This is a genomic window from Bernardetia sp. MNP-M8 (assembly GCF_037126285.1).
Classification (GTDB): domain Bacteria; phylum Bacteroidota; class Bacteroidia; order Cytophagales; family Bernardetiaceae; genus Bernardetia.
On record NZ_CP147012.1, the window covers coordinates 1,038,084 to 1,095,754 of the forward strand.

Annotated in this window: 49 protein-coding genes (2 of these 49 cut by a window edge); 19 read left to right on the forward strand and 30 right to left on the reverse strand. The window is 31.0% G+C overall.

Annotated elements, in window-relative coordinates; genetic code table 11:
- Positions 1 to 382: the 5' end (the start) of a pitrilysin family protein gene (locus tag V9L04_RS04345; RefSeq protein WP_338792853.1), read on the reverse strand. The gene continues 893 nt to the left of window position 1, outside the view; the window shows 382 of its 1,275 coding nt (coding positions 1-382); the start codon lies at positions 380 to 382; its stop codon lies off the left edge, out of view.
- 92 nt (positions 383 to 474) lie between these two features.
- Here V9L04_RS04345 and V9L04_RS04350 point away from each other — a divergent pair, with 92 nt between their 5' ends.
- Positions 475 to 1,128: a hypothetical protein gene (locus V9L04_RS04350; protein ID WP_338792854.1), complete on the forward strand. Its 654-nt coding sequence runs from the start codon at positions 475 to 477 to the stop codon at positions 1,126 to 1,128.
- A gap of 123 nt (positions 1,129 to 1,251) precedes the next feature.
- Positions 1,252 to 3,201 (forward strand): DUF3857 domain-containing protein, encoded by a 1,950-nt coding sequence (locus V9L04_RS04355; protein ID WP_338792855.1) that lies wholly within the window; start codon positions 1,252 to 1,254, stop codon positions 3,199 to 3,201.
- Between the two features lie 72 nt (positions 3,202 to 3,273).
- Here V9L04_RS04355 and V9L04_RS04360 read toward each other — a convergent pair whose 3' ends face one another.
- Positions 3,274 to 3,618, reverse strand: a complete 345-nt coding sequence (locus tag V9L04_RS04360) for a hypothetical protein (RefSeq protein ID WP_338792856.1) — start codon at positions 3,616 to 3,618, stop codon at positions 3,274 to 3,276.
- 445 nt (positions 3,619 to 4,063) lie between these two features.
- Between V9L04_RS04360 and V9L04_RS04365 the strand changes: the two genes are divergently transcribed.
- Positions 4,064 to 4,924: a hypothetical protein gene (locus V9L04_RS04365; RefSeq protein WP_338792857.1), complete on the forward strand. Its 861-nt coding sequence runs from the start codon at positions 4,064 to 4,066 to the stop codon at positions 4,922 to 4,924.
- Positions 4,925 to 4,982: 58 nt separating this feature from the next.
- On the opposite strand, the gene V9L04_RS04370 is transcribed toward V9L04_RS04365, so the two are convergent.
- Complete coding sequence (locus tag V9L04_RS04370; RefSeq protein WP_338792858.1) at positions 4,983 to 7,199, reverse strand: peptidase domain-containing ABC transporter; 2,217 nt, start codon at positions 7,197 to 7,199, stop codon at positions 4,983 to 4,985.
- Positions 7,200 to 7,558: 359 nt separating this feature from the next.
- On the opposite strand from V9L04_RS04370, the gene V9L04_RS04375 reads away from it, so the two are divergent.
- From V9L04_RS04375 to V9L04_RS04385, 3 genes are all read left to right on the forward strand, one after another.
- Positions 7,559 to 7,807 carry a hypothetical protein gene (locus V9L04_RS04375; protein WP_338792859.1) on the forward strand — a complete coding sequence of 83 codons (249 nt, stop codon included), beginning with the start codon at positions 7,559 to 7,561 and terminating at the stop codon, positions 7,805 to 7,807.
- Positions 7,808 to 7,858: 51 nt separating this feature from the next.
- Positions 7,859 to 9,697: a TlpA disulfide reductase family protein gene (locus V9L04_RS04380; protein ID WP_338792860.1), complete on the forward strand. Its 1,839-nt coding sequence runs from the start codon at positions 7,859 to 7,861 to the stop codon at positions 9,695 to 9,697.
- Positions 9,698 to 9,818: 121 nt separating this feature from the next.
- Positions 9,819 to 10,889 (forward strand): metal-dependent hydrolase, encoded by a 1,071-nt coding sequence (locus V9L04_RS04385; protein WP_338792861.1) that lies wholly within the window; start codon positions 9,819 to 9,821, stop codon positions 10,887 to 10,889.
- Positions 10,890 to 10,975: 86 nt separating this feature from the next.
- Here the strand turns inward: V9L04_RS04385 and fahA are convergent, their stop codons facing one another.
- The 3 genes from fahA to mutS all read right to left on the reverse strand — a co-directional run bounded on the left by fahA (position 10,976) and on the right by mutS (position 15,901).
- Positions 10,976 to 12,247 (reverse strand): fumarylacetoacetase, encoded by a 1,272-nt coding sequence (gene fahA / locus V9L04_RS04390; protein WP_338792862.1) that lies wholly within the window; start codon positions 12,245 to 12,247, stop codon positions 10,976 to 10,978.
- 322 nt (positions 12,248 to 12,569) lie between these two features.
- The gene (locus V9L04_RS04395) at positions 12,570 to 13,130 is read right to left on the reverse strand and encodes a hypothetical protein (RefSeq protein WP_338792863.1); all 561 of its coding nucleotides are present in this window, start codon (positions 13,128 to 13,130) and stop codon (positions 12,570 to 12,572) included.
- A gap of 92 nt (positions 13,131 to 13,222) precedes the next feature.
- On the reverse strand, positions 13,223 to 15,901 hold the full coding sequence (gene mutS / locus V9L04_RS04400) for a DNA mismatch repair protein MutS (RefSeq protein WP_338792864.1): 2,679 nt from the start codon (positions 15,899 to 15,901) through the stop codon (positions 13,223 to 13,225).
- Positions 15,902 to 16,055: 154 nt separating this feature from the next.
- Here mutS and V9L04_RS04405 point away from each other — a divergent pair, with 154 nt between their 5' ends.
- The 6 genes from V9L04_RS04405 to V9L04_RS04430 all read left to right on the forward strand — a co-directional run bounded on the left by V9L04_RS04405 (position 16,056) and on the right by V9L04_RS04430 (position 24,304).
- On the forward strand, positions 16,056 to 16,772 hold the full coding sequence (locus V9L04_RS04405) for a hypothetical protein (protein WP_338792865.1): 717 nt from the start codon (positions 16,056 to 16,058) through the stop codon (positions 16,770 to 16,772).
- 384 nt (positions 16,773 to 17,156) lie between these two features.
- Positions 17,157 to 20,555: a methylmalonyl-CoA mutase family protein gene (locus tag V9L04_RS04410; protein ID WP_338792866.1), complete on the forward strand. Its 3,399-nt coding sequence runs from the start codon at positions 17,157 to 17,159 to the stop codon at positions 20,553 to 20,555.
- Positions 20,556 to 20,630: 75 nt separating this feature from the next.
- On the forward strand, positions 20,631 to 20,879 hold the full coding sequence (locus V9L04_RS04415; RefSeq protein WP_338792867.1) for a hypothetical protein: 249 nt from the start codon (positions 20,631 to 20,633) through the stop codon (positions 20,877 to 20,879).
- 317 nt (positions 20,880 to 21,196) lie between these two features.
- A complete protein-coding gene (locus V9L04_RS04420) occupies positions 21,197 to 21,457 on the forward strand; it encodes a hypothetical protein (RefSeq protein ID WP_338792868.1) in 261 nt (86 codons plus the stop codon).
- A gap of 360 nt (positions 21,458 to 21,817) precedes the next feature.
- Positions 21,818 to 22,279 (forward strand): nuclear transport factor 2 family protein, encoded by a 462-nt coding sequence (locus V9L04_RS04425; protein ID WP_338792869.1) that lies wholly within the window; start codon positions 21,818 to 21,820, stop codon positions 22,277 to 22,279.
- A 426-nt stretch (positions 22,280 to 22,705) separates the two neighbouring features.
- Positions 22,706 to 24,304: a T9SS type A sorting domain-containing protein gene (locus tag V9L04_RS04430; protein ID WP_338792870.1), complete on the forward strand. Its 1,599-nt coding sequence runs from the start codon at positions 22,706 to 22,708 to the stop codon at positions 24,302 to 24,304.
- Positions 24,305 to 24,566: 262 nt separating this feature from the next.
- On the opposite strand, the gene V9L04_RS04435 is transcribed toward V9L04_RS04430, so the two are convergent.
- Positions 24,567 to 25,448 carry a DUF808 domain-containing protein gene (locus tag V9L04_RS04435; protein ID WP_338792871.1) on the reverse strand — a complete coding sequence of 294 codons (882 nt, stop codon included), beginning with the start codon at positions 25,446 to 25,448 and terminating at the stop codon, positions 24,567 to 24,569.
- A gap of 411 nt (positions 25,449 to 25,859) precedes the next feature.
- On the opposite strand from V9L04_RS04435, the gene V9L04_RS04440 reads away from it, so the two are divergent.
- A complete protein-coding gene (locus V9L04_RS04440) occupies positions 25,860 to 28,235 on the forward strand; it encodes a TonB-dependent receptor (protein WP_338792872.1) in 2,376 nt (791 codons plus the stop codon).
- 162 nt (positions 28,236 to 28,397) lie between these two features.
- On the opposite strand, the gene V9L04_RS04445 is transcribed toward V9L04_RS04440, so the two are convergent.
- The gene (locus tag V9L04_RS04445) at positions 28,398 to 29,462 is read right to left on the reverse strand and encodes an acyl-CoA desaturase (protein ID WP_338792873.1); all 1,065 of its coding nucleotides are present in this window, start codon (positions 29,460 to 29,462) and stop codon (positions 28,398 to 28,400) included.
- Positions 29,463 to 29,704: 242 nt separating this feature from the next.
- Between V9L04_RS04445 and V9L04_RS04450 the strand changes: the two genes are divergently transcribed.
- The 3 genes from V9L04_RS04450 (at position 29,705) to V9L04_RS04460 (ending at position 32,231) form a co-directional block, all read left to right on the forward strand.
- A complete protein-coding gene (locus V9L04_RS04450; RefSeq protein WP_338792874.1) occupies positions 29,705 to 30,331 on the forward strand; it encodes a phosphatase PAP2 family protein in 627 nt (208 codons plus the stop codon).
- A gap of 263 nt (positions 30,332 to 30,594) precedes the next feature.
- Positions 30,595 to 31,062, forward strand: a complete 468-nt coding sequence (locus V9L04_RS04455) for a DUF6438 domain-containing protein (protein WP_338792875.1) — start codon at positions 30,595 to 30,597, stop codon at positions 31,060 to 31,062.
- Positions 31,063 to 31,286: 224 nt separating this feature from the next.
- Entirely contained in the window at positions 31,287 to 32,231 is a 945-nt protein-coding gene (locus V9L04_RS04460) for a DUF3078 domain-containing protein (RefSeq protein WP_338792876.1), read from the forward strand.
- 109 nt (positions 32,232 to 32,340) lie between these two features.
- Here the strand turns inward: V9L04_RS04460 and V9L04_RS04465 are convergent, their stop codons facing one another.
- From V9L04_RS04465 to V9L04_RS04530, 14 genes are all read right to left on the reverse strand, one after another.
- Positions 32,341 to 33,372, reverse strand: a complete 1,032-nt coding sequence (locus tag V9L04_RS04465) for a helix-hairpin-helix domain-containing protein (protein ID WP_338792877.1) — start codon at positions 33,370 to 33,372, stop codon at positions 32,341 to 32,343.
- 293 nt (positions 33,373 to 33,665) lie between these two features.
- Positions 33,666 to 34,529, reverse strand: a complete 864-nt coding sequence (locus V9L04_RS04470) for an RNA polymerase sigma factor RpoD/SigA (protein WP_338769115.1) — start codon at positions 34,527 to 34,529, stop codon at positions 33,666 to 33,668.
- A gap of 605 nt (positions 34,530 to 35,134) precedes the next feature.
- A complete protein-coding gene (gene pnp / locus V9L04_RS04475; RefSeq protein WP_338792878.1) occupies positions 35,135 to 37,390 on the reverse strand; it encodes a polyribonucleotide nucleotidyltransferase in 2,256 nt (751 codons plus the stop codon).
- A gap of 136 nt (positions 37,391 to 37,526) precedes the next feature.
- On the reverse strand, positions 37,527 to 37,814 hold the full coding sequence (gene rpsO, locus V9L04_RS04480) for a 30S ribosomal protein S15 (protein ID WP_338792879.1): 288 nt from the start codon (positions 37,812 to 37,814) through the stop codon (positions 37,527 to 37,529).
- A 209-nt stretch (positions 37,815 to 38,023) separates the two neighbouring features.
- Entirely contained in the window at positions 38,024 to 38,557 is a 534-nt protein-coding gene (locus V9L04_RS04485; RefSeq protein WP_338792880.1) for an energy transducer TonB, read from the reverse strand.
- Between the two features lie 143 nt (positions 38,558 to 38,700).
- Complete coding sequence (locus tag V9L04_RS04490) at positions 38,701 to 39,420, reverse strand: hypothetical protein (RefSeq protein ID WP_338792881.1); 720 nt, start codon at positions 39,418 to 39,420, stop codon at positions 38,701 to 38,703.
- Between the two features lie 117 nt (positions 39,421 to 39,537).
- Positions 39,538 to 40,002, reverse strand: coding sequence for a hypothetical protein (locus V9L04_RS04495; RefSeq protein ID WP_338792882.1), 465 nt, complete (start codon positions 40,000 to 40,002; stop codon positions 39,538 to 39,540).
- Between the two features lie 270 nt (positions 40,003 to 40,272).
- Complete coding sequence (locus V9L04_RS04500; RefSeq protein ID WP_338792883.1) at positions 40,273 to 41,319, reverse strand: NAD(P)H-quinone oxidoreductase; 1,047 nt, start codon at positions 41,317 to 41,319, stop codon at positions 40,273 to 40,275.
- A 373-nt stretch (positions 41,320 to 41,692) separates the two neighbouring features.
- Positions 41,693 to 42,475 carry an RNA methyltransferase gene (locus tag V9L04_RS04505; RefSeq protein ID WP_338792884.1) on the reverse strand — a complete coding sequence of 261 codons (783 nt, stop codon included), beginning with the start codon at positions 42,473 to 42,475 and terminating at the stop codon, positions 41,693 to 41,695.
- Positions 42,476 to 42,523: 48 nt separating this feature from the next.
- Positions 42,524 to 42,823 carry a hypothetical protein gene (locus V9L04_RS04510; RefSeq protein ID WP_338792885.1) on the reverse strand — a complete coding sequence of 100 codons (300 nt, stop codon included), beginning with the start codon at positions 42,821 to 42,823 and terminating at the stop codon, positions 42,524 to 42,526.
- Between the two features lie 126 nt (positions 42,824 to 42,949).
- Positions 42,950 to 43,588, reverse strand: coding sequence for a 16S rRNA (guanine(527)-N(7))-methyltransferase RsmG (rsmG, locus tag V9L04_RS04515; protein WP_338792886.1), 639 nt, complete (start codon positions 43,586 to 43,588; stop codon positions 42,950 to 42,952).
- 164 nt (positions 43,589 to 43,752) lie between these two features.
- Positions 43,753 to 44,424 (reverse strand): thermonuclease family protein, encoded by a 672-nt coding sequence (locus tag V9L04_RS04520; protein ID WP_338792887.1) that lies wholly within the window; start codon positions 44,422 to 44,424, stop codon positions 43,753 to 43,755.
- Between the two features lie 117 nt (positions 44,425 to 44,541).
- On the reverse strand, positions 44,542 to 45,495 hold the full coding sequence (locus tag V9L04_RS04525) for a glycosyltransferase family 2 protein (protein ID WP_338792888.1): 954 nt from the start codon (positions 45,493 to 45,495) through the stop codon (positions 44,542 to 44,544).
- A gap of 157 nt (positions 45,496 to 45,652) precedes the next feature.
- Complete coding sequence (locus V9L04_RS04530; RefSeq protein WP_338792889.1) at positions 45,653 to 45,925, reverse strand: hypothetical protein; 273 nt, start codon at positions 45,923 to 45,925, stop codon at positions 45,653 to 45,655.
- Between the two features lie 185 nt (positions 45,926 to 46,110).
- On the opposite strand from V9L04_RS04530, the gene V9L04_RS04535 reads away from it, so the two are divergent.
- Positions 46,111 to 47,346 carry a serine hydrolase domain-containing protein gene (locus V9L04_RS04535; RefSeq protein WP_338792890.1) on the forward strand — a complete coding sequence of 412 codons (1,236 nt, stop codon included), beginning with the start codon at positions 46,111 to 46,113 and terminating at the stop codon, positions 47,344 to 47,346.
- A gap of 67 nt (positions 47,347 to 47,413) precedes the next feature.
- Positions 47,414 to 47,821, forward strand: a complete 408-nt coding sequence (locus V9L04_RS04540) for a hypothetical protein (RefSeq protein ID WP_338792891.1) — start codon at positions 47,414 to 47,416, stop codon at positions 47,819 to 47,821.
- 5 nt (positions 47,822 to 47,826) lie between these two features.
- Here V9L04_RS04540 and V9L04_RS04545 read toward each other — a convergent pair whose 3' ends face one another.
- From V9L04_RS04545 to V9L04_RS04565, 5 genes are all read right to left on the reverse strand, one after another.
- The gene (locus V9L04_RS04545; RefSeq protein ID WP_338792892.1) at positions 47,827 to 48,867 is read right to left on the reverse strand and encodes a DNA adenine methylase; all 1,041 of its coding nucleotides are present in this window, start codon (positions 48,865 to 48,867) and stop codon (positions 47,827 to 47,829) included.
- A 73-nt stretch (positions 48,868 to 48,940) separates the two neighbouring features.
- Positions 48,941 to 50,188 carry a hypothetical protein gene (locus tag V9L04_RS04550; RefSeq protein WP_338792893.1) on the reverse strand — a complete coding sequence of 416 codons (1,248 nt, stop codon included), beginning with the start codon at positions 50,186 to 50,188 and terminating at the stop codon, positions 48,941 to 48,943.
- A 153-nt stretch (positions 50,189 to 50,341) separates the two neighbouring features.
- A complete protein-coding gene (locus tag V9L04_RS04555) occupies positions 50,342 to 50,713 on the reverse strand; it encodes a VOC family protein (RefSeq protein WP_338792894.1) in 372 nt (123 codons plus the stop codon).
- A 17-nt stretch (positions 50,714 to 50,730) separates the two neighbouring features.
- Positions 50,731 to 51,711, reverse strand: coding sequence for a magnesium and cobalt transport protein CorA (locus V9L04_RS04560; RefSeq protein ID WP_338792895.1), 981 nt, complete (start codon positions 51,709 to 51,711; stop codon positions 50,731 to 50,733).
- A gap of 326 nt (positions 51,712 to 52,037) precedes the next feature.
- The gene (locus V9L04_RS04565; protein WP_338792896.1) at positions 52,038 to 53,021 is read right to left on the reverse strand and encodes a PorP/SprF family type IX secretion system membrane protein; all 984 of its coding nucleotides are present in this window, start codon (positions 53,019 to 53,021) and stop codon (positions 52,038 to 52,040) included.
- Between the two features lie 230 nt (positions 53,022 to 53,251).
- On the opposite strand from V9L04_RS04565, the gene V9L04_RS04570 reads away from it, so the two are divergent.
- Positions 53,252 to 55,474, forward strand: a complete 2,223-nt coding sequence (locus V9L04_RS04570; protein ID WP_338792897.1) for a 7TM diverse intracellular signaling domain-containing protein — start codon at positions 53,252 to 53,254, stop codon at positions 55,472 to 55,474.
- 104 nt (positions 55,475 to 55,578) lie between these two features.
- Here the strand turns inward: V9L04_RS04570 and V9L04_RS04575 are convergent, their stop codons facing one another.
- The 3 genes from V9L04_RS04575 to V9L04_RS04585 form a co-directional block, all read right to left on the reverse strand.
- Entirely contained in the window at positions 55,579 to 56,259 is a 681-nt protein-coding gene (locus V9L04_RS04575; protein WP_338792898.1) for a hypothetical protein, read from the reverse strand.
- 349 nt (positions 56,260 to 56,608) lie between these two features.
- Positions 56,609 to 57,010 carry a hypothetical protein gene (locus V9L04_RS04580; protein ID WP_338792899.1) on the reverse strand — a complete coding sequence of 134 codons (402 nt, stop codon included), beginning with the start codon at positions 57,008 to 57,010 and terminating at the stop codon, positions 56,609 to 56,611.
- 331 nt (positions 57,011 to 57,341) lie between these two features.
- Positions 57,342 to 57,671: the 3' portion of a RidA family protein gene (locus V9L04_RS04585; RefSeq protein ID WP_338792900.1), read on the reverse strand. 60 nt of this gene lie beyond the right edge of the window; only the last 330 of its 390 coding nucleotides appear in the window; its start codon lies off the right edge, out of view; its stop codon occupies positions 57,342 to 57,344.

Below are 57,671 nucleotides of genomic sequence, written 5' to 3' on the forward strand. Positions count from 1 at the left end.
TTTCTTTCTCAATTTCTTTATCTGGAAAAACAGAACGAAAGGCAATATCTGATAAAATATCAATTGCTTTTTCAGAATGTTCATCCAAAACAGAAGCATAAAAAACAATCTTTTCTTTCGTTGTAAAGGCATTGAGTTCGCCCCCAACAGCATCCAAACGATTTATGATATGAAAAGCCTTTCGTTTTTGAGTTCCTTTGAAAGCCATGTGTTCCCAAAAGTGTGCTATTCCTTCCTGATGTGCTTTTTCATCTCTACTTCCCACCTCCAAACTAAACCCACAATGTGCTATTTTGGTATGATTTACTCTACAATGAACCAAACGAATACCATTAGGAAACGTATAAACTTGGTAATTATCTGAATTAGTATCTATACTCATAGTATGCTATAAAATCTCTTTTTTTACTTTTAATTTACAAAGTAACAAATAAGTATCGGTTTTGTCTAACTGAAAATCTTAACTTCATTCTCATGAACACAAATCATCCCTTAATTTATCTCTTTTCTGGACTTGGCGCAGATAGCTCTGTATTTAGTAATCTTTCATTTTTAAAAAATAAAAAATATAAATTTATAGAATGGGAAACTCCACAAACAGATACAACAAAAAAAGTAATTCTGATAGGTGTTTCGTTTGGTGGAATGTTAGTTTCCGAACTTTCCAAACATATTCAAACCGAGAAAGTCATTTTAATTTCAAGTGCTTCCACTCCTAAAGAAATTCCATTTTTGTATAGATTGTTTGGAATATTAAAACTCTACTTTTTTATTCCTAGTTTTTTACTCAACAGACCTAATAAATTACTTAGTTTTGCTTTTGGAACAACTAACAAAAGATACAGAAAAGAAGAAAGACAGCTTTATCAAATCATCAGAAATTCAAATCCAAAATTCGCCAAATCTTTTATAAAAATGATTTTGAAGTGGCAACACAAAGAGAAGAGTAATAGAGTTATTACGAATTCTATTTTCAGAATTCATGGTACAAACGATTTGGTGATTCCTTTTTCTACTAAAAGATTGAATAAAAATGATTTTCTGATTGAGAATGGAGGGCATTTTATGATTTTGACACATTCAAATGAAATAAATATCCTTATCAAAGAGATTATAGAGAATATATAAGACATTTATGTTTCATTTTTATAAAAATAAGATATTCTCATAGAGTCTTTAAAATTATGGCTAGTCATTTGAATAGAATAATTACAAAAACTATCCTAAATTAATTGATAAATGACTTTTTTAATGAAAAAACATAATCTTGATAAAAAGATACTGACCAGTATTTTATTTCTACTTTTTATTTCTTTTTCTACTGATTTATTTTCCCAAAATTCTCTTTTGGAAGAATATCGAAAAATATATCCTAAAGAAAAAGCTGTTTTTGTTTATAGAAAAAAAGAAGTAAATATTGATTTTGATACAAAAAAAGATAGTTTTAAAATCATCTCACAGGTAGAATCACGTATGTTGCATTTGCGTCTTCACTCGCAAGCCTACGCACAAGAGGCAATTACCTACTCAGATTATAACAAAATAAGAAATGTTGATGCTTATTCTTTAGTCCAAACTGCTGACGGAATAAAGAAAAAACAAGTCGTCAATTTTCAAACTCGTGATGCCGTTTCAGATGATGTTTTTTATAATGATGTAAAGGAAAAAGTTTTTTTGTTTTCCAATATAACAGCAGGTACACAAACACATCTTGCTTATACAGAAGAGCTTTTAGAACCTCGTTTTTTGGGTAGCTTTTTCTTTACTTCTTACATTCACTCCCAAAAAACAGAATTATCAGTTTCGGTAGCTAATACTATAGAAATTGGGTTTCAGCTTTTCGGAATGGATACAAGTAAAATTAATTTTATAGAAAAAATAGAAGGAGATAGAAAAATATATACGTGGACTTTAGAAAATGCTCCCAAATATACAGACGAAAAATCGTCACCTAACCTTCGTTATTATGAACCTCATGTGGTTTTGTTTATCAAAAATAGAGAAGACGAAAATGATAAAAAAGTGTCTTTATCATCTTCTATACAAGACCTATACGATTGGTATTATCCTTTTATAAAGGAAATTGATACTATGAAAGAATTTCCTGAGTTAGAGTATTTTGTTGATGAACTAACTGCAAATGACACTACAGCACTAGCAAAATCGCAACGTATTTTTGATTGGATTTCTACACAGGTTCAATATATTGCATTTGAAGATGGAGAACGTGGATTCAGACCTGCACAACCTGAAAAAGTATGTAAACGAAAATATGGCGATTGTAAGGATATGGCAAGTGCACTTTTGGCAATGCTTAGAATAGAAGGTATTGAAGCACATTTTGCGTGGCTAGGTTCAAGAGACTTGCCTTATAGATACTCTCAACTACCTATTCCATTAGTAGACAATCATATGATTGTAGTTGCAAAAATAAATGGAAAAAATTATTTTTTGGATGCAACAGGAAATCAAGAAATATTTGGAATGCCATCTTATTTTACACAAAACAAAGAGGCTTTAGTAGCTATCAATTCTAAAAAATTTGAAATTTTGAATGTTGATTCTGCTCCTTATTCCCAAAATAGTATTTATGATAGTGCAAAAGTAAAAATTGATGGCGCAAAAATAAGTGCAACAGGAAATATGGTTTTGAAAGGTTTTCCTAAAACAACAATTCTTCCTTATCTACAATTTCAAGATAAAGAGCAAGAAATAGAAGCATTTAAACGCCTACTCAATCCTCATGAACCTACTCTACAACTCAAAAAAACGGAAGTTTTATCTACTAAAAGAGAAAAACCCTTGCAGATAAATTATGAATATGAAATTCCTAATCATACACAATCTTTATACAGCGAGTTTTATATCAATCTTCATTTGAATCCAATTTGGAGGAATACAGAAATTGATAGTTTGAGAAAAACTCCTGTAAGTGCCAATTATAAATTCGAAAAAACGCAAGTCTATGTATTAGAACTTCCAAGAGGAGCAGCTATCAAATATTTACCTCAAAATCAAAAATATGATTCTGAGTATTTTGGCTTTTCAGTAGAATATACTCGCAGCTCTGAACAGATAATTTTAAAGCACTCAGTATATAGTAATTATTTAATTTTACCTATTTCGGAATATAAGAAATGGAATGAAATGATAAAACAATTGCATCAAGCATATAGGCAAAATATTGTCTTGCAGCGTTAAAAAAAAGACTACTTTAGATTAAAATAATCAAAGTAGTCTTTTTTTAGAACTGTTGTTTATATTTATTTTTCATTACTTAATATCTTCTTTTTTACCTTCCAATACTTCACGTACTGTGTAGGTAGCAATCATAAATTCTTCTCCTTTATGTTGTCTTATTCTTCCTATGATTTCTTTTTGTAAAGAAGCATTATTTTTGAGTTCGTCATAAAGTTTATCTTCATTAGAAATAAGCGAACCTGAAAGAGCAATTTTCACTTCTGGATGTATAGCTTCACAGACATAATGAAAACTACTATAACCAGATTTGTAATTTACATCACAAGGTTTCATTGGTTTTCTTGTAATTGGACAAATATTTCCTCTAAGAAATTCGTCTAATCGTTCTGCAAATAATTTTGAATTGTAATATCCCATAGCGTTGGTGACCGTTTTTTGACAGTTTGGTTTTCTTTAGTGTTTTTATTTCACAGAAGTAAATTTAAAAACAATTTCTGTTAAATATATTTTAATTTGAATTATAGAAACTCCTCAAACAGACACTAAGTACAAACTGTGAAAAGAATTTTAATTGTTTTGCTCTGATTATTTTACCTATTAAAGATACTATTATTATATCAAAAAAACAAACCTTAAATTAACAAAAAATCTTTATTGTTAAATTAAAAATCATATTAGTGAATCAATTATAATAAAAAAGTTAAACAAAATTATTATTTGTATATAGTTTGATTTCAAATCTATCTCTAAATAAACGTTAAACTGGGCTTATTTTTTCTATATTTTAATAATCCTGCAACCTTTCTGAAAAAAAACTGTCTTTCTAAAAAAATAAAAATAGTACCCTAAACTTATTATCCTCATGAAATCACTTCTCACTCCTGTTGTATTCTCACTTCTTTTTATGTTTCCTGTTTTAAGTTTTGCTCAAGATTCGGAAGAAGATAAAAAAGAGGAAAAAAAATCAGTTAGAACAGATTCAAAAACAAACAGTAAAACAAATCATCGAAGAGTTATTATCATCGAACAAGACGAGCTAAATGAACTAAAAGAAGATATAAGAATCGATTTAAAAGCATTAAAAATTGACCTAAAAAATGCCTTCAGACAACTTGAAGATGTTGATTGGGAGGAAGTGAATGAAGAAATTGAAATTGCTATGGAAGAAGCAAGGCAAGGACTAGAGGAAGCTAATGAAGAATTAGCTAACATCAGAATAGAAATTGATGAAGATTTTGCAAATGAGCTGCATGAAGAATTGGATGAGCTTCACGAAGAATTAGACGATATACATACAAATAATGGTTCGCCACGTATTCGCATTCTGACACAAAACAGTCGTCCTTACAAAGAAAGAAGAACTATAGAACGTGATTTTTCTGAATTGAATGTAGAAGAAAATCCAACTCTTTCTGATAAGATGAAAAAAGAAACCACTACTTTATTTGATAAAGATGTTCAAAATTCTGTCAAAATAACTCCACAAAAAAAAGAAGGAATATTTACTCTAAATTTCTCATTGTCAAATAATAAAGCTGATAAAAAAACAACTTATATTGAGGTTTATGACTCTGCTGGAAATGTAATCTACTTTGAATCTTTAGTTGATTTTTCTGGAGATTATCAAGGCAAAATTGATTTAGCTGTTAATGGTACAGATACTTATACACTTGTTGTTCGTCAAGGAACAAATTATTTGAGCAGAAAAATTGAATTGAAATAAAATAAGTTTTACGTTAAAAAAAAGCACTTGATTAATTCAAATCAAGTGCTTTTTTGTTTTATCCTGCTAATTCCAACTGATTTTTAACAAGATTAAAATACATTCCTCTTTTCTCTACTAATTCTTCGTGTGTTCCTTGCTCTCTAATTTTTCCTTTTTCTAAGAATATAATTTGGTCTGCATTTTTTACAGTGCTTAGTCTATGCGCTATAATAATTTGTGTTTTAGACTTCCCAAAGCGTTGTAAATTTTCTGAAATTACCTTTTCATTTTTGGCATCTAATGCAGAAGTAGCTTCATCAAAAAACAAATAATCGGGATCTTTATATACAGCCCGAGCAATGAGTAAACGTTGCTTTTGTCCTTGACTTACCCCTTCACCTGACTGTCCTATTTTGGTATGAAAACCTAAAGGCAAAGTTTGGATATGCTCATAAATATTAGCTGTCTGTGTGGCTTCTATAAGATGTTTTTGTGTAGGACGTTCATCGCCTAAAGCAATATTTTTGGCTATACTTTCCGAAAAAATAAAGCCTTCTTGCATAACAGAACCAATAGTAGCACGCCAAACTGAGCTACTGAGTGCAGTCAGGGGCAATGAGCCAACCGTAATTTGTCCACTTTGAGGAATATAATATTTTAATAACAGTTTCAAAAGTGTCGTTTTTCCACTTCCACTTTCTCCTACAATAGCTGTCGTTTTTCCTGTCGGAATATGAAGAGTCAAATCGTCTATGGCTGGTTGGCTGTGTGGTGTTCCGTATCGGAATGTTACATTTTTAAGATGAATATCTCTTGAGTTTTCGCCTTGAGGAAGTTCTTTAATAAGAAAATCTTCTGAATCTTCATCTTTTTGTTCGTGAATTTCTGCCAAACGTTCCAAACTCAATTTTGCATCTTGTCCTTGTTGTACAAAATTAACTGATTGAAGCAAAGGAACTTCCATTTGTCCCAAAACTTGCTGTACTGCCATCATCATTCCTAGTGTCATACTTCCTTGAATTACTTCATAAGCAGCCCAAAAAGTAATAATGATATTTTTGAGTTCATTGATAAAACCTCCTCCATACTGTTGAAACTGACTTAGACGTAAACTTTGCATCGATAACTTAGCTCTCTTTACCTGCAAACGTTCCCATTCCCATCGTTTTTCTTTCTCAAAATTATTAAACTTAATTTCTGCCATTCCTTGTACAAGTTCTACCTCGTTACTTTGAGTGGAAGAAGAAAGTGCAAAGCGTTTGTTATCTAAAACTTTTCTTTTCTTTAAAAAAAGCAAAATCCAAGTGATATATAAAGCACTTCCTGCTAAAAAAAGTGCAAATATAACAGGACTATAAATTACTACTAGTATACCAACAGAGAATAAACTAGCTAAAGAGAAGATAAAATCTAATAACGTTCCACTCAAAAACTGTTCAATTCGCTGATTATCTTGCATACGTTGCAGAATATCTCCTAGGTTTTTAGATTCAAAAAATGGTAAAGGCAATCGAATCATTTTTGCCAAAAAATCAGATACAATTTGTATGTTTAGGCGTACAGACAATTGCAACAAAATCCAACTTCTGATAAGATTAATAAAGTTTTTGGATAGAAAAAATAAAAGTTGAGCTATCAAAACAACATACACAAAGGAAAGATTTTTCTGCTGAATTCCTGTATCTACTAAGGCTTGAGTAAGTAAAGGTAAGAAAAGCGAAAGTAGAGTAGCTCCCAAAAGCCCTAAAAACAATTGAAAAATAATCGCTTTATAAGGCTTTAAATAATTTAATAAATACCCAAAAGAAGCCTTGCTTTCTTCTACATCATCTTGATTATCAAAGTCTGGTGTAGTTTCTATCAAGAGTGCAATTCCAGTTTCTTCTTCTTTTATTTGCCCTTCTTTTGCTGCTCCATTGGCCTGAATCCACGCTTTCTTAAATTCTTGGTGTGTATATTCTAAAAGCTGCGAAGCTGGATCTGCTACAAAAACTTTTTTATTTGTGATTTTATAGACCACAACAAAATGATTTTGATTCCAGTGTGCTATAAAAGGAACAGGTTTTTCTTCTATGAGCGTTTCAATATCTATTTGAACAGCAAGTGTGCGAAGTCCAATGTTTTCGGCTGCTGTAGCAATTCCTAAAAGAGAAACGCCTTGTTTGCCTATATAACAGTTTTCTCTCAAAAAAGGTAGTGAGAAATTTTTTCCGTAATATTTTGTAATCATCTTCAAACACGTAGGACCACAATCCATTTGGTCACGTTGCTTGATATGAGGAAATTTAGCCATTTGGTACTTTCTATATTAATATGGTTTATTTTATAACAAAAGTAATGTAAAAATTTGGAATAGAGAAAAATAACTATCATTGCTTATAAAAAATAAGATTATGAATTATAAATCACGTTTATATTTGTCGGAATCAGTTACTAAGCATAGAGCTATATAGTCTAATAATGAAATTATTTTCAAACACAAACAGCTTATTATCAGACAATTAAAAATTACTTTAGAAATCAGGGTTCTTTTTATTTGGAAATACACCTTTTTTTTTTTTGATATTTGTGATATCAAACTTACTTAGTAAGTCTTCTGAAAGGCAGGTTAGATAATAAATTATTTTTAAATTCATTAAATTTTTATGTTCTATGAAAAATCTTAAAAAAAGATTTGGTAAGTTTGCTGTTTCTAACAAAGATGCTAACCGTATTAGTGGTGGTATTATCCGTCCAGGTGATCCTGGTACTAATTCAACTTTGTGCTGTGATTGGGGAGATGGTAGTGGTCATAGAAATACTATATGTGGTTATGAAAACCAAGGCTATAATTTAGAAACTGTAACAGCGTATTGTAGGTCACGTTCTTCTCAAGGCTGCCAGACGTGTTATTGGATGTAGACTAAAGTTTAAATTACATTTTTTGTTGTACAAATCAAAATTAAGCAATATATGAAATATTTTGTATTTGTTCTTTTGGCACCTTTTCTTTTAGCATGCAGTTCTGAAAAAGAAAAATTAGTTAAATCTTCTTTTATACTGCCAAGTATTATTTACCAAGATACTGAAGTAAGCATCAATGCTATAAGAGACAGTATTAATATTAACACTGACTCATTATTTTTTCACATAGATTTTTTTTTAGAAGATCTTAGTGTAAGAAGAGGTTTTATAAAAGTAAATGAGGGAGTAGGTAAATTTACTATTCCCTCTGATGCAGCTTATTTTTTTGGATATTTCTATAACTTAGAAGATTCAGATACAATTATATACGAACGTGTAATTTATAATGGTAGGCATAAACCTGCTTTAAATTCATTTCAGAACTATACCACAAAAGAGAGGTTAGAGAGTGAATTAAGTAATTATCCTAATAATATTATAGCTTATGCAAATCACGTTACTTACTTACGTGGTCAGTATTATAAAGGACAAATTAGTGATACACTTTATAGAGAGAAAGCAATATCCTACTTAGATAGTGCTAAAGCTAAATTTAATCCAGAAAATGCTTCTCACCTTTCTACCATGGCTATTTTATACTCAAACAATAAACAATTAAAAAACTCTCAAAAGTATATCTTAGAGCTGCTGAATAATTATCCGAACAGTAATTTTTTGCATAAAGCTATGATCGACTATAATGCTGCTATTGATTATGAGGGAGAGAAAAGTAGTGAAGAATATTTCTTTGACTCAGTAATGAACCAGATATCAAAAAAATATCCTAACTCTTTTGTAGGTATGAATCATTCACAAGGTTTTTATAATTTTGTATCTCCATTTTATAAAGATAGAGATATTATATATAATAATGTTTTTTGGATGGATAACATAGACTCTACTAGAATAGACTTTCTTAATCCTAGTGCAAATGCGTATATATATCTAGGAAAGTATGATTCAGCTATGATATTAGCTGACAATCTATTAGAAAAATCTAAAAATAACTATGGAAGACATAAAAATCCGATGCTTACTAAGCAAAACATGAAGAAAATGGGGTATAAACAGACAGATGGATTTATAGCAGATGCTTATGCTCTCATGTCAGATATAGAAGTAGCAAGAAAAAATTATAATAAAGCAGTGTATTTCATAAATACGAGTGTTTTTTATTATAGAAGTGATACAATGAATCAGTCAAGCAATTATTCTATTACCTACCTTCTCAAAATGAAAGCTACTCTTTACAAAAGACTAGATAAGTATTCTGAAGCCTTGAAAATTTATGATACTCTTTATCAAAATAATAGAGAAATAGAAACTTTAGATTCTATTAAAGTTCTTTTCAAGGAAACAGAGCAAGAAAAAGGGTTTGAAAGCTATGCTAAAAATCTAAAAGAAAGGGTAGAAAACGAAAACCAAGAAACAAAAAAACTAGCTGCTGATTTTTCTATCAAAGATATGTCTGGCTACGAAATAAAATTATCGGAATGGAAAGAACGAGTAGTTGTTCTGAATTTTTGGGCAAACTATTGTCTTCCATGTGCAAAAGAAATTCCGTATCTCAATAAGATATGGAGAGAAACCCAAACAGATGATATTATTTTCTTAGCTGTTACAAAGAATACACCTCTTGAAGTAACACGTTTTGCACAGCGACAAAAAGAAATGTTTAGCTTTTCTATCCTTCCAAATGCAAAAGAATTAGCTGATGTGTATGATGTAAATCTAGTTCCTACAACTATTGTTATCAATAAAAAAGGCGAAATTGTGCATAAAGAAAGTGGCTTTAGTGGAAATATAGACAAACTCAAACAGGTAGTTTTGGAAGAGTTAGCTAAATAGAATAATTGTAAGTTGAATTAAATTTTAAACATAGAATGTCCAAGTATTTATCTTGGTAAAAAACTTTTATATGTTTGTATCGTTTTTTTCTTAATTTGAGAAATTATTTTAAGAAAACTTTATGGATTCACTTACACAAATTGTATTAGGAGCAGCCGTTGGCGAACTTATCGCAGGGCGCAAAATTGGAAATCAAGCTATGCTTTGGGGCGCAGTTGCAGGAACAATTCCAGACTTAGATGTTTTGGCAAATCCTTTTTTGGATATTGTACAAGAATTGCGTTGGCATCGTAGTTTGATGCACTCTGTGTTGTTTGCTGTTATTATTGCGCCACTTTTGGGTTGGCTTTTTAATTTTCTGGGAACAAAATACAAACTCAAATTTCTATCAGAAATGAGTTTTTGGAGATGGACACATTTGTTTTTTTGGGGAATGATTACGCATTCTTGGCTAGATATGTTTACTACTTGGGGAACAAAGATTTTCTATCCTTTTTCAGATTATGGTTATGCTACCAAAACCGTTTTTGTCATTGATTTTTTCTATACGATTCCTTTTTTGATTTTGCTTCTTTGGGCAAGGTTTTTACCTGCTTTTAAAGGAAATTCTTATGGTAATTCATATAATAAAAAACGTGCTTTTTTGGTTTGGTTTGGCGTAGGAATGTCTTCTTTTTATTTATTAATGGGAGTGATTAATCAGCAGCGAGTAAATTCTGTTTTTGAAGAAAATCTAAAAGCACAAAATATTGATTATCTGCGTTACGATACCAAAACTACACCGTTGAATATTTTACTTTGGAATAATATTGTAGAAACAGAAGACGGTTATTATAGTGGTTATTATTCTGTTTTAGATGAAAACAAATCAGTAAATTACAATTATTTTGATAAAAATTGGCAGCTTTTAGACCCATTAAAAGACAATGAAAAAGTAAAACAGCTTTTAGAAGTTCCACAAGGATATTACACAGTAAAAACAAGAACAGAAAATGGAAAGAAAATTTATCAAATAAATGACCTTCGTTTTGGACAATTAGACGGCTGGCAGAATGGAGATGGCGATTTTGTCTTTACGTATCTGATTACAGAAGATGAAAACGGTAATTTATCTTTTGAGCAAAAAAGAAATAATTATGCAGAAGGTTTTGAGCTTGTAGGGCAACTTTTTGGAAGAGCTTTAGGAAATTAGATTATAACTCAGAATTCATAAAAAATGCTTACAAAATCCTTTTGATTCTGTAAGCATTTTTTATAGAAAATATATCTGAATGTATCTTATTTAGCAGGAAGAATTTTTCCACTAACTTCTCCAAAACCAATTCTTACAGAATCATTCTGACAAAAACCACGCATTACAATTGAATCATTATCTTGAATAAATTTGCGCTCTTCTCCACCTTTCAATGTAAGTGTTTTTTTGCCTCCTTGTGTAATTTCGATAAGTGAACCATACGAATTTTCATCTTTTCCACTAATTGTTCCCGAAGCACACATATCACCAACATTGATATTACAACCATTTACGGTATGGTGTGTAAGTTGCTGCGCCATATTCCAGTACAAATATTTGAAACTTGAGTGACTAATTGTAGTCGCTTCTCCATTTTCAGGAATAAAATCTACTTCTAAACTAATATTAAAATTATGTTTTCCTGTGTATTTCAAATAATCCAAAACTTCTGGGTCTTGCTTTGGACTTTCTACTCTAAACGGCTCTAAAGCATCAAGCGTAACTATCCAAGGTGAAATAGAAGAGGCAAAACTTTTGCCCAAGAAAGGTCCTAATGGCACATATTCCCATTTTTGAATATCTCTAGCCGACCAATCATTAAAGACAACCATTCCAAAAATATGGTCTTCTGCTGTGTCAATCGTTACAGATTCACCCAATTTTGTAGACTTACCAACAATGAAAGCCATTTCTAATTCGAAATCTAATGTTCTACAAGGCGAAAAAATAGGTGGCTCGTTCTCATTTGGTTTTATTTGTCCTTTTGGTCTATGAATTTCTGTACCTGAAATAACAATAGAAGAAGCACGACCATGATAACCAACAGGAATATGTTTCCAGTTTGGCATAAGTGCCTCTGCATTTGGTCTAAAAAGTTTTCCTAAGTTAGTAGCGTGTTCGATGCTAGAATAAAAATCAGTATAATCGCCTACTTGTACAGGCATGTGCATTGTTACGTTTGCTACAGGAACGAGAACTTTGTCTTTTTGCTTCTCTAAATCAGAACCAGTTTGTAATAATTCTGAGATTTTTTCTCGTGTAGCTCTCCAATTTTCTTGACCTAATTCTATAAAAGGATTAAGAACGTTCTCATAAAAAACGCTATGGTCAAAATCTAAATCATTTAATAAATTTGAGTCAGAAAGTTCTGCTAAATCTAATACAAAATCTCCGATACGAACGCCTACACGAGCATCTTGGTTGTCAGTAGAAAAAATACCAAATGGTAAGTTTTGAATTGGAAAGTCTGAATCTTTTGCAATTTCTACAAAAGATTTTAAGGCTGGATTGTTAGCTTTGAATGTGTGTGCTGACATGAAATGTGTCGTTTTTATGGTAAAATATAAGTTTAAAAAATTGCTATACTGCAAATATACACAATCGTATAGAATTGATTTTGTTATGAAAAATAAATACATTCTTTAACACTAAGGCACAGAGAGAAATACACAGTTTCACAAGGTCTGAAAAATTAGAATATCAAAATACATTTTCTAAATCTAACTCGAATCCTTCCAAAATTATCTTATCAACCAACTCTAAAAGATATTTTTGTTTCTCTTCTTTTAAAGCAGAAATTGTAGTCGCTAATTTTTTTTCTAGTGTTTACATAGTTTTTTACTTGTTTAAAAAGAGTACCTATAAGTAAGGTTTATTTGACCATCTTATTTTTGCTTCTATTATGTCTTCTGTAATATACTTTTTACGGGCGTTATGTATATGAATAGTTACAGGGATTTTGGTAGATAAAAAATTAACGCATTCTAGAAAATTAGCCCCCTCTTTCAAATTTATCTTAGCTCGTTCTATGCTAAATTGAATATTATGTCCTCTCTTTCTCCAAACTACAACAGTTTCATGAGGGTTTCTTGTATGAAATGTTATGTCATAGTAAATATTTATCTTGGATATTTGATTGTATTTCAAACTCAAATCCTCTCCAAATGAATGCTTTATAATGAGTTCTGTATCATACAGTTCTATTGATAAGACTTTTTTAATAGAAAGTAGTTTATATAAAAAAAATATTAATCCAATAGTTAATAGAAGATTAATAACCCCATAATCTCCCTTTATCCAATCTTTGTAAACAAGAAAAGTAAAAAAAAAGATTAATAGCAATGTTAGAATGATAAAAAGCCAATAGATAAACTTAGGCTCAATTATTAATAACAATGGTTTATTATCGTATTTTCTCATACAAGTTTATTTTTTAGCCGTCAACGAGCTTAAAAGCGTCGTTGAGGATAAAAGCCGAAATTTATTAATCGTGAATAATTAATCACTTATCACTATTTCCCAACTCTAATTTTAAACTCATTCAATTTCAAAAGTGCTTCCACAGGCGACAGACGATTGATGTCAAGAGCTAATAATTCATCTTTTAGTTTTTCTAAAGCTGGGTCGGCTTGACTTCCAAAAAGTGAACCTTGATTTTCATAAAATGTATTTTTAGGTGCAGATTGTAGCGTTTCTTTGTCCTTATCTTTGAATTTATTGGTTTCAAAATGATGCATCATTTCAGATGCTCTCAGAACTACCTTTTTTGGCATTCCTGCAAGTGAAGCTACATTTATTCCAAAACTGTGTTCACTGCCTCCTTCTTTTAGCTTTCTAAGGAAAATAATTTTCCCTCCTACTTCTTTTACCGAAACATTGTAATTTTTTATTCTATCAAAATCATTTTTAAGTTCGTTGAGTTCGTGATAATGCGTTGCAAAAAGCGTTTTTGGTTTTGCATTGGGTAAAGTGTGTAAATATTCTACAATCGCCCACGCAATCGAAATTCCATCGTATGTACTTGTTCCTCGTCCTATTTCGTCCATCAAAACAAGACTTCTATCACTCAAATTATTCAGAATACTAGCCGTTTCAGACATTTCTACCATAAAAGTAGATTCTCCTTTTGCAATATTATCCGAAGCTCCAACTCTAGTAAAAACCTTATCAACAACACCAATTTTAGCACTTTTGGCAGGAACAAAACTTCCAATTTGAGCCATCAAGACAATCAAAGCAGTTTGACGTAAAAGTGCAGATTTTCCTGCCATATTAGGTCCCGTTATGATAAAAATCTGTTCACTTTCAGGATTCATAATTACATCATTTGGAACATATTGCTCTCCAAGAGGTAATAATTTTTCAATAACTGGGTGCTTTCCTTCTCTAATTTCTAAAATATTATCATCTGTAATTTCAGGCAAGGAATAATTATTTTGCATTGCCACTTCTGCCAATCCACAAAGGGCATCAAGCATCGATAAAAACTTTGCATTTTGCTGAATAACCTTTACATATTGCGCCACTTCCGAAACCAAATTATGATAAAGTGTGTACTCAATGCTGGCGATTTTTTCCTCTGCTGTAATAATTTTTTCTTCCCATTCTTTGAGTTCTGGCGTAATGTAACGCTCTGCATTGACAAGCGTTTGTTTACGAATCCAAGCTGATGGAACTTTAGTTTTGTGAGCATTACTGACCTCAATATAATAACCAAAAACCTTATTGAAACTAATTTTTAAAGATGTAATTCCAGTAGCTACAATTTCTCTCTGACGTACTTTTTCTAAAAATTCTTTTGCCGAACTAGAAATATCACGCAGTTCGTCAAGCTCTTTATGAACTCCTCTTTTTATAGTCGTTCCTTGCTGAACAGCAAGTGGTGGATTGTCTTCTAACTCGTCTTGTAATTTCTTGAGAATATCAGTATTCAAGACAATTTTTTCTCCAATGGCTTCTAATTCATTGGTTTTACTCTTTAATAAAATATCTTTAATTGTCGGAATTGCTTCTAAAGAATCACGAAGTTTCACTAATTCTTTTGGACTAATTCTTCCTACTGCAACTTTTGAAATCAAGCGTTCTAAATCGCCTACTTCCTTCAAATACGAACGCAACTCACCTTGTAGAGCATCTTTTTCTACCAAAACAGCTACATTTCGAAGTCGATTTTGAATTGGTTTTGCATCTTTTAATGGAAAAGCTACCCATTTTCTAAGTAGTCTTGCACCCATTGGAGTAACCGTTTTATCCAAAATTTCAATTAAAGAACTTCCATTTCCATGCATTGGAACAAGTAATTCCAAATTGCGAGTTGTGAAAGAATCTAACCAAACATATTTGTCTTGTTCCACTCGGCTTAGAGAAATAATATGATTTTTTTCGTGGTGTTCTGTCGTTTCCAAATAATACAAAACTGCTCCTGCTGCAATGGTAGCAGCATGTAGAGATTCAATTCCAAAACCTTTTAGAGATGCCGTTCCGAAATGTTTTGTAAGTTTTTCATAGGCAAAATTAGTCGTATAAATCCACTCTTCGATGGCAAACTGTGAAAAATTACTTCCTTGACGAACTACCTGCGTTTCAAATTCTTTTTTATTCGATTTGCTATAAATAATTTCAGAAGGCGCAAAACGCTCTAAAAGTTGTTCGATATAATTGTATTCTCCTTCTGCTACCAAAAACTCTCCTGTTGATAAATCTAAAAAAGCAGCACCAACAGCTTCATATTTTTTATTTTTATAGAAATAAATAGAAGCTAAATAATTATTTTTCTTGTTCTCCAAAACATTATCTCCTAAAACTAATCCCGGAGTTACCAGCTCGGTAACGCCTCGTTTTACAATTCCTTTTGCTAGTTTTGGGTCTTCTAGTTGGTCACAAATAGCCACACGAAGTCCTGCACGAACCAGTTTAGGCAAATAATTATCTAAAGAATGATGAGGAAAACCAGCCAGTGCAATCTCAGAAGCTGCTCCATTGGCACGTTTTGTAAGGGTAATATCTAAAATTTTGGCAGCACGAACAGCATCTTCTCCAAAAGTTTCGTAAAAATCACCAACACGAAAAAGCAAAATAGCATCTGGGTGTTTTGCCTTGATTTGATTGTACTGTTTCATCAAAGGCGTTTGTTTTGTTTTCTTTGTATCGGTAGTGCTGGTTTTTGAAGTTGATTTTGAAGGTCTAGCCATGAGAGTTATTTTTTATCGCTATTTTTATTGGCAATTTGATTTTTTGAGTGTATCAAAATTGCAAAAATATTTTGAGATTTGGAGAGTTTTTTTGAGAAAAGTGTAAATTTGCATTTTAAATATGGTGTAAAGTAAAAATTTTGAAAATTGTATTATGAATTATAAAAAATATAAACGCTATAAGTTTGCTTATGTGATAGAAGAAGAAAGGTTAAATGATTTTATAGATTTCTTAGAAAACAAAAATTTTGAAAATATAAACTTTGAGGTAAATACTATTGACGGAACTTCTATAAAATTCTCAAATCTAAAAAGTCTACTCTCTTACGAAAATTTTGATAATAGAAAAATTATAGATTTAGGCATAGATGCTAGAAAAGATAAAGATAATTTGAATATTACATTTGAAGCTGATGAATCATTATTTCCGAATAGTGAAATTAGTTATTATTTCTCTTATAATAATCAAGACTGGGGATTTAAATTTGATGATGATTTAGACACGAGAGTTAAAGAGTTTCATGCAGGTTTTCTTTACAATATTTTTACTAAATGGTATTTTATATTCTTATTAAATGCAATTTTCTTTCTTGTGATAATTGTGTTTGGAAGTATATATTTTAATACTATTCCTACATATTTGTCATTTATAATTGGTATGATGAGTTTTGGAACTTTATCATTGTTTGCACTCTCTAAATTTAGATTAGCATTTTTTTCAAGATCTATAATTGCTCTAAACAGGCAGAAAATAAAATACGTTCGTATGAAGAAAAATATCAAAACTGCAATAAATATTTTATTTGTAGTTATAATTTTAGGACTTTTAGTAAGTATAGGAGCGAGTTATATTTTTTCCAAATTTTCTTAATTTTGAACTTTTCTTCCACAAAATACAATTTCCAATTACTTTCAATTTTTTTAGCCAAATGATAGGCTAAAAGAGGAGGAACAGCATTTCATCTTTCGGAATCAAAATAGGCTCTTCAAATAAATAAATCGGATAGTTTGTAGTTTCGTTCATGGTGTTGGTATTTTTCATTTCAAGATAATAAATTTCCCTCTAATTGTCTGATACTTTAAAAATTCTAGGCAAAACAAAATGATTCGAAATTAGCCAAAACAAAAAACTTCGCTTTTTCTTACTATTTTTGTAATATAAGAGTTACAAAAAATGTAGCGTATCTTTTAAGGTGCGAAACTGTACCGAATGCTTTAGCTTTCGAAAAGAACTATATACAACACAAAAAATAATATGAGTACCAACCCTCCAATTCCAGTGCCTTATGTTTCCCAAAACAAACTGCGTGTCGTTACGGCAGCAGCTCTTTTTGATGGACATGATGCAGCTATAAATATAATGCGTCGAATTATTCAGTCTTCGGGCGCAGAAGTTATCCATTTAGGACACAACCGTTCGGTAGAAGAAATTGTAAATTGCGCCATTCAAGAAGATGCGCAAGCCATTGCCATTACCTCTTATCAAGGTGGACACGTAGAATTTTTTAAATATATGCACGACCTTTTGAAAGAAAGAGGTGCAGGACACATCAAGCTTTTTGGTGGTGGTGGTGGTGTAATTCTTCCATCCGAAATTGAGGAACTGCATAATTACGGTATTACCCGAATTTATCATCCAGATGATGGTCGTTCGATGGGATTGCAAGGAATGATAAATGATTTGCTTGAACAAACTGATTTTCCAACAGGACACGATGTAGAAATAAGCGAAGTAGAAAAAGTAAAAGAAAGAAATTCTAAAAATTTGGGAAGGATTATTTCAGCCGTTGAAAATTATCCAGAAAAAAATAAAGAAATTCTAAAGAAAATAAAAGAATTAATACCTGAAAAAGTAGCTCCTGTTTTGGGAATTACTGGAACAGGTGGTGCTGGTAAATCTTCACTTGTCGACGAACTTGTAAGACGTTATTTAATGGATTTTGAAGACAAAACGATTGCTATTGTTTCTGTTGATCCTTCTCGTCGTCGTACAGGTGGCGCACTGTTGGGCGACCGTATTCGTATGAATTCGATTACAAATGAGCGTGTTTATATGCGTTCGTTGGCTACTCGTCAATCCAATTTAGCTCTTTCAAAATATGTTCAAGATGCGATTGATATTCTTCGTGCAGCCGAATTTGATTTGATTATCGTCGAAACTTCTGGAATTGGACAATCTGATACAGCCATTACAGACCATTCAGACGCTTCTTTGTACGTCATGACACCTGAATACGGTGCAGCTTCGCAGTTAGAAAAAATTGATATGATTGATTTTGCTGATGTAATTGCACTCAATAAATTTGACAAGCGTGGTGCTTTAGATGCCCTTCGTGATGTCAAAAAACAGTACAAACGAAACCGTAATTTGTGGGATACACCTGATTCAGAAATTCCTGTTTTTGGTACGATTGCATCGCAATTTAATGATGTTGGAATGAATACACTTTATCGTTCCCTCATTAATAAAATCAATGAAACATCTTCTAAAAAGTTTGATTCTTCTTTCGAAATTTCTGCTTCAACTTCTGAAAAACAGTATATTATTCCTCCTTCAAGAGTTCGTTATCTTTCAGAAATTAGTGAAAGCAATCGTCGTTATGATAAAAATGTAGAAGAACAGTCTGAAATTGCACAAAAATTATACGGTTTAGAACTTTCTATTCATTCTATTTCGGACAATGAAGAAATGGATAAAGACTTGAAAGATTCTATCATAAATGGCTTGAAAGATACTTTCGAACAAATAAAACTCACTTTAGAAGGCACAAACTGGAAAATCATTGAAGCTTGGCAAACAAAAGTAGCTACTTATACAGCTGATGATTTTGTTTATAAAGTTCGTAATAGAGAGTTTAGTCTTAAAACTTATACAACTTCCCTTTCTCAAACTAAAGTCCCTAAAATTTCTCTACCAAAATACAAAGCGTGGGGAGATATTTTGAAATGGAATTTGCAAGAAAATGTACCGGGGGAATTTCCATTTACGGCTGGCGTTTTTCCGTTTAAGCGTACAGGCGAAGACCCTACTCGTATGTTTGCAGGAGAAGGAGGTCCCGAACGAACCAACAGACGTTTTCATTATCTTTCAAAAGGAATGCCTGCTGCACGACTTTCGACGGCTTTTGATTCGGTTACATTGTATGGAGAAGACCCAGATTATCGTCCAGATATTTATGGAAAAGTGGGTAATTCAGGTGTAAATGTATGTTGTTTGGACGATGCAAAAAAACTCTATTCAGGTTTTAATTTGGCTGACCCAACTACGTCGGTTTCAATGACAATTAATGGTCCTGCTGCTACGGTGTGCGCCTTTTTTATGAATGCCGCCATTGACCAACAATGTGAAATTTATATCAAAGAAAATGCTTTGGAGGAAGAAGTTGAGGCAAAAATCAAGAAAAAATACGAAGGCAAAACTCGTCCTACCTACAACGGAAAATTACCAGAAGGAAATAACGGCTTGGGCTTAATGCTTTTAGGAGTAACAGGCGATGAGGTTTTGGATAAAGAAATTTATGATAAAATAAAAGCCAAAACGCTTACACAAGTTCGTGGAACGGTACAGGCTGATATTTTGAAGGAAGACCAAGCGCAAAATACGTGTATTTTTAGTACAGAATTTTCGCTAAAACTAATGGGAGATATTCAGCAGTATTTCATTAATCATCACGTTCAAAATTTCTATTCGGTTTCTATTTCGGGTTATCATATTGCAGAAGCAGGCGCAAATCCGATTACGCAACTTGCCTTTACACTTAGCAATGGTTTTACTTTTGCTGAATATTATTTGAGTAGAGGAATGGATATTAATGATTTTGCACCGAATTTCTCGTTTTTCTTTTCCAATGGAATTGACCCAGAATATTCGGTTATTGGTCGTGTTGCTCGTCGTATTTGGGCAAAGGCGATGAAACACAAGTACAACGCCAACGAAAGAGCGCAAAAACTAAAATATCATATCCAAACTTCGGGGCGTTCGCTTCACGCACAAGAAATTGATTTTAATGATATTCGTACTACGCTACAAGCCTTGTATGCCATTTACGACAACTGTAACTCGCTGCATACCAACGCTTACGACGAAGCCATAACGACACCAACGGAAGATTCTGTTCGTCGTGCCGTAGCAATTCAGTTGATTATCAATAAAGAATTAGGACTAGCAAAAAATGAAAATCCGTTGCAAGGTTCGTTTATTATTGAAGAACTGACGGATTTGGTAGAAGAAGCTGTTTTGAAGATTTTTGACCAAATTACAGAGCGTGGTGGTGTTTTGGGAGCGATGGAAAGACAGTTTCAGCGTACACAAATACAGGAAGAAAGTATGTATTACGAAATGCAAAAACATACAGGCGAATATCCGATTGTGGGTGTGAATACATTTTTGTCTTCGAAGGGTTCGCCAACGGTGATTCCTGCCGAAGTAATTCGTTCGACAGAAGAAGAGAAAGAGTATCAAATAAATATGCTTAAATCTCTTCATTCTTTCGACGAACAAAAAAGTCAAAAAATACTCAAAGACCTTCAAAAAGCAGCCATCAAACATGAAAATATGTTTGAACACTTAATGACAGCTACTAAAACTTGTTCGTTGGGACAGATTACTAGAGCTTTGTTTGAGGTTGGGGGGCAGTATAGGAGGAATATGTAATTTTAATTTGCAACCCTAACAGAGTGTTTCGGAACTTTGTTAGGGTTTTCTTCGTTTTTGCTTAATTTTAATTCAATGAAATACTTTAATATTAATGGCATTCCAACAGATAGTCAAACCAATTCTTCAGTAGCTTTTGAGTATGATAAATATTTCTTCATTACCTCTGATGATAACACAGAAGATATAGATATACAACTATTTTCTTTGGAACAAAAAGTAGCAATAAAGTTATTTGGTAGTTTACAAAAAATGTATAATTTACCATTCAACTCTAAATATTCATGGGGAGGGATAAGTAGCGATATAGAAATACCTTGTTAAGCGTAGTCTGCGACTACGATTTATCAGTTATGCAAATCTTAGATTTGCGAGTAAGGGTGTTTTTATTTGTACTTGACAACGTAAATCTGAAGATTTACTAACTGATAGGTCTTAGTTATAAACTAAGCCCAACAGGGTACCAGTTAAAAATTACCCTTTTAGAAATGAATCTGATAGTTTATCTGTTATTCATAATGTTCCAAAAAACTAGCAATCCTATACATAGGGTTTTTAGTTTTGACTTAGGGTTAAAATGAACAATAATAGTACAAATAGACTAAATTGATGTTAAGATATTTACTAAACCAATGTATAAAATGACTGATATAAAACAAAAACAATTAAATGATTTTTTAGAAAATGAATTTAAAAAAATTAAAAGAAAACTTCTTCCTAAAACAAACCAAAATTCTCTTGCCAATATAAAAATATATAACTCATGGGTTATTGTTATGAAAGCAAACACAAAAACATATATTGAAACTATTTCAGACAATGCAGATGAAATAGAAAATTTGTCTTCATACGCTTCTGTATTTTATGAAAAGAATAGATTTAGTTTAATTGAAGATGAGTAGCTATCCACTCTGTTAAGCGTAGTCTGCGACTACGATTTATCAGTTAGGCAAATCTTAGATTTGCGAGTAGATGTATTTCTTTTGCAAGTGGGAATTAGCTTTTCATTAGCATTTTTTCAACTTTGATATCATCTTAACCTAAAAGTTCTTACAATTTGTTCATTAGCACTATTCAGAGTGTTGCAACCTTTAAGAATAAGTGCTGTCTTTGTTAAAAACTACATGTACTAAAAATGAATATATAATAACTCATTGATAATCAACATACATATCCCCTAATTTACTTTAAAATAAAAGGAGTGAAAAACACCCTTTAGACTTTTTGAGTATAATTATTTTTTTACATTTAATCTTATTCTTATGAAGAAATATCTTTTTTTGTTTCTACTTTTTTTTAGTGCTTCTCTCTCCAACTTGCTTTATTCTCAGAATTTGGACGATAATCTTCAAGGTAAAATCATGAAGATGGATAGTTTACTTTTTGATGTTGCCTTTAACGAATGTAACCTCACTTTATACAAAAAAATAATGTCTCAAAACCTAGAATTTTATGATGATAGAACTGGATTGAATACTTCCATAGAAAAAGAAATTGCAGCCTTTGAAGATAGGTGTTCTAAGCCATTCAAGCTTACTCGCAAACTCATAGAAACAAATATTCATAAACTAGGAGCTTTTGGAGCAGTTCAAACTGGCATTCATATTTTTTTGATGGATGGAAAACCTGTAGAGGTTTCTAAATTTATCACAGTTTGGGAATTTATAAATGACCAATGGAAAGTAAAAAGAGTAATCAGTTATGAGCATAAACCATTAGAATGAGCCTAGATTCAAATTTATTCGTCAAAGTCCGACTTCGTTAGGGAATATTCAGAGTATTGAAGATTTAGAAAGTTCTCTCTGTTAAGCGTAGTCTGTGACTACAATTTATCAGTTTGGCAAATCTTAGATTTGCGAGTAAGGGTGTTTTTATTTGTACTTGACAACGTAAATCTGAAGATTTACTAACTGATAGGTCTTAGTTATAAACTAAGCCCAACAGGGGTACTCTAAATAACAAGAGCTAAACATTTTGAATATTTAGCCTGTTGCCAAATTAATTATTGCAAAAATGCAATTGTTAAAAAAATAAAATTTATATAAAGATATAAATTTTTATTTGTAACATTGCCTCCATTATAATTAATAAATCACTAACAGACAATCATTTACAATATCAATTTATTAATACACTTTAATTGTAAAACTATGTATAAAAATATTTTTTTCTTTCTGTTTGTTTATTTATTCTTTTTTTCAAATTATTTAAGTGCACAACAAACGGCTCGCCGAACAGATAATGACAAAGGAAATATAGGTTACTTAGAACACCTTCCTTCAGATTACGCTACTAATTCTTCTAAAACCTATCCTGTATTAATATTTTTGCACGGACAAGGAGAAAAAGGAAGTGGAAGTCCTTCACATTTGGAAAGAGTGAAAGAAAATGGTCCTCCAAAGCATATCAAAGAAGGACATCCTATGTGTTTCACTGTTAATGGGAAACAAGAGTGCTTTATTGTTATATCTCCTCAACTTTTTTCCGACGAAAATGCTTGGCGTCCTTCTATAGTTCAAGATGTAATCGATCATGTGGTAAGTGGGTCTGATAATTATCGTATAGATCGTAATAGAATTTATTTAACAGGATTGAGCTTAGGGGGAATTGGAGTTTACAAGTACGCTGCTGATGGATATAGAAACAATGAAAACATTTTAGCAGCTATTGCTCCAGTAGCAGCTAGAACAGCTACAAACAAAGTTGAAGAAAGAGGTTGTTCTATTTCAGAAAAAGAAATTCCAGTATGGCATTTTCATGGAAATAAAGATAAAACGGTGATTTATGATGCAGGTCTGAAAACATTTAATGGTATTAAGGACTGTAATAATCCTAAGCCTACAGCAGAATTAATTTTTACTACTTATGAGGGTGTCGGACATAATTCTTGGAGTAGGGCTTATAAAACAGACAACTCTCTACATAGCCCTAATCTTTATGAATGGCTTTTATCAAAAAGTTTGAATAATTCTAGCACTCCTGCAGAGCCACAAAAAGTTATTTGGACAGACAAAGTTGGTGTATCAGAAGATGCCAATGGTAATATAAGAAGTACCACAGCGTATGGTTGGGGCAACAGTGGAGCAGCATCTACTCAAGTAATTCCTGAAAATTCCAATGGTTGGGCAGAAACGACAATTTTAGAAGATCTCAGTTCAAATAGCAAAATTTTTGGTTTATCTTCTTCTAATGCTAATGCAGATAAAGATCAAATTCAGTATGCCTTTGAGATTTATGGTGATAATATTGCTGCTTTTGAGAATGGACAACGAGTTAAATATTTGGGCAAATATATATTGGGAGATGTAATACGTATTGAGCGTGTCGGTACAGATATTCAGTATCTTATCAATGGGGTATTAAAAAGAGTAACAACTGGCTCTAATTCTAGTTTATTAATAGATATTGCAATCAATAATAGTAACACAGGTTTTTTTGAGAATAAAATTTTCATTGGTTCAGCTGCTTCTGATCGTATAGAATCTAATAATAATTCTGTAGAACAATTAGCTTTAGCAGAAGTAGAAACTTCCATTTTTCCAAATCCAGCAATTCATCAAATAACTATTCAAGACATACCTAACAATACACAAGCTATTCAAATTTATAACTTTCTAGGAAGACTTGTTTTACAAGAAAATGATATAAAAAATAAGGCAACTATTGATATTTCTAACCTAGAAACTGGTTTGTATTCTATCTATTTTGTTGGCACTAATAAAAGGCAACGTTTTATAAAAACAAAATAAGACCCTTCTGATTTCTCTTGCACAAATGGAATTAGAATGAAAAAGTTATTAAGTGTTATCTGTAGTTTTTGTATTTCTGTTGCAAGTAGTAATTAGTTTTTCTTTATAAAATAGTTTGCCTTTTTCTTATCCTAAAAACATGAAATACCGTTTGAAAAAAGACAAACAGTTTTCATAGAACCTTCTTTGAATAATTTATTATTTAAAGAAGGTTTTTAAGTTTTTAGCGATTTGCTTACTTATTTCTAGAAATAAACTATCACTAATTTTTCTTCCCTATAACTTTTATAATCGCCTTAACAACCACCAAACAAATAAAACCTACAAGCAGTCCAACAACAAACTCACTCACAATACTAGGCAAAGGCAAATTTTCTGTAAGATGATGTATCGCTTCAATATTATGAACAAATATTCCTCCTGCTACCAAACTCATAGCAATCGTACCCAATACTCCTAACCCTCTAACAATGTAGGGTAATGTTTTGACTAAAGCAGTTCCTAGTTTATGTAAAAAACCTTGTTCAGTTTTGCTTTTCGCTATCAAATTATATCCTAAGTCATCCATTCTTACCAAGAGCGCAACCAAACCATAAACAAAAACAGTAGCCAAAAGAGCTACTATGGTTACTACCATGATTTGCATGTTGAGTGGACTCTCAATTACACTACTTAATGCTATAATCACAATTTCTATCGACAAAATAAAATCTACAATAATAGCCGATTTTATTTTTTCCTTTTCATAAGCTACAATCTCTGCCTCACTCATTTTGCTATCTGCTAAAAGACCTTTTTTAGTTTCCTTTTTATGGAAAAAATATTCATATATTTTCTCTGCACCTTCATAACCTAAATATGCTCCTCCTAATAGCAAGATTGGCGTAATAGCTACAGGAAAATAAGCACTCAAAAGAAAGACAATGGGTAGAATAATTATTTTATTCAGAAGAGAACCCTTTGTTATTTTCCATAAAACAGGAATTTCTCTATCCGAAACAAAGCCAGATGCTTTTTCAGCATTAACAGCCAAATCATCTGCTAAAATACCTGCCGTTTTTTTAGTAGCTAGTTTGCTCAAAACAGCTACATCATCCATGAGAATTGCAATATCGTCGAAAAGGGCGAAAAATCCTGATGCCATTTTTATATAATTAGAGTTGAAAAAATAAAGTTGAAAAAATGTTGTGAGTTGTTGATTTTAATTTGAGAAGTTGTTTAAGAATACTCATTTTTCCTTAGAACTGAGTTTGCAAATCCAGTTCTAAAGCCTTTGTTGATGTTTTAGCGTAGCGACACCAACAAATATATCCACAAATCCCATTCTTAAACAACTTCTGATACAACTCCTTGTCAATAGTAATCTTTGGTTTCTTTAAGTTCTTGGGATTACAAAATCAAAACACAACTAAGAATGAAAAGTTTTACTAAAAAATATTTGTTTAGAGTAATTACCGAGAATAAAATGTAATTACTTCACAAAAAAAGCAAAAATTAGAACAACCTTTATAGATAGAAAGTTGGGAAAAGAAATAATTTAACATCAAAAATCAATATGAAACACAATTTACTGCGAACAACCTGTTTATTCCTATTTCTCATTTGGAGTGGTTTGGCTACTGCTCAAGAACAAAAAACTACAGTATTTGGTAAGCTAGTAGAAGCAGAATCTGCTCAACCTGTTCCTTATGCTACTGTTGCTCTTTATGTCCCCAACACCAACGAACTCATTACAGGTATAACTTCAGACGAAGAAGGAAAATTCTCTATTTCTACTACCAAAACTGATTTTTATGTCAAAATTAGTTTTATGGGTTATGAAACCAAGACCTTAACAGAGTTTACCATTTCGGAGGGTAACGCAAATCTTGGAACTATATCGCTTGCTCCAGATACACAACTGCTAAATCAAATTGTAGTTGAAGGAGAAACTTCTAAGATGGTTTTTCAATTAGATAAACGTGTTTTTAATGTTGGAAAAGACCTCAGTACAACAGGAGGAAGTGCACTTGATGTCTTGAATAATGTGCCTTCTGTCAATGTAAATATTGAAGGAGAAGTCAGTTTGCGTGGAAGTGGTGGTGTACAAATTCTCATCAATGGCAAGCCTTCTATTTTGGCAGATGGTGGAAATGCACTAGGTACGATTACAGCAGATATGATTGAAAGTATTGAGGTAATTACCAATCCTTCTGCAAAATATGAAGCCTCTGGAACATCTGGGATTTTGAATATTATCCTTAAAAAAGAAGAAAAAAAGGGTTGGAATGGTTCTATTTCTGCCAATACAGGTATTCCTGACAATCATAGCATTGGAGGAAGTATAAACCGTCGTACAGAAAAATTCAATTTATTTACTCAATTTGGTGCAGGTTATCGCTCAATACCGACACAAAACGAGACTAGAAGTCTAAATCTACTTAATGGACAAACTATTTTGAGTGATGGTGAGGAGTTTAGAAACGAAACATTTTTTAATATTACGCTCGGAACAGATTATCATTTGAATAAATACAACGTCTTTACACTTTCAGGAAATATTGCTTATGAGATAGAAGATCAACCTTCTGAAACGAATTTTAGCTTTTTAAATGGCGAACAACAACTTGTTTCTAGATGGAGACGAAACGAAACAACTGAAGCCACCAATCCAAAATGGCAATATGAATTTAACTGGACTAAAACTTTCAAAAATAACGAAGAGCATACTTTTCAAGTAAGTGCTTTGGGAAGTTCTTTTGGAAAAGATCTTTCATCTCTCTTTATTGATACGACTTTAGAAGGCGAAAATGTAGATAGTAATCAACTTACAGCCACTACTTTTCAACAAACAGATTATACTTTCAAAGCAGACTATGTCAATCCATTATCAGAAAATTATACTATAGAAACAGGTGCGCTTTATGTCATTAATGATGTAGGTAATAATTTTGAAGTACAAGATTTTGTCAATGGCGAATACGTAGATAACTTAGATTTTACAAACAATTTTGAATGGAATCAAAAAGTATTAGGAGTTTATGCTACTGGAGCTTTTGAAAGTGAAATATGGGGAGTTAAAGCTGGCTTACGTGTTGAAAATACAGACCTACAAACTTTATTAACGACTACCAACCAATCAAACTCACAAAACTTTACTAATCTTTTTCCTTCTTTGCATACTTCGTATAAGGCATCAGAAAACTTGTCACTTCAAGCAGGATATTCTAGGCGTATATTCAGACCAAGATTATGGGATTTGAATCCTTTTTTCAATATTAGAAATAATTTTAATATCCGTACAGGTAATCCAAACCTTCAACCTGAGTTTACAGATTCGTATGAACTAACAAGTATTTACGAAATTGGAGAAGCGTCAATGAGTTCTAGTGTTTATCATAGATATACGACTGATGTAGTGGAAAGAATTTCTAGTTTTGAAGATAATGTTACCTATACAACTCCTCAAAATATTGGAACAAATGCTGTCGTAGGATTTGAAACAAATGGAAAATACAGTCCTATGAAATGGCTTACCTTCAATGGTAATTTTAACTATTCTTATTTCGATCGTAAAGGAGTTTTTGAGAGCCAAAATTTTGATTTTACAGGTAATAGATGGTCTCTTCGTTTAGATTCAAAAATAAAATTACCTGCTGATATAGATTTGGAACTAACTGGAGATTATCGCTCTGGTTTTGAAACCGTACAAGGTAAGCAAAGTGGTTTTGCTTTCATGAATGTAGGTCTTCGTAAAAAGTTTATTAAGGGAAAAGTTGTTGCTAATTTAGGAGTTAGAGATATTTTTGCATCTAGGATTCAAGAAAGTTTTGTAAACCAACCTACTTTTGAGTCTTATAATTTTAGACAACGTGGACGCTTTGTAACCTTTGGTTTGAGTTATGCCTTTGGTAAAGGAGAAGCCATGACGTATTCAGGTAGAAGAAGATAAGGCAAATATATACTTGATAAGAATGAAGTATAACTAGAAAAGATTTATAAAATGGAAAATTAAACTGTCTGACACCTTAAAGGCATCAGACAGTTTTTAACATATAAATAGTTTTTCCAAGTTACTTATAAATAGCTTTTAAAAAACTAAACCTGCACTACTTTACTCTCTACCAAATCGCTTCAAAGCATTTACATGAGCCATTAGGGCATCCGAAAATTTTTCATTTACCAAATAAGGTATATCAAACTCGGCAGCCGTTTGCTGTACAATTTTTGAAATTTCTGGATAGTGAATATGACAAATTTTGGTAAATAAATGATGTTCTACTTGAAAATTAAGTCCACCGATATACCAAGAAAGTAGCTTATTCTTTGGTGCAAAGTCTACTGTTGTGTTCATCTGATGAATTGCCCAATCATTTATAATTTCATTTTTTTCGTTAGGTAGAGGATGTGTAGTTCCTTCAACAGTATGAGCCAACTGAAAAATAACTGTTAAGATTAATCCTGAAAAAAAGTGCATGACTAAAAATCCTGTTGCCACATGTAAAATTGGAATATCAAAAAATACAACTGGCAGTACCAAGATTACAAAAAGATAGATAATTTTGGATAAAATCAATTTAGTTAGAGTAATCCATTTTGATTCTCCTTTTATTACATAGCGTTTAAATTGTAGAAAATCTTTGACAAGTACCCAAAATAAGGTTTGTAATCCATAAAAAAAGAACGCATAGAAATACTGATATTTATGAAACCATTTTACTTTTGTGTGTGGAGAAAATCGCAAAACAAATTTGTCTGATATATCATCATCTTGATGCACAACATTTGTAAAAGTATGATGCAATAAATTATGTTGTACCTTCCAGTTATCTACCGAACCTCCTACCAATGTAAGTGTATTTCCCAATAATTTATTTATCCATTCTGAACTAGAATATGCACCATGATTAGCATCATGCATTACACTCATTCCAATTCCTGCCATACTCAATCCCATTATTGTCCATAAAATAGTTGAAACAATATAAATCGGATTGTATATCAAAATATAGACAAAAGGCAAAATATAGCCAGATAATAGAATAATTGTTTTTATTACCATACCTGTATTGGCATTTTTACTAATATTGTTGGTCGTAAAATAATCATCTACTCTTTGTTTGAGAGTAGGAAAGAACAAATTTTTAGACTGAGGCTTAAATTTTACGTAATTCTTCATAGTTGGTAATTTTTACAAGATTAGTAGTTACTACTTGTGTTATGCAAATTTAGTCTTTTAGTGATAGACTTTAGAGAAATATTTTATTTCTTTCTGAAATAACTTTAAATAAAGAATTCTCAAAGAGTTTTATAAATTTGTGAGTAATTGAGTAAAACATAACTATAAGTCGGAATTAGATAATAACAGTAATTTTTTACGAATCAAAAAAATAGCGATATTTCAAGTAATCATTCAAAATAATGACTCTGATAGAAAAACTAGACCAATTAGACAAACAACTTTTACTATTTTTAAATGGACTTCACCATCCTTTTATGGATGATCTGATGTGGTATATTTCTTTAAAATATACTTGGATTCCTATTTATTTAGGGTTAATTTTTATTTTGTATAAACTTTTCGGCATTAAGCATTTCTGGAAAATTGTTTTAGGGATTCTTATCTCAATAGCTTTGGCAGACCAATTTGCATCTGGCTTTTGTAAACCTTTTTTTGAGCGTTTACGTCCTTCACACAGTCCAGAAATAGAAAACCTAGTTTATATTTTAAGAGATTATAGAGGTGGAAAATATGGTTTTATTTCTTCTCATGCTTCTACTACTTTCAGTATTGCTTTCTTTATTTTTTTGGCTTTAAAACGATTTTCAAAACTGCTTTGGGTAAAAATTCTGCGTTATGCTTCTCTTTTTTGGGCTTTACTTGTGGCTTATTCTCGTGTATATTTGGGAGTGCATTATGTGGGCGATATTGTAGCTGGAGCAATAGCAGGAATTTTGATAGCTTGGTTTGTTTTTTGGATATATACAGTATTAGAGAAGCGTTTTTCAGTACCTTTACAAAAAACTTCAGATAGCTTTTTGGAATAAAAAAACTTTGCTAAGTATCTAAGGAATATAAAATGAATAAATTTACACTTTGAAAAATTCACGCATTAATAAACAGGGTTAAAACCCTGTTCAATTAAAAAACTACTTTTTGTGATTTTTTACTAAAGATATGTTTTCAAAAATACGCTATGAATTATAAATTGGACAGGGTTTCAACCCTGTTTTATAGATAGCTAAAAATGTAAATATTTTTTTTTAGTCTTCCTAATAGAATTCCAACAATTAAAACAAATAATTAATTAATGAAAAATTACGCCTTACTCCTCGCTTTACTTTCTTCTCTGTTTCTTTCTAGCAGTTTATTTTTTTCTTGTAAATCTGCCAAAACAGATAGCTTTTTCGAATTGAAATATGCCAAATCAGCTTGTAAAGGTCAATGTCCTGTTTTTGATATGACAATTAAAGAAGATCAAATGGTTGTTTTTAATGGCAGACAATATACAACTATTATTGGAATCGTTCAGATAAAATTATCTGATGAAAAATATCAAAAACTTCAACAATTAATCAAAGAAAGTCAGTTTTTAGAAACTGAGGCAATTGGCTATAACCGTGCTTTTGATATTCCCATTACTACATTAGAAATTACGAAAGGGGAAAAAGTCAAAAAACAAGTCATGTATATAGAGAAACCTGAAAATTTAGAACCTCTTTTAAATTTTTTAGACCTGTTAGTTCTTGAATTACAATCAGATAGCAAGACAAATTAATTTATCTCATAATAAATGTGAAAACTGTACTGTTTTTGATAGTTATAGTAATATTCTACAGCAGGGCTTTCTTATAAAAAAAGAAAAATGCTGTTGTTGGTGTTTTAGCGACACCAACAACCACAACTTGATAACAGAAATAGTTTTTATAAGAAAACCCTGTATTCTATAGTTTTATATAATTGTAGAATATTCTTTTTTATTATTTTATCTATTATTTTTATATGAAACAATTCAACTTTTTAATCATTGCTTTTTTATTTTTTATTTCTTTTTCAGCTTTTGCGCAAGATACCACAAATGTAACCACAGACGGAATTGCTACTGTTCCAGTTGAGGAAGTTAAAATTTGGGAGAAAAAAGGATCATTTTCTGGAACGTTCTCAAATGTTGGACTAAGTAACTGGGCAGGGGGTGGACAAAGTTCAATTGCCTTAGGTGCAATTCTGAACTTAAATGCAACAAGAAAAACTGAAAAATCTACGTGGGCAAATATTTTGACTGTTCAATATGGAATGGCAAGAATAGGAAAAAGTGATTTTAATTTATTCAAAAAAACAGATGATAATTTTCAATTTGATTCTAAATACAGTTATAATTTGGGTAAAGATTGGAGCAGTGGAACATCAATGAGCTTTCGTACTCAGATGGCACCTGGTTATTTTTTTGACAGAGACTCTTTAGGAGAAGAAAAACAAGGACAGCTTATTTCAAACTTTCTTTCACCTGGATATTTGCTTTTTGCTACTGGTATTCGTTATGAAACTAAGATTTTTAATATGCGTTACTCTCCTTTGGCTGCCAAATTTACCTTTGTAATGAATGATTCTTTAGCTAATATTGGAGCTTTTGGAGTAGAAAAAGGACAGAATATTCGTTCCGAATTTGGTTCTAACTTTGATGCTTCTCTTAGCTATGATGTAATGGAAAATGTAAAACTGAGTTCGACACTAAACCTTTTTGCTAATTACGAACATATCACACAAATAGATGTAAACTGGGAAAATTTGATTGTATTTAAGATAAATAAATATCTTACCACTAGTTTTTCTACTCAACTGATTTATGACCATGATATTTTAATTCCACAAGAAGGTGTAGATGAGGCTTCTAAAAGAGCTATTCAGTTTAAGCATGTGTTGAATATTAATGTAGGATATACCTTTTAGATAAACTAGATTTTATTCATCTGAACTAGATTCTTCATCATGGTTTGAGTTGTTTAGGATAGACACACAAAATCTATTCTTAAACAACTTTTACATCTTCAATATTTAATTAAAACTCCAAATAAGGAATAAGTTTGGTCAGCTTTTCTTCTTCTATTGCTCTTGAGTTTTTAATATCTTCTATCGTTTTATAATTTCCATGTTGTTTTTTGTACTTTAATAAAATGCTGGCAGCTTTTACATTTATGTACGAATGACTTTTTAGTGTTTCATAATTGGCAGTATTGATATTTATTTTCTTGACTTTAAAAGAAGAGTGGATAAAAGCATATTTGAGAAGTTCCTCAAAGGCTTCTGGTGAAAGCCCATACACTTCTTGCACTTGATTCAGAGAATGAAAACCACCAATGGCATCTCTAAAATGTTCTATTCGGACAGATGTTTTTTCCCCTATTCCTCTTATTTGTTTTAATATTGATGTGTCGGCTGTATTTATATCAAATTTTGATGTGACTTTTCGAACATACTTTTTATACTCTTTTTTCTCATAATTAGAAGTATAATTATTTACTGATTTGTCTTTATCATAATCCGTGTTCTTATATTTTTTATAATTGTATTTATTCTTGTCATTAGACGCATATTTTTGCTTGTAATATTCTTTTCTATTTACGGAATCAGGCAAATCTATATAGTTTTTCAACCTTTCATACTCCTCTTTTGGAAATCCATTAAAGTTAGCTAAATCATTTTTTTGTAAAAAAACATACTTTTTATTAACTGCATTTACTACCCTTTTAGCTACCCAAGGCTTTACCCCCATCGCTTGCCATTGTGCAATCGATAATTTATTAGGATTGAAAAGTTTAATTTCTAACATTGCTAGCTTGGTTTCTCTATCTAAAGGCTGTTGCATTTCCAAAACAGCTAATAAACTATCTGCCTTTTCAGCTTGTAGTTCTGTTAGTTCCTTGTCTATTTCATCTGCACTTTGTACTCTTTCCCAAACTATCATAAACATAGGAAAAAAAAGAATAACCGATAAAACGACCATTCCATTTGCTTCTCGTTGTGTAAAGTTTGTATTATTCTTTACTAGCTCAGAAAATTCGACTCTTATATTCCTTATAAATTGCATCATTTTTTTATGATTTTTAGTTTCCGAAATATAAGAGTTTTATTCTAATAATTCATTATTTTAACATAATTGTTATCATTATTTTTATATCTAGTTGTGATAATAGATTAAAATTCAGTAAAAATAACGTAATTATCAACATACGTAGCTGATACAAGATTAATTACCTTGAGCTGTACATATAAAAATTCAAATAACACAATATTCTAAAAATTTTTCACAAAAAAACCGAAATTTAATTTTGATTGAATTTCGGTTTCTATATTAATCCTTCTTTAAATGTCAATGCTTAACTATTAACCTAAATAAGGTTTCAAAGCCTTGCTACGTGTTGTATGACGAAGGCGACGAATAGCTTTTTCTTTAATCTGACGAACACGCTCACGAGTAAGATTGAATTTCTCTCCAATCTCTTCTAAAGTCATTGGATGTTCTCCATTAAGACCAAAATAATATGTAATTACATCAGCTTCACGAGGAGTAAGAGTCGATAATGCTCTCTGAACTTCACGACGAAGTGAATCATTCATAAGCTCAGAATCTGGTTTGTCTTCTGTATCATTTTCCAAAACATCAAGAAGTGTATTATCTTCTCCCTGTACAAATGGAGCATCCATTGATACATGACGACCTGAAATTTTGAGTGTATCAATTACTTCTGCTGGCGTAATTTCCAACTCATCAGCTAATTCTTCTGGAGAAGGCTCACGTTCATAACGTTGTTCTAGTTCAGAAAATGTCTTTGATATTTTATTAAGCGAACCTACACGGTTTAGAGGCAAACGAACGATACGAGATTGTTCTGCCAATGCTTGTAGAATTGATTGACGAATCCACCAAACAGCATACGAAATAAACTTAAAACCACGAGTTTCATCAAAACGTTGTGCAGCTTTGATAAGACCTAGATTTCCTTCATTGATAAGGTCACCCAAAGAAAGTCCTTGATTTTGATATTGTTTTGCAACAGATACCACAAAACGCAAATTGGCTTTTGTCAATCTTTCTAATGCGATTTGGTCGCCATCACGAATACGTTTTGCTAATTCTACTTCTTCATCAGGTGTAAGTAAATCAACTTTTCCAATCTCTTGGAGATATTTATCTAGTGATTGACTTTCTCTGTTGGTTATCTGTTTGCTAATTTTTAGTTGTCTCATCTATTGTGGTTTCCTATGATAAAAGGTGGGCAATATTTTTATATATTAAATACGTTTTTATGGCGTTTGTGTATAAAAACTGGATAGTTATGTATAACTTTTTTCTATAATCTTTAGTAGATTTGTATATAAATCTTTCTTAAGATGCTAAAATAGAACGCATTAGAAAGCCTTTTGTTTCAATATAAGTTCAAATTTAGTCAATAAAACAGAAAGTTAATACGTATTTTTTAGTAAATAAGTTTTGATAAATGTATAGCAAAAATCGTTCTAAAAAATGACTATAAGTCTAATTTACAAATAGTCAGATGTAAGAGTAAATTAATAATTTAGCAATCTAAACAACTAAAAAAATAAATTTCACGAAATAATATATTGAAATAATTCTATTTTCAATATAATATTTTTCATTTTGTAAATAAAAATTCTTTCTTTTTGTAAGGATTAGTGACCTATTTTTATTTTTTATCAAAATCTACTTGAAAAAGAAAACTCACACTTAAATTGTCATAATTTAAGTGTGAGTTAGAAATTCTATTTTAGAATAAACAACCCTTCTTGTCGGTGTCTCTTCACTAACAGAACACTATTTTATTTACAACAAATTAGTTATTTCTACGAGGTGGACGAGAATCTCTTCCTCCTCCTCTACTGTCTCTACCATTGCCACGGCTTCCTCCACGGTCATTTCCTCCTCTGTCATTGCTTCTATCACGAGGTGGACGTTCTTCGTAGCCTTCTGGTTTAGGCAATAATACTTTTCTTGATAAACGGAATTTACCAGAACGTTGGTCTACTTCCATTAGTTTTACTTGTACTTCTTCGCCTTCCTCTAAAACGCCTTCCATTGATGGCAAACGCTCCCAAGTAATTTCAGAAATATGAAGCAAACCTTCTTTTCCTTTCATAAACTCTACAAAAGCACCAAATTCAGTAATTTTTTTAACTGTTCCTTCGTATACTTTCCCTTCTTCTGGTGGTGTTACAATCTCTTCAACGATATTTTTAGCAGCTTCTAGTTTATTTTTGTCAGTTGCAAATATAGAAATACGTCCTGCATTATTTACTTCTTCAATCGTAATTGTTGCACCTGTTTCACGCTGAATTTCTTGAACAATTTTTCCTCCAGGTCCGATAACAGCACCAATAAGTTCACGAGGAATAATAATTTGATGAATACGTGGAGCGTGATCTTTCATTTCTACACGAGCTTCTGTCATCGTCTTATTCATTTCTCCCAAAATGTGCATACGACCTTCTTTTGCTTGCAATAAGGCTTTGTGCAATACTTCATACGAAAGTCCATCAATTTTGATGTCCATTTGGTAGGCTGTAATTCCATTTTCTGTTCCTGTCAGTTTAAAGTCCATATCTCCTAGATGGTCTTCATCTCCCAAAATATCAGAAAGAATAGCAAATTTTCCTGTTTCACTGTCAGAAATCATTCCCATAGCAATACCAGAAACAGGCGATTTAAGTTTTACACCTGCATCCATAAGAGCCAACGAACCAGCACAAACAGTAGCCATAGAAGACGAACCATTTGATTCTAAAATATCAGAAACTACACGCACTGTATAAGGATTGTCTTCATAAGAAGGCAAAATATTTTTCAATGCACGCATAGCCAAATTTCCATGTCCTACTTCACGACGACCAGGTCCACGATTCGGACGAGCTTCACCAGTAGAAAATGCAGGGAAATTATAGTGTAAAATAAAACGATTGTAACCAGAGTTCATTGCTCCATCAATCATTTGTTCGTCTAGTTTTGTACCTAGAGTAACTGTTGTAAGTGATTGAGTTTCGCCACGAGTAAAGACAGCAGAACCGTGAGCTGAAGGCAAATAATCAACCTCTGACCAAATAGGACGTACTTCATTTGTTTTTCTTCCATCCAAACGTGTTCCTTCATCTAATACAAAGTTACGAGCAGCTTTTTTGTACATGCTTTTAAAGTATGTACCTACCATTTTCATATCAATTTCATGTTCTTCTGGAAGCGTATCGATATAGGATTGCTTAATAGCTTTCATAGCTTCTCCACGCTCAGATTTACTACGTGAAACGCCTTCTTTCACAGAATCATAAATTGCTTGGTAATACTTCTCATGAAGCATTTTTTCTAATTCTTCATTGCCTTCTGGTTGTAGATGTTCACGCTTTTGGGTGCTTCCAACAGCTTGTTCTAATTCTCTCTGCAAAATACATTGTAACCTAATCGTTTCATGAGCTACTTGAATTGCTTTCAATAAATCTTCTTCTGTTACTTCTTTAGATTCTCCTTCTACCATCATAATATTGTCATACGTTGCAGCGACAATACATTCCAAACTTGCTTCTTCCATTTGAGCAGGCGTTGGATTGATGATATATTCTTCTCCTAATTTGATTACTCGTACTTCTGACATTGGTTCAAGCATAGGCAAATCAGAAACTGCAATTGCAGCCGAAGCAGCAAAACCAGCTAAAGCATCAGGCAAAACTTCCTCATCAGCAGAGATAAGTGAAATCATGATTTGCGTTTCGTTATGATAATTGTCAGGAAAAAGTGGACGGACAGCTCTATCTACAATTCTTGAAATCAAAATTTCATGGTCGGATAATCTTCCTTCACGCTTTAAAAAGCCACCTGGAATACGACCATTAGCAGCAAATTTTTCTTGATAATCAACTGAAAGAGGGAAAAAATCTGTTCCTTCACGAGCTTCTTTTGCGCCTACTACGGTAGCTAAAAGCATTGTATTTCCCATTCTGACAACTACTGCACCACTTGCTTGTTTGGCTAATACGCCTGTTTCTACACTTATTTCTCGTCCGTCGGGGAGAGAAACCGTTTTTATAATCGGATTTGGTTTCATTTACGTTTTTAATTTTTTGTGTTTATTTGTTACGAAGATACAGTTTTTTTTATTATTTCGATTATTTTTTTACACCAAAAAACCCTAAGGGTCTTGAAGACCCTTAGGGTTTAGAAAAAAGAATACAGTAAAAAGATTATTTACGAATACCTAATTCTTTAATGATAGCACGGTAACGCAATACGTCAGTTTTGATTAAATAATCTAATAAACTACGACGCTTACCTACCAATTTCAAAAGACCTAAACGACTAGCGTGATCTTTTTTGTGAACTTTCAAGTGTTCAGTAAGGTAGTTGATACGGTGTGTAAAAAGAGCGATTTGAGATTCTGATGAACCTGTATCTTTTTTACTTTTAGAAAGACTATTTTTTTCAAAAATTTCTTCTTTGTCTGCTGGAGTAAGGTATGCAACTCTTGCCATTTTATTGTGTGTACTTTTGTACGTTGAGTTTGATTAAATGCTAAGGTCAATTCTTTATCACACCATTCAGTCTTAGATTTATATTTTGTGATTTAAAAGCAAATTATTCATTTACTTTTAATTAAATCCAACCTCGGCAATCATCCTTTATAGATAACTGAATGGAGCGCAAAAGTACGCTTTTTTTTTGGGAAATGCAATTTAATAATTTAGCCTTTCTTCTTATTTTTTTGTCTTTCTTTTTTTCTCCTAGCCTTTTGCTCTTTCCTCGTCTCTATAGTACTTACTGAGATGTCAAAGCTGATAGGAACTGACATCCTCACTTTTACTCTTTCTCCTTTATGAATAGCAGGATTCCATTTGGGAGATTCTTGTATTACTCGTACTGCCTCTGCATCAAGTGATGGATGAATAGAATTAATAGCTTTTACATCTACAATATTACCTTCTTTATCTACTGAAAACTGAACCATTACTTTTCCTTTTGCTCTCTCTTCACGAGCTTCTTTCGGATACTGTAAGTTTTTCAATATATATTCATAGAATTTTTCCATACCACCATTAAAAGTTGCAGGAACTTCAACAATAATATCCTCTTCTTTAGAAGAATCTTGTAAAACAAAATTAGTTTGAGATTGAATAATTGTATCAAAATCACTACTTGAAGGAGTAGAAAAAATAAATCCTGTGCTTATAAAAAAAGCAAGAAACAAAACAGAAGCACAAAGAAAATTAGATTTCATATATTTTTTATTTAAACGTTTTTTTAACAAAGATAGGCATAAAATAAAAAAGTCAGAAAACTCAAATTTGAGATTTTTGACTTTTCTATATTACCTATACATTTCGCAGACTAAAGTCCACGCTACAAGAATACATTCGTATTTTACAATTTATAAGCAACACCAAGCATCAGTCCCAAACTTTTCTTTCTAAATCTATCATTATCAAAGGCAAACTTTTTGTCTGTTGTATATTCTGAAAACAAAAAACTAGCTCCTGCATGAAGTCCAATCTTATCATTCAAATCATAGTGAGCATAAATTTCAGAATTGAGACTTCCAATATCGTAATCTCCTGTCAAAAGTAAATTAAAATTTGTAACTGAAGCATTTGAAGTAGTAGCAGAAATATTTTCGCTGTACGAATAAAAAACACTTTCTTGGTCTTTGCCAAAGCTAAAACCAATCGCATCAATATTAAAACCTACACTAAATTTCTTAGAGAATTTGTACATTAAAAAAATAGAAGCATTGAGAGAGTTAGTTTGTGCATTAGGTAAAAATAAAGTATCTAACTTTTCTTCATTTTGAGGTTTGAAAAAATTACCTTCCGAAACATCTGCAGGGGCAGTTACATAATCTCCATCTTTGCCAAAATAAGAAGTAAAATGAACACCATAACCCACATAAAAACGTTTTTTAAAAGCCACAGGATAAAGACGAGAATAAGCAAAAGCTCCCGAAAATCCGTCTTGATAAACTCCTACTGAAAGGTTAAAATCAGAATAAATCTGATTCAAATTAGTTTGTTTTATTTCTGTATTGTCTTGAGCATGACTGTAATTAGAAAATAATACTAAAACAAGTATAAAAATAAAGGACATAAAAAAGGGTACTTTTTTCATAAAAGAAGCATCTAAAATTAAAATAAATAAATAGTAATTGAATTATCTTTTCCCTTTTTTTCTAAAAATACAAATTTTTATCTACTATCAAAATCATTATCTATCATATTCTCTAGCAATTCCTGTTCCTATCCACATCATCAAACAAAACAGAATAGGTATGGATAAAAATCCTAATGCGATATTATTCAAATAAACAATTACAAAACAACTTACTACCGTAGAGATTAAAATTGAAAATAGTCCAAACATTATTTTTCGTGGACTAACTCCCTTTTTTTCTTTTTTATACGTGATTTGCTTTTTGTTTTGGATTAATTTTACTTGGTTATTACTTATTACTAAAGACTTTTGAAATGGAATTTCCTTCAATGTATTGGATTGACCACAATGTTGTTGCCCAATATAAAGCCAAGAGTCTATCAAAAATGCTGATTTACAAGTTGCACAAATTACAATTTGGTCATTTTCTTGAAGCTTATCGCCTGAAATTGGATCGTTTCTTTTTTGTTCTATAAAGTTGTCATGTAATTTTTTCTGTAAGGTATGAATATAAAGCATTTTTGTATAAAATAAGTTTGAATTATACACTTGCAAGCCAATTTCAGAAATTAGAATAAATTTTTGTGGTGTTGTAAAAAGTATGATAAGTTATTTGCTTGTTGGTGTCGCTTCGCTAAAATACCAACAACGGCATTGAAATAAACGAAAACCACGATTAAAATCGTGGGAAAACAGGTACAGAATAGTATAAACCAGCAGGTTTTTTCCCATAACTAAAGTTATGTGTTTCTTTTTTTAATCTTTCCCTTTTTTTCTAAAAATACAAATTTATTCTGACACTGATAAAATAATCTTTCCTTTATTCTGATTTGCTTCCATGTGTTTGTGTGCTTGTTCTGCCAATGCCCAATCAAAAATAGAATCAATAACAGGCTTTAAGTTTTCTTTTTGAAATAATGGCAAAGCAAATTCTGAAAACTGTTTTGTTAGTTCTCTTTGATACTCCAAAGAACGAGCACGCAATGTCGAACCTGTAATCTGAATTCTTTTTATCAAGATTTTTGAAAGATTTGCCTCTTCTAATTTTGCACCACTCATAGCTGCCAAAATCGCCATTTTTCCATCAATAGCAATACAGTCGATATTTTGTTTCCAATAGTTTTGACCAATAAAATCGATGATATAATTTACTCCTTTATCGTCAGTTTGTTCTGAAATTACTTTTGCAAAATCTTCATTTTTGTAATCTATGACTACATCTGCACCCAAATTTCGGCAAAATTCATGTTTTGACTTTGAAGCCGTAACAAAAATTTTCATTCCCAAAACTTTACAAATCTGAATAGCAGCCGAACCAACACCACTAGCACCAGCATGAATCAAAATACTTTTCTGAATTTTATTATTATTTCCTTCGCTCTCAATCTCTGTATTTTCCCTAATTCCTAATCCCCAATCCCTATTTCCCAACAATGTCCAAAAAATAGTCTGAAAAGCTGTCAAAAATACTTCTGGAATTGCAGCAGCTTCTTCAAAAGAAAAATGTTTTGGTTTTGAGATTGCCATTTGTGCATCTATTGTAGCATATTCTGCATCTCCTCCTCCTCCAATAAGTCCGAAAACTTCATCACCTACTTTATGATTAGTTACATTTTTACCAATTTCTACAATTTCTCCTGCGATTTCTAATCCTAAAATTTTTGATGCTCCTTTTGGTGGTGGATATTTTCCTGCTCGTTGTAAAAGGTCTGCTCTATTTAAAGCTGTTGCTTTTACTTTTACCAAAATCTCATTTTCTGATGGAGTTGGTTTTTGAGTATCTCCTACCTGTAAAGGTTCGCTTGGATTTTCAGAATTATATAGAATAGCTTTCACAATTATTTTTTAGTTTGGTTTAAGAAGATGATATTGAGAGTCATTGGTGGGAAAATGGCAAAAAAGAGTATCATAACTTCGCCATTGTTGGTGTCCTTACCATAGGAAATAGAGTTATTTACTCCTTTAGGAGTTGTATATTGGTAGAAAAAAAGAGAAAGCTACCTCTCATTTACTCCGTAGGAGTTTCATAATGGTAAGATTTTGTCTTTAAATGTCATAAATTCTACCAATATATAGTTCCTACGGAACAAGGAACAATTATTTATTCTCATTTTTTCTACCAATATGAAGTTCCTACGGAACAGAGTTACAATAAAAATTTTAACCTTACGGCTATAGTGTCCTCACCAACGATTTTTTATTTTAATTTCTAATTTCTTCGCCAATTATCACAAATGATAGCTGTAGCAATGGCAGCATTTAAAGATTCTGCACTTTCTGTATCATTTCCATTACCTGAGGCAAAACTAGGAATAGTAACTTTATTCGTAATTTCTTTTCCTAGTTGTTCTGATATTCCGTGCGATTCACTTCCGATAACTAAAATTCCTTTTTGTGGAAATTTGGATTGATGTACATTTTTTCCGTCCAAAAATGCCCCAAAGGTATTTCCTTCTGCTAGTTTTAAAAATTCAAATTCATTTCCATAGTGTACTTTCACACGAAGAAAAGAACCCATTGTAGCCGAAAGTGTTTTTGAGTTATATAAATCTACAGTTTGCTCTGAGCAGAAAATATGTTCTATTCCATACCAATCAGCAATTCGAATAATTGTTCCCAAATTTCCTGGGTCATTGATATTTTCTAAAAGCAAAGATAGATTTTCTAGTTTTTTGGGAACTTTTAAAGTTGGAAATTCTAAAACAGCAATCGCAGCATTATTTGACTTTAACGAACCTGCTTCACTAAGTTTATTAGAAGTAGATAAAATAATTTCAAACTGTTCGTTTACTTTGTTATTCAAAAAATTCTGATTTTCTAAATCAGTTAAAAAATCTTGTGTAGCAAAAAGTTGTTTTATTTTGTAGGGCGAATATGTAGCTTGAAGTGTTTCGGTTACAATTTTTGCACCTTCTATCAAAAATGAATTTGTAGCTTTTCTTTCTTTTTTTTGTTGAAGAGAGCGTAAAAATTTTCTTTGGGCGTTTGTCATTTTAAATGGAGTGAGTAATTTTTCTAATGTCTTTGCATCAATAAAATTTTATGAAGCATTTCCTAAACGTGCAAATTCTTCTTCATAATTGATACTTTCTTTTTGCATCAAATTATTATTTGAATAAAACTCACTGAGCAGACGATTAAGCAACAAATAATTTTCTTCAGATTGAATTTTAGATGAATTCAATGTTTGAATCAATTCTGCCACATATTCTGCTTTTTCTGCTCTATATTGAGATGCCATAAATTCAGAATCATTCTCACTATGTAATTTTATCATTTTATTTACCTCATTTATTTGTTCAATAAGGTCTAGTAATTTATAGATATGATGCTTTTTCATAATTGTATTGATTAATTACAGTTTATGATTTTGTAAAGGATTTACAGGATTATTAATACAGATTGCAGTTAGATGATATTATTTATCATAAAAATTATATTCGTAATTTTTAATTCGTAATTGTTCCTAAATAGGAATATAAAGAATTTTTTTAGTCTCAAAAAACTCTTCTTCAAACAAGTCACTTAAATTATACAAGCGTACAAAGTGTTTAAAGTTTGCAAGTTCTTCTTTCAAATCTCCTCCTTTTAAAGCCAAAATGCCATGTTTGAATTCTCCTTCTTCAATTAAGGAAGGTTTGTTTTTTCGAAGAGCTGGTTTTATCCAATGATAGAGTTTTGATGTTTGAGCAACAGCACGAGTAACAGCAAAATCATAATTATTTTTCTTTGCCTTTTCTACTCTCATTTGTTCGGCAACTACATTATCTAAACCAATTTCTTTTGCAACTTCTGTTACTACTCTTATTTTTTTTCCAATAGAGTCCACCAAATGAAAATGCGTTTCTGGAAACAAAATAGCCAACGGAATACCTGGAAAACCACCACCTGTTCCGATGTCAATGATATTATCAGTAGGTTCAAATTCGACAATTTTTCCAATACTCATCGAATGTAAAATATGCCTTTCATAAAGATTTTCTACATCTTTTCTTGAAATAACATTTATTTTTTCATTCCATTCTGCATATAAGTTTTGAAGAGCCGAAAATTGTTCGATTTGTTTTTCAGTAAGATTGGGAAAATAACGCTTAATAATTTCCATTTAAAAATAAAATGATTTTGAAGTGATTTGTGATTAGTAAAAACAGGACTAAAACCCTGTTCAATTAAAAAAAGACTGTATTTTAGTATTTTACAAACCTGCATTTTTAAACTCAACAGGATTTTTATTTTTTATTAGTATACTGACTGGTAACTAATTACTGGTTATTGATTTTCTTCTATTCTTTTTTTATACTCTTGATAATGTTCTGACTCTTTATATTCTTCTCTCAAAATTCCTTTGGTTACATACATATTCCAAATTCCTTTTTGTTTGGCTCTTGCTTTTTCTTGTAGTTTTTCAAACTCTTTTGCAAATTTGATAGTGAAAGCATGATTTCTAATCCAGCCATAGCCTTGTTTTAAAAGTGTAGCATTGAGACACTCACCTGAAGGAAAGTAAATATATGCCAAATGCTTGTCAAATTTATCAAATAATTGCTCATCAAAAAGTAAAATTATATCTTTATTTTTTGTCAGTCTTTCTTCTGTGTAAGCCAATGCTTCCTTGCCAAAAGGAGCTTCATCAATATAAAGAGAAGCACGACTTTCAGGTGTATCTACACCAATCAGACGGACAGTCCAAGTAGTTTCATTTTCAGCATTTACCGAAAGAGTCTTTGAACTTTGATTTTGTTGTGTACCTTTTTCGGGAACTTCTACCACAATCGTATCTCCTTCCAAAACTTCTAAAACGGTTGTTTTGACTGCTTTATCCGAAAAATTAATCATCAAAAAAAGCATGATTTTTTTACGAAAAAAAAGCAGAACTACCACTACCACAAGTAATGTAGCCAAAACTCCTCCATACAAAATATAATTGATTGGTTCTTCCATTTTACAAACTCTATAAACAACACTAAAAATAAACAAAGACAGAATTAGACAATTTTGTCAAAAATAAGCATTTCATTACAGATTAAGCAATGATTTAGAAATTAAATTGCTAAAATCTTATTGGTCTGTTTGCTTATTTTCAATTTCTGCATTCGTTTCAGCCACAAAGTAAAGAGGACGCTGTTTGACATCTGTATTTATGCGACTGATATATTCGCCAATAATTCCTAAACTAATAAGTTGAACACCTCCCAAAAACATAATACTGACCATAATAGAAGACCAACCACTCACATAACCATCAACTACAAAATATTTGGCAATAAACGAATAAATTATCATCAAAAATGCAATGGCAGACACCACAAATCCAGAAACAGTTACGAATTTTATAGGCACATTCGAAAAAGCAGTAATTCCATTTAGAGCTAGATTTATCATTTTTTTATATGAATATCCTGTAACTCCTGCATTTCTTTCAGCTCTATCATATTCTACGTAGGTTTGATTAAAGCCAATCCAAGCAATTTGTCCACGCAAAAACTTATGATTTTCTTTCATTTGGCAAAGTCCCTCTACTACTCTTCTATCCATAATTCTGAAATCACCTGTATCGACAGGAATAGGAAAAGAAGTAATTTTGGAAAGCAAACGATAAAAAGTTTTGGCAGTCAGTTTTTTCATATATCCTTCTCCTGCTCTTGCTCTTCGCTTGGCGTAAACCACTTGATAGCCTTCTTTGAGCTTTTCCCACATCGGTTCTATAAGTTCGGGTGGGTCTTGCAAATCAGCATCAATAATAACAACGGTTTGTCCTTTGCAATAATCTAAACCAGCCGAAACAGCAATCTGATGACCAAAATTTCGGCTCAAATCAATGAATTTTACATTATCATCTTCAAGAGAAAGTTTTTTTACGAGTTCTAACGAATCATCTTTACTTCCATCATTTATAAAAATAAGTTCATACGTCTTTGCCAAATTAGAAACTACTTTAGTAAGTCTTTCATGAAGCAAATGAATATTTAGAGATTCATTGTAGATAGGAATAATGACAGAAAGCTCAATCATGGAAATGATGAATTATTGATTGTAAATGATGAATGAATGCAAATACAAAAGTACGGATTGTTTTTTTATTAGAATCAATTAAATCGGTAGTGTTCCATTCTGAATACTATTAAATATTTTCTCTCAGCTTCTTTGGTTTAGTTATTAAAAAAACCTTTTACCTTTTCAAAATATGCAAATATTCCATTGTTGCGTTGGCTTTGTGTTCTCTGTTGATGTCTTTATCAGCTTTGAAACGTTGGTATTCTGTTTTTTCTAACGAGTATGAACCGTATTTATTCATTATTCTTTTTATAGTTTCTAAGTTCATCAAACCTTCATTGTTGTAGCTTAAAAAGATAAACTCAAAATCTGCATTTTTTATTAATTCTTCAAAAGCAGTTTCTACTTCATTTTTTTTGCAATATTTCGAACGCTCATATTCTCTCAAACCTGTTTTTCCTTTGGGTTCAAAAAATGATAACTTGCCTTGTACTGACGAGCATTATAGGATGGCTTTAAATAGAAAATAAATTTTTATTGAAAAAAAAGCAACTATCTTTAAATTATTGTGTCTATAAAACAAATAAACTTTAATTCTAAAGCACAAGAATTAATTACATACATTGAAAAAACATGAAAAATACAATCTTTCTATTATTTATCGGAATTATGATTGCCTCTTGTAATCAAAAAACAAATTCAACAAAAGAATCAACAGAATTAACAGAAAAGAATACACTTACAGCAGATTCACTAACAAATGAGTTGAATGAAATTTATAAAAGAGGGTATATAAATGGATTTTCTGTAGCTATAGTAAATCCGAATGAAAAACTTTATCAGAACGGTTTCGGATATGCTAATATTGAAGATAAAAAAGAATATACTGAAAATACAATTCAAAATATTGCCTCTATTTCTAAAATTTCTATTGCAGTTGCACTTCTCAAAGCCAAAGAAATGGGATTATTAGAACTGGATGATGCAATCAATAAACACTTACCTTTTGAAGTTTTGAATCCTTATTTTCCTAATGAAGAAATTACAATTAGACAGTTAGCTACACATACATCTTCCATTGTTGATTCGGATTTCTACTGGGAAAAAGTTTATGTATTAAAAGATAAATTAAGTGATGAGCAAGCCAAAAATAAAGAGTTTGTAGATTTTTTTAATACTCCAGATAGCTACCTTCCATTGTCGGAGTTTCTTGAAAAAATGTTGCATAAGGATTCAGAATGGTTTAAAAAAGAAACTTTTGCAAACAGAAAACCAGGAGAGTTTAATGAGTATAGCAATATAGGAGCTGCTTTATGTGCTTTAGTTATAGAATCTGCAGCTAAGACTCCTTTCAATGAATTTACTAAAAAACATATTTTCACACCTTTAGAAATGAATTCTACAGGATGGTTTTTTGATGAGGTTGATTTGGATAAATTTTCTAAACTCTACATTGATAAGACAGAACTTCCTCATTATATCGGACTCACTTATCCAGATGGACATCTGATAACTTCAAGTAGTGATTTAGCTAAGTTATTAGAAGAACTCATAAAAGGATATTCTGGTAATGGAACTTTACTCAATAAAGATAGTTACTCAGAGCTATTTAAATCGCAATTAGAAAAAAAGCATTTTGAAGAAGGAGATAATGATAATGTTGGAATATTTATTGAAAAACTTATTACACGAAATGTCATTGGGCATAGTGGAAGCGACCTAGGTGTTTTTACTTTAATGTTTTTTGACCCAGAAAAAAAAATAGGACGAATATTAATTAAGAACACAGAAAGTGAGAGTGATGAAGCAAATCAAGCGTTTTGGGATGTTTGGAATACACTTGAAAAATATCAAGATAGATTAGAATAAAAATTTGTACAAACAAAAACAATTCAATGTTATTTTATACAAGACTCTACTCAACAAATAGAAAAATATGAAAAACTACCTAACATTACTTTTGCTTCTAATTTCTTTATCTGCTTTCGGACAAAACTTAGATAAGTGTGGAAATGATGATAATCCAGAACTCTCACAAGTAGAATCTGAATTTCTCAATAGTTATTTTTCTGACCAAAACATTGACTTTACTGGTAAAAAAGTAATTTTTGTAACTGGTTCATCAGGTAAAGACATAACAACAAAATCTGATTATTTTAATGCCATAAAAGAATTTGATGAAGGAGAACGCAAAATTGCAACTCGTATTTTTTACTTAAATGAACAACAAAAAATTGATACTGGAAGATATGATATCATAATAACTTATTGGGTTAAGGTTGTTTTTAGTGATAAAGCCAAACAGAAAATTGTAAAAAGGGCAAGTAGAAAAAATAAAGGATAGAAATATCACTTCCTCAAAATATGCAAATATTCCATTGTTGCGTTGGCTTTGTGTTCTCTGTTGATGTCTTTATCAGCTTTGAAACGTTGGTATTCTGTTTTTTCTAACGAGTATGAACCGTATTTGCTCATTATTCTTTTTATAGTTTCTAAGTTCATCAAACCTTCATTGTTGTAGCTTAAAAAGATAAACTCAAAATCTGCATTTTTTATTAATTCTTCAAAAGCAGTTTCTACTTCATTTTTTTTGCAATATTTCGAACGCTCATATTCTCTCAAACCTGTTTTTCCTTTGGGTTCAAAATTATCATAAAGCGCAATCGTATTCAAAAGATGGTAGTTTGCACCATACTGACGAGCATTATACGGTGGGTCTAAATATAGAATATCGCCCTTTATTTTCTTTATTAGTTCGTTTGCATCTTCTTTGAAAACTTGATTCTCTTGGTTATGTCCATTTTGAGGTTTTGGAAAGTGAGCAGGAGAAAAAACTAGATTTTTTTGAGCTGATTTTTTGAGTTGTTTTAAAAATGCGCCATACACAGAAGCTGTATTTGCTATTTTATCAGCACTTTCTAAAAGAGAAGCCAAAAGAAAGAAATATTCACTTTGAAAAACAAAATTATTTAACTTCCATTCTTCCACTTTCTTTCTAATTACATCAATTTTTTTTCCATTATCGTCGCTAAAATAAAGTCGTTCACTTCCACTTCCTTGACAATAGTTTTTATAAATAAAACCGTCTTTTTGTTCTTTTATAGATAAACTGTTCAATTCTTCTATCAAAAAAACAATTCTTTCATTCGGAATAGCTTTTGTATTTTCTATATAATTTTTAAGTAAAACATAACTATATGGTTCTAAATCATTTGCAATAATTTGATTTACAAATGGTTTTAGTTTTCTACTAATGATTCCTGTTCCTGCAAAAAGTTCTGCAAAAATGGTTTGAGAGAGAGGTTTTGAAGGATTTGATTTATTATATTTTTCAGTAATAGTTTCTATTATCCAATCTGAAAGACGAAGTTTTGAGCCGATGTAATTCATTTTTATTGAAATAACTAGTTCAAGCGTCGACGCTTAAACCAGTTATCGATACTTGAATCAGTTATTAAAAACCTTATTTTATTAGCAAATAGATGAGTAAAGCCAAATTGATTAGCATTCCGACAAAGGTAATGATTTGAAACGTACTAATTTTTTCTAATTTATCCAGTTTTGATTTTTGTAGCGTTAGCTCTTCTGAAATTTGTTCTCTGATTGGAATAATTGCTTCATTTTGAGCCTTTTGTAATGATACCAATTGATTTTTCTGTTGCAAAGAAATTTCTTCTTCTAACTTTATTTGGTTTTGATTATAGCTTTTACTTTGCAAATCAAATTTATTCTCTAAATTCTCTTTTATTTCTTTAAATTCTTTGCTTTGGTTGTCATAAATAAACTTCAATGCCTTTTTCTGATAATCGGCAAAGGTATCAAACTGATTTTTTTGGTTTTCTTGTACACTTGTTTGGGCTTCTTTTAAAAATTCAGATTGATTATAGATTTCTCGTTCTTGATTTTCCAAGTTTGTTCCTATTGTATCAAACTGCATTTGGAATTCACTCATTTTATCCAAAACAGTCTTAAACTGGGTATATGTTTTTTCCAGTTTTTCAAAAAGTGTGTTTGCTTGAATATGCAGAGCTTGATTTTCTTGTTGAATTGTATCAATTTTCAAGACTAACATTTTTTCTAATTCTTCATCACGTTCTTTTGTATGTGAGGTAAAATCAGAAAGATTCATTTTGATTCTCTTTGTAGCTCGCTCATAAAACCCAGTAGCTTGATTTTCCAGTTTTTCCAACTGTGTGGATAATGTATGCGAAGTAAGCGAATAAAAATCTTCGTTTTTCTGCGTGAGTGCAGTCAAACGATTTTGTATTCTTTCTGTTGTTTCTAAATAAAATTTTTCGTGATTGGCGTTTAAGTTATCTGTTTTTTGCACAAGCAAATCCTGTGTTTGTTCGTAAAATGCTTTATTTTGAGATTTTACTTCTTTCAAATGCGCTTCTATAGATGCTGTTTGCTCATCTAATTCGTCTCTAGTTTGCTTGATTTGACTTTCAGCTTGTTCTATTTTTTGATTGGTTGCTTGAAGTGCTGAAACCGAATCTGTATTTTGCTTAGAAATAGAGATTATTTTTTGGTCTAGCAGATTTTCATAGCTTTCTAGTTGTAGTCGCAGTTTTTCAAAAAGCTCTAAATTTTGTCTGTAATTTTCCTCTGTTTTTTCGGCTTTTGCATAGACTTCCGTCAAAGAATTTAGCGTTGTACTTTGAGTTTGAAGTTCCGAAATGGTGTTTTGTAACTGTTCTAAATGCGACATTTATTGAGTGATAAATTATTAGTGATTAGTGATAAACGAATGCAAAATACTAATTCATTTACAATTTATTAAAGTAGCAAACCTTTTTTCAAAAAACAAAATAAAATTCTATAAATCTATTTTTTCTTCTACAATTTTATTCTAAAAAAAATATTAAGGTTGCCAAAGTTCAATTTTGTTGCCTTCTATATCCAGAATATGAACAAATTTTCCATAATCAAAACTTTCTATTTCATCAAGAATAGTAACTCCTTCTTCTTTCAAAACTTCGACTAGCTTTTCTAAATCTTCAACTCTATAATTAATCATAAAGTCTTTTTTAGAAGGTTCAAAATAGGTCGTTTTTTCATCAAAAGGACACCATTGTGTAGAGCCTTTTTGGGTAGCATCTTCGGCTTGATGCCATTCAAAGCTCGTTCCATAGTCATTTGTATCAAACCCTAGATGTTTTTTGTACCATGCTTTCATGGCTTTAGGATTTTGACACTTAAAAAATACTCCTCCAATACCTGTAACTCGTTTCATTTTTGTTTTTTGTTAAATCAAAACCATTTTTTCTGTTTAAAATAAATTATAATTCCGACTGTAATAACAGACATTACACCCAATAAAACATAATAACCATTCTGTGTTTCAAGTTCGGGAATATTTTTAAAATTCATTCCATAAATTCCTGCCAAAAATGTCAGAGGAATAAAGATAACAGAGAAAATAGTAAGTGTTTTCATTACTTCATTCAAACGGTGTCCTTGAATACTAAAAACAAGGTTTAGACTGCTTTCAAGTGTTTGGAGTTCGAAGTCAATATCTGTAATTAAGTCGTTGGTTTGTTCTTTTAGTTCTGAAAAATAACTATTTTTTATGTATTTATTTTTTACTTTTTCTAAACGTAAAAGTGTAGTTCGTAAACTGTTTGCTGATTTTTTAAATTTTAAAAGGTTGCGTCTTTGTTTTTCAATTTGATTGGTAAACTCTGGTGTTGGTTTTACTTTGGTTGTGTCTAGCATTTCAGAATACATTTCGATATAATTCTGATTCGTTTCATAATAATTATCAATAATTGATTCTATCAGAAGAAAAAGCAAATAATCAGATTTCTTTTTTCTTATTAATCCTTTATTATCTCTAATTCGCTCTCTAATCCAACCAAAATAATCTCCTTTTTGCTCTTGAATACTCCACACAAAATCAGAAGAAACAATAAAAAACATTTGTTCTGAATCTAAAGAATCATTTTCTGTTTTTAATACTCTGATTGAAACAAAAAGTAAATCTTCTAACTCAATCACTTTATTAGATTGCTCATCATCTTTTATTAACTTCAACAAAAAATCATCTAACTTATTTTGAATAATTACTTGTCTTAATTGGTCTTCATACTCCATTCCATAAGTATTTATCCAACGTATAAGACCATCTTTTTCAGATGTAATTACGTGCTCTATTTTTTCATAATTACCTGTCTTATAATCAGTTTCATTGTACTGAATGAGCGTAGTATTTTCTAAAAATGTTTTTGGCATATTGTTTTTTTGAATTGTAGTATAATATGTATCTTTTCCCTACACTAATTTTCATTTATTCTAAAATCTGATTTCTAAATTTATTCTATAAAAACCTCTTCTTTTCTATCTCTAGTTATGCTGACTTTAAAAGCATCATCCATATTACAATATAATTTCCTGCTTGGATATACCGAATGATTTTATTTAGATTGACAATATACGAACGATGAGAGCGAAAAAATAAGAATAAACTAAATTTCACTAAAAATATTTGAAGTACATTGATTTGTTTACAAGTAAATAGAAAAGTTTCTCAGACTTGTATTATATTCTAGATTTAGATTTTAAAAAATGGAATTTCTTTTTGTATCAGAGTCTGTACTTTTATTAAAAATTCGAATTCCTACAAGAACTTCATTTGTTGTTCCTAATGAATTAAAATTATTCTCATTACTTTTTATAAAACTTGAAAACTCATACGAGTAAGCAATATCTAACCAAGAAGTAATGCGAGTTCCTAGAAAAGTCTGAACAGCTCTTTTATGACGGTAATTGGCTGCCACCCAAATCAAATCAGTATAAGATAGTTTTGTATTCAAATCCCAGTTCATATCTGTTGTTTTGTTGATACTCATCAAAAAAGAAGGAGATAAAACAAAATTTTCACTTAAATTTATAACTGTTCCTGCTGATAAGTTATAATAACGCTCCAAATTATCAGTGGTATTTTGTCCTATATTTACATTATTTTCGAATAATTGATAAACACCAAAACCACCAAAAAAACGGTCATTTTGTAGCCAAACACCTATATTTGCATCTGGAACTGTGCTCTGTTGATTGTTCTGAATAGCGTTATCATTTGGATTGTATAAAGTCGCCTTTGATGCGTCAAAGCCAATAGTTTTGAGTCCAAAACTAGCACCAAAAGACATTCGAAGTCTAGAATTTGCATCCCATTCATCACGTTGTGAAAGTGTCAGATGATACGCATAACGAGCATAAATACCTGTTTCACTCCATAGTCCTGCTTCATTGTGATAGGTTTCTAATCCTGTGGCGTGATAAGCTGCTGATAAAACTTCTGTTTTGTTTTGAAAAAGTGGTGTTTGTGCCAAAAATGAAAAACTATTTGGAGCACCTTGTATTCCAGACCATTGTTTGCGATAGTTCATCTTTATATCTAAGGCATTTTCAGTTCCTAATGCAGCAGCATTAACGGTTGCCCAATTCCAAATATAATTTCCAGAATAAAGCGAATTTTGCGCTCTAAGAGAAGAAAAGGTCACAAAAGTAAAAAAAGATAAAAAAAGTAATCGATTTATCATAGTTTCGTGATATTCAAAAGATGAGTTTAAAAATTATATATTATTTAGCTAAAAAAAAGTGTACTAGACCTCAATTTGTAATGAATTGATTTATAAAGAGTTTTTGCTTTTATTTACTTGAAAATACAAAAATAAAGCCTAATTTAGAGTTTGTTAAACCTTACACTATATACTTTTTTACTTTCTATTTATTCGAATAGAAAAGCCTTCTATTTATAATAAAAACTAATATGAGAAATAGAGAATACAATTATTATAAAATTTATGTACAACTCTGTATAGTAGTTTTTCTTATATGTATTCCTGTTTTTTTTGTGAAGGCTCAAAAAAATAAGGCTAACTCTTTTCAAGATAAATCATTTGAGAAAATTTGGCTCTCAAGCCAACAAGAAAAATTAATTATTTCTAGTTCTTCTCAAATTGCAGAAGATAAGACAGGTTTTTTATCTATTCAGCAAGCCATAAAAAGCTTAAATTTTGAAAATTCTAAGGAAGCCAAACCAAATTTTGGTTATACTTCTTCTACTTATTGGTGTAGATTTCAGATTGAAAATGCTACTAATAACTCTCAAAATCGTTGGTTAGAAATACAATATCCTTTATTAGATTCGGTTTGGCTATACGAAGTAGATAGCGCACAAAATATTATTCAAGTGCAATTACTGGGCGACAAGATGCCTTACACCCAACGAGAAATAAAAGATGCTGACTTAATTTTTGTGTTAAATATTAATCCTAGAAAGACAACAACCTATTATATGCGTTGCCGAACACAAGGAACAATGACTTTTCCTTTAGTTCTTTGGCAACCTCAAGCCTTTAGCGAACAGACAGCCAATGATAGATTTGGTTTTGGGATTTATTATGGAATAATTGTCGTGATGATTTTCTATAACTTGTTTATCTTTTTCTCTTTGAGGGATAGAGCTTATCTTTATTATGTTCTGACAATTGCTTCCATTGCTCTTTTTCAACTTGCTTTTAATGGATTAGGATTTCAATATTTGTGGTCTAATTTCTATCCTTTTAATGATATTGCTATTCCTTTTTCTATTAGTTGTTTTTCTTTTATTTCTCTTCTTTTTGCTAGACAGTTTTTGCATTTGAAGAAACTACTTCCCAAAACAGATAAACTCGTTTTAGTCTTTGTTGCACTAATTATTATCGAACTTTCTTTGACTTTTTTTCTGCCTTATAAAGTGATGATAAAGGTAAGTTCTATTACTGGAGTTGTGGCTACTACACTTCTTTTTTATATGGGTGTGATGAGTTATAGAAGAGGTTACAAATCAGCTATCTATTTTTTAATAGCTTGGTCATTGTTTTGGTTAGGTATTTTATGTAGTATTTTTAAAGGCTTTGGGCTTTTATCTACTAATTTTATCACTACTTATGCCATACAAATTGGTTCGGCTTTAGAAGTCATTTTATTATCTCTAGGTCTTGCAGACCGTATAAATATGCTTAAAAATCAGCTTGCTGAAAAAACAATTACCGAAAAAAATCAGAAAATAGAAAATGAAATAAGACAACGTTATTTAATAGAATCTCAAAATCAAAAATTAGAACAATTAGTAGCAGAACGAACAGTTGATTTGGAACAAAAAACGATAGAGTTGCAAAGCCAAAACCAAAAAATAACGGATAGTTTGAAATATGCAAAACGTATTCAAGATGCTATTTTACCTCCTAAAGAAGAACGAGATACTATTTTAGAAAATCATTTTGTATTTTTCAAACCAAAAGATATTGTTTCTGGAGATTTTTATTGGATTTCAGAGCATAAAAAAGAACAAAAAATAATTGTTGCTGCTGTAGATTGTACAGGACACGGTGTTCCAGGTGCATTTATGTCCATTATTGGAAATAATTTACTCAATCAAATTATAAATGAGAAAAATATATTTTATCCTTCTGATATTTTAGAAGAATTGCATAAAGGTGTTCGCACCATTTTAAAACAAGATTATGATTCTAGTTCTAACCTAAATACTTCTAGAGATGGAATGGATATAGCACTCTGTGTTATAAATAGAGAAAAACATACACTAGAATTTGCAGGCGCAAACCGTCCTTTATGGATTGTAAAGAATGGAAAATTTGAAGAAATAAAAGGAGATAGACGAGCAATTGGAGGTTGGCAAAATGAACAAAAAAGAGAATTTAAAACACATTCTATTGACTTAAATGAAGAGATGAATGTTTATTTATCGTCTGATGGATATAGCGACCAATTTGGAGGAAACAATGAAGAAGGAAAAGAACAAACAAGTAAAAAATTCATGTCTAAAAACTTCAAAAAACTATTAGTAGATATAAACAATACAGAAAGAACATCTCAAAATCTAGAAACTCAATGTTCTACCTTAGAGCAAGTAATGGAAAAATGGAAGGGAAATGAACCTCAAATTGATGATGTTTTAGTAGTTGGTTTTGCTGTTAGTAAAGGATAATCATCAAATACACAAAAAATCTTCCTCTTTTTTGATTGGAATGAGGAAGATTTGATTTTATAAATATCTTTTAAAGTGGAACACTATGAACAAAGTCTATATTCTTATAATATACTACTTGTAGAATTTTCATTTTTTTTGATACAAAAATAGCTAATTTTCTTTTTCATTGTCAATAGTAGTTCGTCTTGTATTTCAATGGCAGAAATTGGAGTTATAATTTTATTCTTGGCAACAGCTATAGCTTCTACAAAATTTTGTTTGTGCAAAAGATTAAAAAGAGCTGCACTTGTATTATTAAAATGACTATTTTTTCGATGACTAATATCAGCTTCCTCAATAAAATAACCCATTTGTTTTAATAAAGGAATTCTTGAAGCATCTGCTTGCATGGTAGAGCTAATGGATTGAATTTCAGAATTCAAACAGGCTTGTAAAAATAATATTCTCATGATGGCTGTATATCCTAAGCCTCTATACTCTAAAAAAGTAGATGCTTTACCTATAGTAAAAGTAGGGAAAATAGGAAAGGAAAAAGAAGTGTTCAAGGATATATCAAAGAACTTTTCTAGTTCTGCTTTTGTAATCAGAATTTTTCCTTGCAAAGTAGAGATAATTTGCTTTTCCTCATTTTCTAATATTAGAGTAATGGATTGTTCATCACTTTCATTCCAATGCAAAAATGAAGTATCAGATATTATTGAACCAGTTGCAGTTTGATAAGCAGTAGTTCGTAGTTTTTCTACAGCAGTAATATCTTCCTGAGTTGCTATTCTTATAATCATTGTTTTTTTGTGAAGAGGTACATGATGTATAGAAAGTATAGCACTCTTTCAGAATGTCATAATTTCGTATTACCCTTACAATACCTTCATTATTTTTGTAATATTTAAAATTTGTTTAGAAAAATACAAAGTTATTTCTAATGAAAAAAATAAAATCCTCTACAAAACATTTTTCACAAACGAAATTAACGAATTATTAAACTGTCTCACACTATTTAGTCATCCTTTTAGTTTTAGAGCACATTTAAAAATACAGCAAAATTTATATATGCTTGTAGTGATACGCTACAATAGATGGAAAATTTGTTGACATCTCTATTATATTACAAAATACTATTTTTAATTGAATCTATTCCATTACCCACTCTAAGGCTTGTTCTTCATCGTCAAAATATTTTTGATAGAAATTTTGAGCTATTTCTTCCTCCATAGTTTGCTTAAGAGCTACAACTTCAAAAATTCCAGAAGGCATAACTAATGCCATTCTATCTATTATATTCATAAATTTTGGAAAGACTTCTGTATTTACCCACTCTTGCATTTTGGGAGCAATAGAATACTTCATGTTTACTAAATTGACTAAATCTCTTGTGGGAGTGTATGTTTCGCACATTTCTGCAAATAAGAGCATTTCCTGTTTAAAATCTTCATCACTCATATCTAAGGTAGCAGGTAGAGCTTTATGCATAATCAATGATTTGCTTTTATCAAATGAAATTTCGTAGTATTTGCTTGTATGAAGTGCTTTCATTTTGTTGTCTAATTTAGTAAAATTGGAATTCCATAAATATTCTTATTAATTTAAACAAACGATAATAAAATACCAAGATTATATCAATATAAATCACACTTTAATCAGTTTTTTTTATAAAAAACTCCTCACTCCTTTTCTTTGATTGGAATGAGGAAAGTTTGATTTTATGAATACTTTTAAAGCATGATAGTAACTGCTTAGGATCAATTACAAATTTAATTTATTGATTACCAGTTAATTGAATGTTTTAAAATAGTAGTTTATTTAATTCTTATTTCTTATATATGTACAATGAATAAGTAAAAAATTAATCTTTACTATAATGCTCTTATTTCACTACTGTAGCTTCTAATTCAACAGTTAATGTTTCAAAAAGACTTTTCACTTCAAGTACAGTAGATGCTTGTTCTATTTCATGTTTGGATATCCAGTTCTGAATAATATCGAAGTTAGCAAAAAAATCTTCTGAAGAAGTTGTATAGATATTTAAGCGCACAATATTTTTACACTCATAACCAGCTTCATATATGACTTTTTCTAAGTTTTGTAAACTATGGACTATTTGGCTTTTCATATCAGCAGCACTAGAAATTCCATTATTATCTATAGCTGTTTGTCCTGCTATGTAGAGTGTGCTTTCTACATTTTTTACTTCTAC

Coding starts and splice junctions, on each gene's coding strand:
- V9L04_RS04350 (WP_338792854.1), top strand. CDS start 475: ATGAACACAAATCATCCCTTAATTTATCTCTTTTCTGGACTTGGCGCA.
- V9L04_RS04355 (WP_338792855.1), top strand. CDS start 1,252: ATGAAAAAACATAATCTTGATAAAAAGATACTGACCAGTATTTTATTT.
- V9L04_RS04360 (WP_338792856.1), bottom strand. CDS start 3,618: ATGGGATATTACAATTCAAAATTATTTGCAGAACGATTAGACGAATTT.
- V9L04_RS04365 (WP_338792857.1), top strand. CDS start 4,064: ATGAAATCACTTCTCACTCCTGTTGTATTCTCACTTCTTTTTATGTTT.
- V9L04_RS04370 (WP_338792858.1), bottom strand. CDS start 7,199: ATGGCTAAATTTCCTCATATCAAGCAACGTGACCAAATGGATTGTGGT.
- V9L04_RS04375 (WP_338792859.1), top strand. CDS start 7,559: ATGAAAAATCTTAAAAAAAGATTTGGTAAGTTTGCTGTTTCTAACAAA.
- V9L04_RS04380 (WP_338792860.1), top strand. CDS start 7,859: ATGAAATATTTTGTATTTGTTCTTTTGGCACCTTTTCTTTTAGCATGC.
- V9L04_RS04385 (WP_338792861.1), top strand. CDS start 9,819: ATGGATTCACTTACACAAATTGTATTAGGAGCAGCCGTTGGCGAACTT.
- fahA (WP_338792862.1), bottom strand. CDS start 12,247: ATGTCAGCACACACATTCAAAGCTAACAATCCAGCCTTAAAATCTTTT.
- V9L04_RS04395 (WP_338792863.1), bottom strand. CDS start 13,130: ATGAGAAAATACGATAATAAACCATTGTTATTAATAATTGAGCCTAAG.
- mutS (WP_338792864.1), bottom strand. CDS start 15,901: ATGGCTAGACCTTCAAAATCAACTTCAAAAACCAGCACTACCGATACA.
- V9L04_RS04405 (WP_338792865.1), top strand. CDS start 16,056: ATGAATTATAAAAAATATAAACGCTATAAGTTTGCTTATGTGATAGAA.
- V9L04_RS04410 (WP_338792866.1), top strand. CDS start 17,157: ATGAGTACCAACCCTCCAATTCCAGTGCCTTATGTTTCCCAAAACAAA.
- V9L04_RS04415 (WP_338792867.1), top strand. CDS start 20,631: ATGAAATACTTTAATATTAATGGCATTCCAACAGATAGTCAAACCAAT.
- V9L04_RS04420 (WP_338792868.1), top strand. CDS start 21,197: ATGACTGATATAAAACAAAAACAATTAAATGATTTTTTAGAAAATGAA.
- V9L04_RS04425 (WP_338792869.1), top strand. CDS start 21,818: ATGAAGAAATATCTTTTTTTGTTTCTACTTTTTTTTAGTGCTTCTCTC.
- V9L04_RS04430 (WP_338792870.1), top strand. CDS start 22,706: ATGTATAAAAATATTTTTTTCTTTCTGTTTGTTTATTTATTCTTTTTT.
- V9L04_RS04435 (WP_338792871.1), bottom strand. CDS start 25,448: ATGGCATCAGGATTTTTCGCCCTTTTCGACGATATTGCAATTCTCATG.
- V9L04_RS04440 (WP_338792872.1), top strand. CDS start 25,860: ATGAAACACAATTTACTGCGAACAACCTGTTTATTCCTATTTCTCATT.
- V9L04_RS04445 (WP_338792873.1), bottom strand. CDS start 29,462: ATGAAGAATTACGTAAAATTTAAGCCTCAGTCTAAAAATTTGTTCTTT.
- V9L04_RS04450 (WP_338792874.1), top strand. CDS start 29,705: ATGACTCTGATAGAAAAACTAGACCAATTAGACAAACAACTTTTACTA.
- V9L04_RS04455 (WP_338792875.1), top strand. CDS start 30,595: ATGAAAAATTACGCCTTACTCCTCGCTTTACTTTCTTCTCTGTTTCTT.
- V9L04_RS04460 (WP_338792876.1), top strand. CDS start 31,287: ATGAAACAATTCAACTTTTTAATCATTGCTTTTTTATTTTTTATTTCT.
- V9L04_RS04465 (WP_338792877.1), bottom strand. CDS start 33,372: ATGATGCAATTTATAAGGAATATAAGAGTCGAATTTTCTGAGCTAGTA.
- V9L04_RS04470 (WP_338769115.1), bottom strand. CDS start 34,529: ATGAGACAACTAAAAATTAGCAAACAGATAACCAACAGAGAAAGTCAA.
- pnp (WP_338792878.1), bottom strand. CDS start 37,390: ATGAAACCAAATCCGATTATAAAAACGGTTTCTCTCCCCGACGGACGA.
- rpsO (WP_338792879.1), bottom strand. CDS start 37,814: ATGGCAAGAGTTGCATACCTTACTCCAGCAGACAAAGAAGAAATTTTT.
- V9L04_RS04485 (WP_338792880.1), bottom strand. CDS start 38,557: ATGAAATCTAATTTTCTTTGTGCTTCTGTTTTGTTTCTTGCTTTTTTT.
- V9L04_RS04490 (WP_338792881.1), bottom strand. CDS start 39,420: ATGTCCTTTATTTTTATACTTGTTTTAGTATTATTTTCTAATTACAGT.
- V9L04_RS04495 (WP_338792882.1), bottom strand. CDS start 40,002: ATGCTTTATATTCATACCTTACAGAAAAAATTACATGACAACTTTATA.
- V9L04_RS04505 (WP_338792884.1), bottom strand. CDS start 42,475: ATGACAAACGCCCAAAGAAAATTTTTACGCTCTCTTCAACAAAAAAAA.
- V9L04_RS04510 (WP_338792885.1), bottom strand. CDS start 42,823: ATGAAAAAGCATCATATCTATAAATTACTAGACCTTATTGAACAAATA.
- rsmG (WP_338792886.1), bottom strand. CDS start 43,588: ATGGAAATTATTAAGCGTTATTTTCCCAATCTTACTGAAAAACAAATC.
- V9L04_RS04520 (WP_338792887.1), bottom strand. CDS start 44,424: ATGGAAGAACCAATCAATTATATTTTGTATGGAGGAGTTTTGGCTACA.
- V9L04_RS04525 (WP_338792888.1), bottom strand. CDS start 45,495: ATGATTGAGCTTTCTGTCATTATTCCTATCTACAATGAATCTCTAAAT.
- V9L04_RS04535 (WP_338792890.1), top strand. CDS start 46,111: ATGAAAAATACAATCTTTCTATTATTTATCGGAATTATGATTGCCTCT.
- V9L04_RS04540 (WP_338792891.1), top strand. CDS start 47,414: ATGAAAAACTACCTAACATTACTTTTGCTTCTAATTTCTTTATCTGCT.
- V9L04_RS04545 (WP_338792892.1), bottom strand. CDS start 48,867: ATGAATTACATCGGCTCAAAACTTCGTCTTTCAGATTGGATAATAGAA.
- V9L04_RS04550 (WP_338792893.1), bottom strand. CDS start 50,188: ATGTCGCATTTAGAACAGTTACAAAACACCATTTCGGAACTTCAAACT.
- V9L04_RS04555 (WP_338792894.1), bottom strand. CDS start 50,713: ATGAAACGAGTTACAGGTATTGGAGGAGTATTTTTTAAGTGTCAAAAT.
- V9L04_RS04560 (WP_338792895.1), bottom strand. CDS start 51,711: ATGCCAAAAACATTTTTAGAAAATACTACGCTCATTCAGTACAATGAA.
- V9L04_RS04565 (WP_338792896.1), bottom strand. CDS start 53,021: ATGATAAATCGATTACTTTTTTTATCTTTTTTTACTTTTGTGACCTTT.
- V9L04_RS04570 (WP_338792897.1), top strand. CDS start 53,252: ATGAGAAATAGAGAATACAATTATTATAAAATTTATGTACAACTCTGT.
- V9L04_RS04575 (WP_338792898.1), bottom strand. CDS start 56,259: ATGATTATAAGAATAGCAACTCAGGAAGATATTACTGCTGTAGAAAAA.
- V9L04_RS04580 (WP_338792899.1), bottom strand. CDS start 57,010: ATGAAAGCACTTCATACAAGCAAATACTACGAAATTTCATTTGATAAA.